This window comes from Luteimonas sp. MJ250 (assembly GCF_039548455.1).
GTDB lineage: Bacteria > Pseudomonadota > Gammaproteobacteria > Xanthomonadales > Xanthomonadaceae > Luteimonas.
This window is the reverse complement of the sequence record NZ_JBCLVB010000010.1, coordinates 1-57671: the sequence shown is the minus strand read 5'-3', so window position 1 is coordinate 57671 and position 57671 is coordinate 1. Positions and strand designations below refer to the sequence as shown.

Annotated in this window: 49 protein-coding genes and 2 pseudogenes (1 of these 51 running past the window's edge); 14 read left to right on the top strand and 37 right to left on the bottom strand. The window is 65.2% G+C overall.

The genetic code is table 11. The annotated features are described in order from the left end of the window. A protein-coding gene (locus tag WCE37_RS03935) for a long-chain fatty acid--CoA ligase (RefSeq protein WP_343278232.1) crosses the window boundary here: on the bottom strand, positions 1-224 show its 5' portion. Its footprint begins 1456 nt before the window's first position; 224 of the gene's 1680 nt are visible here — the first part of the coding sequence; it begins with the start codon at positions 222-224; the stop codon falls past the left edge of the window. Positions 225-360: 136 nt separating this feature from the next. Here WCE37_RS03935 and WCE37_RS03930 point away from each other — a divergent pair, with 136 nt between their 5' ends. Beyond that, entirely contained in the window at positions 361-825 is a 465-nt protein-coding gene (locus WCE37_RS03930) for a nuclear transport factor 2 family protein (protein WP_343278231.1), read from the top strand. 9 nt (positions 826-834) lie between these two features. Here WCE37_RS03930 and acnA read toward each other — a convergent pair whose 3' ends face one another. Then, entirely contained in the window at positions 835-3594 is a 2760-nt protein-coding gene (acnA, locus tag WCE37_RS03925; protein WP_343278230.1) for an aconitate hydratase AcnA, read from the bottom strand. Between the two features lie 169 nt (positions 3595-3763). On the opposite strand from acnA, the gene WCE37_RS03920 reads away from it, so the two are divergent. The 4 genes from WCE37_RS03920 (at position 3764) to WCE37_RS03905 (ending at position 7561) form a co-directional block, all read left to right on the top strand. Next, a complete protein-coding gene (locus tag WCE37_RS03920) occupies positions 3764-4009 on the top strand; it encodes an AbrB/MazE/SpoVT family DNA-binding domain-containing protein (protein WP_343253911.1) in 246 nt (81 codons plus the stop codon). Between the two features lie 9 nt (positions 4010-4018). Continuing rightward, positions 4019-4447: a type II toxin-antitoxin system VapC family toxin gene (locus WCE37_RS03915; protein WP_343278229.1), complete on the top strand. Its 429-nt coding sequence runs from the start codon at positions 4019-4021 to the stop codon at positions 4445-4447. Between the two features lie 46 nt (positions 4448-4493). After that, entirely contained in the window at positions 4494-7088 is a 2595-nt protein-coding gene (gene acnB / locus WCE37_RS03910) for a bifunctional aconitate hydratase 2/2-methylisocitrate dehydratase (protein WP_343278228.1), read from the top strand. A 125-nt stretch (positions 7089-7213) separates the two neighbouring features. Beyond that, a complete protein-coding gene (locus WCE37_RS03905; RefSeq protein WP_343278227.1) occupies positions 7214-7561 on the top strand; it encodes a DUF3817 domain-containing protein in 348 nt (115 codons plus the stop codon). Here WCE37_RS03905 and WCE37_RS03900 read toward each other — a convergent pair. From WCE37_RS03900 to WCE37_RS03880, 5 genes are all read right to left on the bottom strand, one after another. Continuing rightward, positions 7533-9020 (bottom strand): MFS transporter, encoded by a 1488-nt coding sequence (locus tag WCE37_RS03900; RefSeq protein ID WP_343278226.1) that lies wholly within the window; start codon positions 9018-9020, stop codon positions 7533-7535. The two genes, WCE37_RS03905 and WCE37_RS03900, sit on opposite strands and share 29 nt — an antisense overlap. After that, positions 9020-9904, bottom strand: a complete 885-nt coding sequence (locus WCE37_RS03895; RefSeq protein ID WP_343278225.1) for a M20/M25/M40 family metallo-hydrolase — start codon at positions 9902-9904, stop codon at positions 9020-9022. Before WCE37_RS03895 ends, WCE37_RS03900 begins: the two co-directional genes overlap by 1 nt. Before the next feature lie 328 nt (positions 9905-10232). Further along, positions 10233-10841 (bottom strand): DUF489 family protein, encoded by a 609-nt coding sequence (locus WCE37_RS03890; RefSeq protein ID WP_343278224.1) that lies wholly within the window; start codon positions 10839-10841, stop codon positions 10233-10235. Further along, positions 10838-11950 (bottom strand): tRNA 2-thiouridine(34) synthase MnmA, encoded by a 1113-nt coding sequence (gene mnmA, locus WCE37_RS03885; protein ID WP_343278223.1) that lies wholly within the window; start codon positions 11948-11950, stop codon positions 10838-10840. The genes WCE37_RS03890 and mnmA overlap by 4 nt, the downstream gene beginning before the upstream one ends. Continuing rightward, positions 11950-12429 carry an NUDIX hydrolase gene (locus WCE37_RS03880; protein WP_343253918.1) on the bottom strand — a complete coding sequence of 160 codons (480 nt, stop codon included), beginning with the start codon at positions 12427-12429 and terminating at the stop codon, positions 11950-11952. Before WCE37_RS03880 ends, mnmA begins: the two co-directional genes overlap by 1 nt. Before the next feature lie 157 nt (positions 12430-12586). On the opposite strand from WCE37_RS03880, the gene clpS reads away from it, so the two are divergent. Further along, a complete protein-coding gene (gene clpS, locus WCE37_RS03875) occupies positions 12587-12907 on the top strand; it encodes an ATP-dependent Clp protease adapter ClpS (RefSeq protein WP_343253919.1) in 321 nt (106 codons plus the stop codon). A 179-nt stretch (positions 12908-13086) separates the two neighbouring features. Further along, a complete protein-coding gene (clpA, locus tag WCE37_RS03870) occupies positions 13087-15366 on the top strand; it encodes an ATP-dependent Clp protease ATP-binding subunit ClpA (RefSeq protein WP_343278222.1) in 2280 nt (759 codons plus the stop codon). A 138-nt stretch (positions 15367-15504) separates the two neighbouring features. Here the strand turns inward: clpA and infA are convergent, their stop codons facing one another. The 4 genes from infA to trxB form a co-directional block, all read right to left on the bottom strand. Next, positions 15505-15723: a translation initiation factor IF-1 gene (gene infA, locus WCE37_RS03865; RefSeq protein ID WP_343253921.1), complete on the bottom strand. Its 219-nt coding sequence runs from the start codon at positions 15721-15723 to the stop codon at positions 15505-15507. A 154-nt stretch (positions 15724-15877) separates the two neighbouring features. Continuing rightward, positions 15878-16630, bottom strand: coding sequence for a leucyl/phenylalanyl-tRNA--protein transferase (aat, locus tag WCE37_RS03860; protein WP_343278221.1), 753 nt, complete (start codon positions 16628-16630; stop codon positions 15878-15880). Next, positions 16627-17763: a GNAT family N-acetyltransferase gene (locus WCE37_RS03855; protein WP_343278220.1), complete on the bottom strand. Its 1137-nt coding sequence runs from the start codon at positions 17761-17763 to the stop codon at positions 16627-16629. Before WCE37_RS03855 ends, aat begins: the two co-directional genes overlap by 4 nt. 39 nt (positions 17764-17802) lie before the next feature. Continuing rightward, positions 17803-18756: a thioredoxin-disulfide reductase gene (trxB, locus tag WCE37_RS03850; RefSeq protein ID WP_343278219.1), complete on the bottom strand. Its 954-nt coding sequence runs from the start codon at positions 18754-18756 to the stop codon at positions 17803-17805. Positions 18757-18929: 173 nt separating this feature from the next. On the opposite strand from trxB, the gene ald reads away from it, so the two are divergent. The 5 genes from ald (at position 18930) to tssA (ending at position 25208) form a co-directional block, all read left to right on the top strand. Continuing rightward, positions 18930-20000 carry an alanine dehydrogenase gene (gene ald, locus WCE37_RS03845; protein ID WP_343278218.1) on the top strand — a complete coding sequence of 357 codons (1071 nt, stop codon included), beginning with the start codon at positions 18930-18932 and terminating at the stop codon, positions 19998-20000. Between the two features lie 116 nt (positions 20001-20116). Then, positions 20117-22417, top strand: a complete 2301-nt coding sequence (locus WCE37_RS03840) for a DNA translocase FtsK 4TM domain-containing protein (protein ID WP_343278655.1) — start codon at positions 20117-20119, stop codon at positions 22415-22417. A gap of 204 nt (positions 22418-22621) precedes the next feature. After that, positions 22622-23251, top strand: a complete 630-nt coding sequence (gene lolA / locus WCE37_RS03835; RefSeq protein ID WP_343278217.1) for an outer membrane lipoprotein chaperone LolA — start codon at positions 22622-22624, stop codon at positions 23249-23251. 76 nt (positions 23252-23327) lie between these two features. Further along, complete coding sequence (locus tag WCE37_RS03830; RefSeq protein ID WP_343278216.1) at positions 23328-24086, top strand: hypothetical protein; 759 nt, start codon at positions 23328-23330, stop codon at positions 24084-24086. A gap of 57 nt (positions 24087-24143) precedes the next feature. Continuing rightward, positions 24144-25208 (top strand): type VI secretion system protein TssA, encoded by a 1065-nt coding sequence (gene tssA, locus WCE37_RS03825; protein WP_343278215.1) that lies wholly within the window; start codon positions 24144-24146, stop codon positions 25206-25208. A gap of 45 nt (positions 25209-25253) precedes the next feature. On the opposite strand, the gene WCE37_RS03820 is transcribed toward tssA, so the two are convergent. The 6 genes from WCE37_RS03820 to WCE37_RS03795 form a co-directional block, all read right to left on the bottom strand. Further along, positions 25254-26039 (bottom strand): OmpA family protein, encoded by a 786-nt coding sequence (locus tag WCE37_RS03820; protein WP_343278214.1) that lies wholly within the window; start codon positions 26037-26039, stop codon positions 25254-25256. A 2-nt stretch (positions 26040-26041) separates the two neighbouring features. Continuing rightward, positions 26042-27022: a type VI secretion system-associated protein TagF gene (gene tagF, locus WCE37_RS03815; protein WP_343278213.1), complete on the bottom strand. Its 981-nt coding sequence runs from the start codon at positions 27020-27022 to the stop codon at positions 26042-26044. Next, positions 27019-30798: a type VI secretion system membrane subunit TssM gene (gene tssM / locus WCE37_RS03810; protein ID WP_343278212.1), complete on the bottom strand. Its 3780-nt coding sequence runs from the start codon at positions 30796-30798 to the stop codon at positions 27019-27021. Before tssM ends, tagF begins: the two co-directional genes overlap by 4 nt. Continuing rightward, positions 30795-32270, bottom strand: coding sequence for a hypothetical protein (locus tag WCE37_RS03805; RefSeq protein WP_343278211.1), 1476 nt, complete (start codon positions 32268-32270; stop codon positions 30795-30797). The genes tssM and WCE37_RS03805 overlap by 4 nt, the downstream gene beginning before the upstream one ends. Before the next feature lie 28 nt (positions 32271-32298). Continuing rightward, positions 32299-32559 carry a PAAR domain-containing protein gene (locus WCE37_RS03800; protein ID WP_343278210.1) on the bottom strand — a complete coding sequence of 87 codons (261 nt, stop codon included), beginning with the start codon at positions 32557-32559 and terminating at the stop codon, positions 32299-32301. A 63-nt stretch (positions 32560-32622) separates the two neighbouring features. Next, on the bottom strand, positions 32623-33447 hold the full coding sequence (locus WCE37_RS03795; protein ID WP_343278209.1) for a M15 family metallopeptidase: 825 nt from the start codon (positions 33445-33447) through the stop codon (positions 32623-32625). A gap of 116 nt (positions 33448-33563) precedes the next feature. On the opposite strand from WCE37_RS03795, the gene WCE37_RS03790 reads away from it, so the two are divergent. Continuing rightward, positions 33564-34370 carry a hypothetical protein gene (locus tag WCE37_RS03790; protein WP_343278208.1) on the top strand — a complete coding sequence of 269 codons (807 nt, stop codon included), beginning with the start codon at positions 33564-33566 and terminating at the stop codon, positions 34368-34370. A 99-nt stretch (positions 34371-34469) separates the two neighbouring features. On the opposite strand, the gene WCE37_RS03785 is transcribed toward WCE37_RS03790, so the two are convergent. The 17 genes and pseudogenes from WCE37_RS03785 to WCE37_RS03705 all read right to left on the bottom strand — a co-directional run bounded on the left by WCE37_RS03785 (position 34470) and on the right by WCE37_RS03705 (position 52436). After that, on the bottom strand, positions 34470-35009 hold the full coding sequence (locus WCE37_RS03785; RefSeq protein WP_343278207.1) for an integrase core domain-containing protein: 540 nt from the start codon (positions 35007-35009) through the stop codon (positions 34470-34472). 31 nt (positions 35010-35040) lie between these two features. Beyond that, a complete protein-coding gene (locus WCE37_RS03780; RefSeq protein WP_343278206.1) occupies positions 35041-35286 on the bottom strand; it encodes a hypothetical protein in 246 nt (81 codons plus the stop codon). Further along, positions 35286-35456, bottom strand: a pseudogene (locus WCE37_RS03775) (DUF1153 domain-containing protein); the annotation flags it as partial. The gene WCE37_RS03780 and the pseudogene WCE37_RS03775, both read right to left, overlap by 1 nt. A 104-nt stretch (positions 35457-35560) precedes the next feature. Beyond that, the gene (locus WCE37_RS03770) at positions 35561-36109 is read right to left on the bottom strand and encodes a lysozyme inhibitor LprI family protein (RefSeq protein ID WP_343278205.1); all 549 of its coding nucleotides are present in this window, start codon (positions 36107-36109) and stop codon (positions 35561-35563) included. 8 nt (positions 36110-36117) lie between these two features. Next, entirely contained in the window at positions 36118-38898 is a 2781-nt protein-coding gene (locus WCE37_RS03765) for a calcium-binding protein (RefSeq protein WP_343278204.1), read from the bottom strand. Between the two features lie 20 nt (positions 38899-38918). After that, the gene (locus WCE37_RS03760; RefSeq protein WP_343278203.1) at positions 38919-40418 is read right to left on the bottom strand and encodes a DUF2345 domain-containing protein; all 1500 of its coding nucleotides are present in this window, start codon (positions 40416-40418) and stop codon (positions 38919-38921) included. After that, entirely contained in the window at positions 40366-40782 is a 417-nt protein-coding gene (locus WCE37_RS03755; RefSeq protein ID WP_343278654.1) for a contractile injection system protein, VgrG/Pvc8 family, read from the bottom strand. Before WCE37_RS03755 ends, WCE37_RS03760 begins: the two co-directional genes overlap by 53 nt. A 690-nt stretch (positions 40783-41472) precedes the next feature. After that, a complete protein-coding gene (locus WCE37_RS03750) occupies positions 41473-41919 on the bottom strand; it encodes a hypothetical protein (protein ID WP_343278202.1) in 447 nt (148 codons plus the stop codon). A gap of 12 nt (positions 41920-41931) precedes the next feature. After that, positions 41932-43026, bottom strand: a complete 1095-nt coding sequence (locus tag WCE37_RS03745) for an Imm71 family immunity protein (protein ID WP_343278201.1) — start codon at positions 43024-43026, stop codon at positions 41932-41934. Next, positions 43023-44594 carry a hypothetical protein gene (locus tag WCE37_RS03740; RefSeq protein WP_343278200.1) on the bottom strand — a complete coding sequence of 524 codons (1572 nt, stop codon included), beginning with the start codon at positions 44592-44594 and terminating at the stop codon, positions 43023-43025. The genes WCE37_RS03745 and WCE37_RS03740 overlap by 4 nt, the downstream gene beginning before the upstream one ends. A gap of 2 nt (positions 44595-44596) precedes the next feature. Then, a pseudogene (locus tag WCE37_RS03735) lies at positions 44597-46187 on the bottom strand (DUF2345 domain-containing protein); the annotation flags it as partial. 45 nt (positions 46188-46232) lie between these two features. After that, a complete protein-coding gene (locus WCE37_RS03730) occupies positions 46233-46979 on the bottom strand; it encodes a hypothetical protein (RefSeq protein WP_343278199.1) in 747 nt (248 codons plus the stop codon). Beyond that, positions 46979-47899, bottom strand: coding sequence for a glycoside hydrolase family 19 protein (locus tag WCE37_RS03725; protein WP_343278198.1), 921 nt, complete (start codon positions 47897-47899; stop codon positions 46979-46981). The genes WCE37_RS03730 and WCE37_RS03725 overlap by 1 nt, the downstream gene beginning before the upstream one ends. Then, positions 47896-49007 (bottom strand): IS3 family transposase gene (locus WCE37_RS03720; protein WP_343278197.1). Its coding sequence is split into 2 segments (ribosomal slippage): positions 47896-48755 and positions 48755-49007, totalling 1113 coding nucleotides; the frame shifts between segments, so codons are not numbered across the junction. Before WCE37_RS03720 ends, WCE37_RS03725 begins: the two co-directional genes overlap by 4 nt. A gap of 296 nt (positions 49008-49303) precedes the next feature. After that, positions 49304-50272: a hypothetical protein gene (locus WCE37_RS03715; protein ID WP_343278196.1), complete on the bottom strand. Its 969-nt coding sequence runs from the start codon at positions 50270-50272 to the stop codon at positions 49304-49306. 2 nt (positions 50273-50274) lie between these two features. Then, complete coding sequence (locus WCE37_RS03710) at positions 50275-51537, bottom strand: hypothetical protein (protein ID WP_343278195.1); 1263 nt, start codon at positions 51535-51537, stop codon at positions 50275-50277. A 338-nt stretch (positions 51538-51875) separates the two neighbouring features. Next, positions 51876-52436 carry a hypothetical protein gene (locus WCE37_RS03705; protein ID WP_343278194.1) on the bottom strand — a complete coding sequence of 187 codons (561 nt, stop codon included), beginning with the start codon at positions 52434-52436 and terminating at the stop codon, positions 51876-51878. A 209-nt stretch (positions 52437-52645) separates the two neighbouring features. Here WCE37_RS03705 and WCE37_RS03700 point away from each other — a divergent pair, with 209 nt between their 5' ends. Then, on the top strand, positions 52646-53281 hold the full coding sequence (locus tag WCE37_RS03700; RefSeq protein WP_343278193.1) for a hypothetical protein: 636 nt from the start codon (positions 52646-52648) through the stop codon (positions 53279-53281). Positions 53282-53444: 163 nt separating this feature from the next. Here WCE37_RS03700 and WCE37_RS03695 read toward each other — a convergent pair whose 3' ends face one another. The 3 genes from WCE37_RS03695 to WCE37_RS03685 form a co-directional block, all read right to left on the bottom strand. Next, complete coding sequence (locus tag WCE37_RS03695) at positions 53445-54401, bottom strand: hypothetical protein (protein WP_343278192.1); 957 nt, start codon at positions 54399-54401, stop codon at positions 53445-53447. Between the two features lie 4 nt (positions 54402-54405). After that, on the bottom strand, positions 54406-55869 hold the full coding sequence (locus WCE37_RS03690; protein ID WP_343278191.1) for a hypothetical protein: 1464 nt from the start codon (positions 55867-55869) through the stop codon (positions 54406-54408). A 6-nt stretch (positions 55870-55875) separates the two neighbouring features. Next, on the bottom strand, positions 55876-57671 hold a 1796-nt coding region (locus tag WCE37_RS03685; protein WP_343278190.1), incomplete at its 5' end, for a type VI secretion system Vgr family protein.

The window sequence follows — 57671 nt, the reverse complement described above, 5'->3', positions numbered from 1 at the left end:
TTGAGCCTGAGCACCTCGAGCAGGTAGGAAGCGAACTGGTTGCTGAGCGCGTCGAGTTCGCCGTAGGTGATCGAGACGCCCATGTTGGAGAACGCGGGCTGGTCGCGGTATTTGTCGATCGCTTCCTGGAGCAGGGCCGGGATCGAGTTGTACTCGTCGGCATCGATTTCCGAGGGGATCCCTTCCGGATAGTTCGCCAGCCACGGCCGTTCAGTACTGCTCATTTATTCCCCCTCGGGCTGTTGTGCCGGCATGCTCCATGCCTCGGCGTATCGTCTCGATTGGAGCACAGGCCTCCGCAGCGCGGCAAGGCGCGGTGCAGCTATGCTGGCACTCGCTCGATTGACCGGAGGATGAGCCATGCCCAGTCACGGACGCGGGGACACGCCCGCCTGGCGCGCCGCTGCCCTGCTGGTGCTGCTCTGCATGGCCGCGATCGGCTGCACGCGCCCGCCGCCGGAACAGGCCCTTCGGGAAGCCTTCGAGGGGCTGCAGGCGGCCATCGAGGCACGAGACGCGGGCGATGTCGCATCGTTCCTTGCCGAAGACTTTATCGGCCCGGGCGGCCTTGACCGTGACGGCGCGCGGCGCCTGGCCGCGCTTCATTTCCTGCGCCACGCCGACGTGGGCGTCTTGCCCGGCCCGCTGGATGTCGAGCTGCAGGACAAGCACGCCCGGGTCCGCTTTGGCGCCGTGCTCTCGGGTGGCGGCAGCGGGCGCCTGCTGCCGGACAGCGCTCGCGCCTGGCAGGTCGACACCGGCTGGCGCCTGGTCGACGGCGACTGGCGGATGGCCAGCGCCGACTGGTCGCCGGCGCTGCGCTGATCCGCGATGTCAGGCGGCGTATTGCCCCGCCAGCTGCCGCAGCACGTAATGCAGCAGTCCGCCGTTGCGGAAGTACTCCACCTCCTTGGGCGTCAGCAGCATGACCTCGGCCTGGAACTCCTTGCTGCTGCCGTCGCCTGCGGTGGCGGTCACGGTGGCGCGCCTCGCGGCACCGTCCTGCAGGCCGGTGATGGCGAAGGTCTCGGTACCGTCAAGGCCCAGTGACGCCGCCCCTTCGCCCTCGATGAACTGCAGAGGCAGCACGCCCATGCCGACCAGGTTGGAGCGGTGGATGCGCTCGAAGCTCTCGGCGATCACCGCCTTCACGCCCATCAGGCTGGTGCCCTTGGCCGCCCAGTCGCGCGACGAACCGGTGCCGTATTCCTTGCCCGCGATCACCACCAGCGCCGTGCCGTCGGCCTTGTACTTCATCGCCGCGTCGTAGATGGGCATCTTCTCCGGCGGGGTGCTGCCGAAGTACAGCGTGTTGCCGCCTTCCTCGCCGCCGAAGAACTGGTTCTTGATGCGGATGTTGGCGAAGGTGCCACGCACCATCACGTCGTCGTTGCCGCGGCGCGAACCGTAGCTGTTGAAGTCCGCCGGCTGCACGCCGCGCGACTGCAGGAACAGGCCCGCGGGCGAGTCCTTCTTGATCGCGCCCGCCGGCGAGATGTGGTCGGTGGTGATCGAATCGCCGAACAGGCCGAGCACGCGCGCGCCATGGATGTCGTCGATGCTGCCGACCTCCATGGTCATGCCCTCGAAGTAGGGTGGGTTCTTGATGTAGGTCGAGGCTTCGTCCCAGGGATAGAGCTCGCTTTCCGGCGAATCCATCGAGTTCCAGCGCGTATCGCCCTTGAACACGTCGGCATAGTTCTTCGCGAACAGTTCCGGGCCCACGGTCGCGGCGATCATGTCGCCGATTTCCCTGTTGCTCGGCCAGATGTCGCGCAGGTAGACGTCGTTGCCGTCCTGGTCCTGGCCCAGCGCCTCGGTGGTGAGGTCGATGTCGACGGTGCCGGCGATCGCGTACGCGACCACCAGCGGCGGCGAGGCGAGGTAGTTCATCTTCACCTCGGCGTGGATGCGTCCCTCGAAGTTGCGGTTGCCCGACAGCACGGCGGCCGCGGCGAGGTCGTTCTCGGCGATGCCCTTGGATACCGCTGCCGGCAGCGGCCCCGAGTTGCCGATGCAGGTGGTACAGCCGTAGCCGACCACGTAGAAGCCAAGCTTCTCCAGGTCGTCCATGAGGCCGGCCTTCTCCAAGTAGTCGGTGACCACCAGCGAGCCCGGGCCGAGCGACGTCTTCACCCACGGCGCGGCCTTCAGGCCCTTGGCCACGGCGTTGCGCGCCACCAGGCCGGCGCCCAGCATCACCGCCGGGTTGGACGTGTTGGTGCAGGACGTGATCGCCGCGATCACCACCGAGCCATCGGTCAGCTGGTGGTCGCAGTCATCGATGCTGATCGTGGAGACCGGCTTGGCCGCCAGGCGCTCGGCCTGCGGCTGGCCGCCGCCTTCCTTTTCAAAGCGGTTGACCTGCAAGTCGCGCGATTTTTCGCGCTGGGCGGTCATCGGGCCGACGTTGTCGTTGAAGTTCCGCTTCATGTCCTCCAACAGCACCCGGTCCTGGGGGCGCTTGGGGCCTGCAAGCGACGGCTTGACCGTCGCCATGTCGAGTTCCATCACCGACGAATAGCTCGCTTCGGCCTGGCCTGGCTCATGCCACAGGCCCTGCGCCCTGGCATAGGCCTCGACCAGCGCGATCTGCTCTTCGCTGCGCCCGGACAGGCGCAGGTAGCGCACGGCTTCGGCATCGACCGGGAAGATGCCGCAGGTGGCGCCATATTCCGGCGACATGTTGCCGATGGTGGCGCGGTCGGCCAGCGGCAGGTGCTGCAGGCCTTCGCCAAAGAACTCGACGAACTTGCCGACCACGCCGTGCTTGCGCAGCATCTGGGTGACGGTGAGCACCAGGTCGGTGGCGGTGGCGCCTTCGGGCATCCTGCCGACGAGCTTGAAGCCCACCACCTGCGGGATCAGCATCGACGAAGGCTGGCCCAGCATCGCCGCCTCGGCCTCGATGCCGCCCACGCCCCAGCCAAGCACGCCGATGCCGTTGATCATCGTGGTGTGGCTGTCGGTGCCGAACACGGTGTCCGGGAACGCCCAGGTCTCGCCCTCAAGCTCGCGCTCCATCACCACCCGGGCGAGGTTCTCCAGGTTGACCTGGTGCACGATGCCGGTGTTGGGCGGCACCACCTTGAAGTTGCCGAACGCGTTCTGGCCCCAGCGCAGGAAGCCGTAGCGCTCCTTGTTGCGCTCGAATTCGATCTTGCCGTTGAGGTCCAGCGCATCCGGGCGGCCGAACACGTCGACCTGCACCGAATGGTCGATCACCAGCTCGGAAGGAATCAGCGGGTTGATCTGCTCCGGGCTGCCGCCCAGGCGCGCCACGGCATCGCGCATCGCGGCGAGGTCGACCACGCAGGGCACGCCGGTGAAGTCCTGAAGCACCACCCGCGCCGGCATGAACGCGATCTCGGTATCCGGCTCGGCGGTCGCGTCCCAGCGCGCCACGGCCTCGATGTGCTCCTTGCCCACCGTGATCCCACCGTCCTCGTGGCGGAGCAGGTTCTCCAGCAGGATCTTCATGGAGTAGGGCAGGCGGGCGAGGTCGAACTGCGTACCGAGCTTGGCGAGGCTGGCGTAGGTGTAGGACTTGCCGTTGACCTCGAGGCGGTCGCGGGTGGAGAAGGAATCGGCCATGGCTGGGCTCCTTGTGTGGATGTCGTGGCGGGCAGGCAGCCACCTAGTGTACGGACGGTGGTGTAAGCGATGCGTTCGCGGCAACCCAGTATGCGGCCACCAGTACGTATTGGAAAGTATGTATAATGTGCGCATACCGCTCTGTGAGTGCAGGGCCGAGGAGCGCGCCATGGAAGCCACAGTCGCCGAACGCGGCCAGATCACACTGCCCAAGGCGGTGCGCGACGCCCTGGGGCTGACCAAGGGCACCCTGCTCAAGGTCGAGCTCGAAGGTGGCCGCATCATTCTGCGCAAGAACGTCGACGATGCGATCTCCCGCGCCCGCGGCCGCTTCAAGCTGCCCGACGGCGTGAGCACCGACGACGTCATGCGCGAGCTGCGCGGCCGCGCGCCGGGCGATCCCGTCGAGCCCTGACCGCCGCCGATGATCGCGATCGACACTTCCATCCTGATCGACCTGCTCGGCGACGACGCCGGCATGGCCGACGACGCCGAACGCTGCGTGCGCGACGCGCTTGCGCAGGGGCCGGTGGTGCTGTGCGACGTGGTGGTCAGCGAGATCACCGCAGGCCTTGGCCACGGCACCGACATCATGGACGTGGTGGAGGAGATGGGCATGCGCTACGTGCCCGTCGAACGCCGCTCCGCGATCCGCGCAGGCGAAATGCAGCGCCGCTTCAACCAGCGCCGCCGCGCCGCGGGGCAGGGCGGCCAGGCTTCACCGCGCACCGTGCCCGATTTCATCGTCGGCGCGCACGCGCTGCTCCAGTGCGCGGGCCTGATCACCCGCGACGCGGGTTTTTTCCGCGACTACTTCAAGGGACTCAAGGTCATCGTGCCCAAGGCTCCCTGATCCAATCCACGCTTCATTTCCACCGCCACATTTCCGGAGTACCCCCATGTTGGAAGCCTATCGCCATCACGTGGCCGAACGCGCTGCGCTCGGCATCCCGCCGCTGCCGCTCACGCCGCAGCAGACCGCCGAGGTCATTGAACTGCTGAAGAGCCCGCCGGCCGGCGAGGATGCCGCGCTGGTCGAGCTGCTCACCCACCGCGTGCCCGCCGGCGTGGACGACGCCGCCAAGGTCAAGGCCTCCTATCTCGCCGCGCTCGCCTTCGGCGGCGAGCAGAACGCGCTGATCAGCCGCGAGCGCGCGACCATGCTGCTCGGCACGATGCTGGGCGGTTACAACGTCGCGCCGCTGGTCGAACTGCTGGACGATGCCGCGCTCGGCGCAGTCGCGGCCGAGGGCCTGAAGCACACGCTGCTGGTGTTCGACGCCTTCCACGACGTGGAAGAGAAGGCCAGGGCCGGCAATGCCCATGCGCAGGCCGTGCTGCAGAGCTGGGCCGATGCCGAATGGTTCACCTCCAGGCCCGAAGTGGCCGCGAGCATGACCATCACCGTGTTCAAGGTGCCCGGCGAAACCAATACCGACGACCTGTCGCCGGCGCCGGATGCGACCACGCGCCCGGACATCCCGATGCATGCGCTGGCGATGCTGAAGAACAGGCGCCCCGACGCGCCCTTCGAGCCGGAAGAGGACGGCAAGCGCGGCCCGATCCAGGCCATCGCCGATCTCAAGGCCAAGGGCCACCTGGTCGCCTACGTCGGCGACGTGGTCGGCACCGGCTCCAGCCGCAAGTCGGCCACCAACAGCGTGCTGTGGTGGACGGGCGAGGACATCCCCTTCATCCCGAACAAGCGCTTCGGCGGCGTCTGCCTGGGCTCGAAGATCGCGCCGATCTTCTACAACACCATGGAGGACGCCGGCGCACTGCCGATCGAACTCGACGTGTCGAAGATGGAGCACGGCGACGTGGTCGAGCTGCGTCCCTACGAGGGCAAGGCGCTGAAGGACGGCGAGGTGATCGCCGGGTTCGAGGTCAAGAGCGAGGTCCTGTTCGACGAAGTGCGTGCCGGTGGCCGCATCCCGCTGATCATCGGCCGCGGCCTGACCGCGCGTGCGCGCGAGTCGCTGGGCCTGCCCGCGACCACGCTGTTCCGCCAGCCGGCGGCGCCCGCCGACACCGGCAAGGGCTTCACCCTCGCGCAGAAGATGGTCGGCCGCGCCTGTGGCCTGCCGGAAGGGCAGGGCGTGCGCCCGGGCACCTACTGCGAGCCGAAGATGACCACCGTCGGTTCGCAGGACACCACCGGCCCGATGACCCGCGACGAGCTGAAGGACCTGGCCTGCCTGGGCTTCTCGTCGGACCTTGTGATGCAGTCGTTCTGCCACACCGCGGCCTATCCGAAGCCGGTGGACGTGAAGACCCACCACACGCTGCCCGAGTTCATCTCCACCCGCGGCGGCGTCTCGCTGCGCCCGGGCGACGGCATCATCCACAGCTGGCTCAACCGCATGCTGCTGCCCGACACGGTCGGCACCGGCGGCGATTCGCACACCCGCTTTCCGATCGGCATCTCGTTCCCGGCCGGCTCCGGCCTGGTGGCCTTCGCGGCCGCGACCGGCGTGATGCCGCTGGACATGCCCGAGTCGGTGCTGGTGCGCTTCAAGGGCCGTATGCAGCCCGGTGTCACGCTGCGCGACCTGGTGCACGCGATCCCGCTGTACGCGATCAAGGCGGGCCTGCTGACCGTCGCCAAGCAGGGCAAGAAGAACATCTTCTCCGGCCGCATCCTCGAGATCGAGGGCCTGCCGGAGCTCAAGATCGAGCAGGCCTTCGAGCTGGCCGACGCTTCGGCCGAGCGCTCCGCCGCCGGCTGCACGGTGAAGCTGGACAAGGCGCCGATCATCGAATACCTGACCAGCAACATCACGCTCTTGAAGTGGATGATCGCCGAAGGCTACTCGGACGCCCGCACCATCCAGCGTCGCATCGACAGGATGGAGCAGTGGCTGGCCAACCCGCAGCTGCTGGAGCCCGATGCCGACGCCGAGTACGCGGCGGTGATCGAGATCGACCTCGCCGGGATCGTCGAACCGATCGTGTGCTGCCCTAACGACCCGGACGATGCCAGGACCCTGTCCGACGTCGCCGGCAGCACGATCGACGAAGTGTTCATCGGCTCGTGCATGACCAACATCGGCCACTTCCGCGCGGCGGCCAAGCTGCTGGAAGGCAAGCGCGACATACCCACGCGCCTGTGGGTCGCGCCGCCGACCAGGATGGACGCCAGCGAGCTCACCAAGGAAGGCCACTACGGCACCTTCGGCGCTGCAGGCGCGCGCATGGAGATGCCGGGCTGCTCGCTGTGCATGGGCAACCAGGCGCAGGTGCGCGAGGGCGCGACGGTCATGTCGACCTCGACCCGCAACTTCCCCAACCGCCTGGGCCGTGGCGCAAACGTCTACCTGGGTTCGGCGGAGCTGGCGGCGATCTGCTCACGCCTGGGCCGCATCCCGACCCGCGAGGAGTACCTCATCGACGTCGGCGTCATCAGCGACAAGGGCGCCGAGATCTACCGCTACATGAACTTCGACCAGATCGAGGAGTACCAGGAGGTCGCGGAGGCCGCACCGGTCGCCTGATCCACCCGACCGCTATCGTCGACACGGAACGCCCGGCAAACGCCGGGCGTTTCCTTGCACCCCGGTTGCCCGGTCCTTGTGGGAGCGGCTACAGCCGCGATATCCCCGCCAAACCCGGACCACCCATGCACCCACGCCCCCTGTCACCCGCCGGCCTGCTCTTCTCCATCGTCGCCCTGATCGAAGCCTTCACCTGGGCCGGCCTGCTTGTCGGCATGTACCTGAAGTACGTCAGCGGCAGCACGGACGCCGTGGTCTGGCTGTTCGGCCGCCTCCACGGCGGCGCCTTCCTGCTGTACCTGGTCGTGGCCATCGTGGCGGGCGCGCGCCTGCGCTGGCCGATGTGGGCCTTGCTGATGGCGGTACTGGCCGCGATCCCGCCGCTGGTGACCCTGCCGCTTGAGCTCTGGTACCGCCGCCGCGGCCTGCTGTCGGCGCCGGCGGTCACGCCCCGGCCGCTGGGTGATCCTTGATCTGCTCCGGAATGAAGATGGTGATGGAGACCAGCGCCGCGATCGCCATCAGCGCGGTGAACGCCAGCCCCACCATGCCGGCTTCGCGCACCGCCAGGTTGTCCTGGCGTCCGCTGAATTCGATCACCGCGCCCACCGCCGCAAGCCCGGCATCCGACAGCGCGGTGAAAATGGCGGCGGCGATGGCCACGCCGAACGCGGCGCCCAGCGAAGACGCCATCTTGTAGAAGCCCGAGCCCGCACCCGCCCGGTCGCCCGGCAGGTTGGCGAGCGCGGCGTCCGTGAACGGTGTGGCATAGAACGCAAGGCCCAGACCGAACAGCGAGTACGCGACCATGGCCAGCATCGTGTACTGCGATTGCAGCGTATGCGTCGCCATCAGCAAGAGGATCGAGAGCAACACGATCAGGCAGCCCCAAAGCATGGGCCGGCGCGGGCCGAACCGCTGCAGCAGCTTCTCGCCCACCCGGATGAAGGCGATGATGAAAACCGCGTAGCCGACGGTGAGATAGCCGGCGGTCGCCGCCGACATGCCCGCCGCGCCCTGCAGCACCCACAGCGACACCGTCAACGCGCCGGCGGTGCCGTTGATGAGAAAGTTCGAGATCGTCGCACCGGTGAATACGGTGTTCTTGAACAGCTTGAAGTCGACCAGGGGGTAGGGCGCCTTCAGTTCCGCGTTGATGAAGACCCCGAAGGCCACCAGGAACACCGCGAACAGCCCCCAGGCAAGCAGGTTGGCCGAGCCGATCGTCGAACCCTGCGTGACCACGATCAGCAGCGCCGCCAGCCCCACTGCCATCGAGATGATGCCGGCCCAGTCGGTCTTTCCGGGGCGCCCGGCGAGCGGTGCGGACTCCGGGATCTGGCGCATCAGCAGGATCGAGGCCACCGACACCAGCGCGCAGATGATGAAGATCGAGCGCCAGCCGAACATGGTGGATGCCATGAAGCCGCCGAAGATCGCGGTCAGGCCGGAGCCGCCCCAGGAACCGATCGACCACATCGACACCGCGCGCTGCCGCTGGGCACCATCCCAGTAGACCTTCAGCAGCGCCATCGTCGAGGGCATGATCGCGCCAGCGGCCATGCCCTGCAGGATGCGGCCCAGCAGGATCATCGGCGTCGCCAGCGCGCCGTCGATCGCGAACGCGATCAGCAGCGAGCCGGCGATGTTGAGGATGTTGCCAAGGAAGACCACCTTGACCCGGCCGAACCTGTCGCCCAGGCCGCCCAGCACCACGATGAACATCCCCGAGAACAGCGCCGACAGCGAGATGGCGATGTTCATCACCGGCATCGGCATGCCGACATCGTCGGCCATCAGCGGCCCGATGTTCATCGTGGTCTGCGCGAACAGCCAGAAGGTGACGACGGCGAGCACGATGCCCAGCAGCGCGGAGTCGTTGCCCTTGAAGCCAGTGCTGTCCGCGGATGATTCAGCGATGGTGGCGTTCATCACTTGCTCCCGATCAGCCAGGGCGACGCGGCGACCACGATCGCCTCGGTGCCGCGGTCAAGCGTGGGATGGATGTCGGGCGCGAAGAAGGGCGAGTGGTTGCCGGTCGCGTTCTTCCAGTCTTCGAAGCCGCCCAGCCCCCAATACGTGTACGGGCAGCCGAAGGCATCCGGGATGACCGAGAAGTCCTCCGAGGCCGGCACCGGTGACATGTCCACCGAGTCGTCGCCGAAGTACGCGTCGAAGGCGGCGCGCACCCGCACGGTGGGCTCTTCGTGGTTCGAGGTCAGCGGGTACTGGTCGTAATAGCGGAATTCCGGCGGCTTGGGCGAGCGCGCGGCCCCGCACTCGGCGTGGACGATGCGCTCGATCGCCTCGTGCAGGTGCTTCTCCACGTCCTTGTCGAAGGCGCGGGTGTTGAGCTGCAGCACCGCGGATTCGGGGATGATGTTGGACTTGGTGCCCGAGGCCGCGGCCGAGAACAGCGGGCCGCTGCGAATGCCGACCGCGCCACCGGGCAGCGAGCCGAGCATGTGCTGGCCCAGGTAGACGTCGGGCCTGGGCAGCTTGTCGACGATACCGGCGGCGACCATCGCCTTCGCGCCGGCGGCGTTTTCCTCGCCGGGCTGGAACACCGCCACGAACGTGCCGGACCAGTCGTCGCGGTGGTCGTGCAGCGCCTGAGTGGCACCCAGCAGGCACACGATATGGAAGTCGTGGCCGCAGGTGTGCGCGACCGGGATCGCCTGGCCGCTGGCCTCGCCGACCTGGGTCACGCCCTCGGCGGCGTAGTCCACGCCGGAGCGTTCGGCCATCGGCAAGCCGTCGGTGTCGCCGCGCATCGCGACCACCGGGCCGTCGCCGTTGCGGAGGATGGCGACCACGCCGGTCTTGCCGATGCGCAGGATCTCGTCGATGCCGTAGCCCGCGAGCTCCGCCTCGATCCTGTCCGCGGTCCGGTATTCCTGCAGCGACAGTTCGGGGTTGCGATGGAAGTGCTTTTAAAGCGCCTCGCGCGCGTCACGCGTGGAATCAAGATCGGCCAGGATGGACTGGATCGACATGGGGCATTCCGATAGGGGAGGGAGCGCGGGTCAGGCCGGCGGATCACCGCTGCCCGGCCACGCCAGGCCATCCTATCCCTATCCCGTGACACCCTGGCAAGCCCACTCCCGCAGTGCAGGTTTTGCGGGCCGGTCCCGGACTGCGGGCCTAGCCGAGCAGATCCTCCACCGCCTGCGCCATCGCTCCGCGGCGCAGCAGGAAGTCCCACGGACTGCCGCCGAACTGCCGCCACAGCACCGCCGAGCGCAGCGCCGCCAGCAGCATCGCGCGGATCTCGGCCACAATCGCGGCTTGGCCCAGGTAGTGCGGGTTGCCCTGCACCAGAACGCGCGGGCGCAGGTGGCTGACGGTATCCGCATACAGGCTGCCGAGCTTCGCCAGCACCTCGGGATGGGCCGTTCCCAGGCGTTCGGCGTCGATGCGCGCGGCGAGGATGCCTTCGTGCACGCGCCCGGCGATGTCGTCGTCCTGCACGAAGCGGCGCTCGAGCTGGGTCACCGCAAGCGCAAGCTTCGGCAGCAGCGGATCCTGGCCCTTGTTGGCCAGGTAGTCGCGCACCAGCATCAGGCCCGGGCGCACGTTGGGGACGCCGTCGTAAACGTCGGCGGGTGAGTCGGCGTCGATACGGAACACGCTGCCGAGCGCGGTTTCCAGCACCGTGCCCTCGGCCTGTCCGGTCTCTGCCACGCGGCGCACCTGGCGCAGCGCCTGGGCGAGGCCGGCGAGGGCCAGCATGCGCTCGTGCATGTCGCTCATGCCGATGCCTCCAACGTGCCGGCCGGCGCGTCGGTCGTCGCGATCACGGCGCCGCCCAGGCAGGCCTCGCCGTCGTACAGCACCACGGACTGGCCGGGCGTCACCGCGCGCTGCGGGCGCTGGAATGCGACCCGCAGGGCACCAGAATCATCGACTGTCACTTGGCATGGCTCCTCTTGCTGCCGGTAGCGCGTCTGCGCCGTGCAGCTGAAACGGGTGGATGGCGGCGCGCCGGCGATCCAGTGCGCGGCCTCGCTCTGCAGGATCTGTGACATGAGGTATGGGCTGTCATGCCCCTGGTCAACCGTGAGCACGTTGGACGCCACGTCCTTGCCCACCACGTACCACGGCTTGTCTTCAAAACCGCGACGGCCGCCGATGTGCAGGCCCTCGCGCTGGCCCAGCGTGTAGTAGAACACGCCCTGGTGTTCGCCCACGGCCTGGCCGCCGGGCGTGCGGATTTCACCCGCCCGCGCCGGCAGGTACTGGCCGAGGAACTCGCGGAAATCGCGCTCGCCGACGAAGCAGATGCCGGTCGAGTCCTTCTTTGCCGCCGTCGGCAGGCCGGCTGCGGCAGCCATCGCGCGCACGTCGCCCTTCCGCAGATCGCCGAGTGGAAACACCGTGGCTGCGAGCTGCGCCTGCCCGAGCTGGTGCAGGAAATAGCTCTGGTCCTTGCCGCGGTCGGCGGCGCGCAGCAGGCGCCAGTGTCCGCCGTCGTGGTCCACGCGCGCGTAGTGGCCGGTGGCGATGCGCGCGGCGCCGAGCTCGCGCGCGGCGTCCAGGAAATGCTTGAACTTGATCTCGCGGTTGCAGAGCACGTCGGGGTTGGGCGTGCGCCCCGCGGCGTACTCGGCCAGGAAGTGCTCGAACACGCCGGCCCAGTACTCGCCGGAAAAGTCGCGGAAGTGGATCGGGATCCCCAGCCGGCCGCAGACGGCTACGGCGTCGCGGCGGTCGTCATCGGCGCGGCAATGACCGCTGCCGTCATCGGCCCAGTTGTCCATGAACAGCCCGGCAATCGATTCACCGGCATTGCGCAGGAGCAGGGCGGCGACCGAAGAGTCCACGCCGCCGGACATGCCGACGATGATGCCCGGCGCGGCCATCAGCGCACCGAGCGCAGCAGCGACAGCGGCTGCCGGCTGCCGCCGAGGCAGTCGGCGACGACCTGCCAGACGAGGGGGCTGCGGTGTCGCTCCGCCTGCGCCTGGAGCTCCGTGGGGGTCAGCCACATCGCGCGCACGATGCCCTCGTCCAGCGACCGTGCCGGATCATGCGACAGCGGCCGCGCAGCGAAGGCGAAGCGCAGGTAGTGGCGGCCCGGCGTGCCGTCCGGGCGAGTGGGCGACGTCCACTGGTAGGCACCGATGAACGCGGTGGGCTCGACGGTCCAGCCGGACTCCTCGAGTGTTTCGCGCACCGCGGCATCCACGAGGTCCTCGTCGGGCTCGAGGTGGCCGGCCGGCTGGTTCAGCACCAGCCGGCCAGCGGAGTACTCCTCGACGCAGAGCACGCGTCCGTCGTCCACCACCACGGTGGCAACGGTGACGTCGGGCTGCCAGAACCGGCCCTGTCGATAGCTCACGGCCGGTGGCGCCCACGCGCGTCCGGACGCATCGGGGCGTCGGCGTGGATCGTCGGTACGAGCTGGGCAGGATGCATGCAGGAACCGTTGGGCCGGCGGGGCATTTTCCCCCGGCAGGCGGGGCCCGTCCACCGGGCGCGCCGGTATAATCATGGCCATGAGCAACAACTCCGGACACGAGCGCGACCACGGCGTCGCCGTCGAGGTCGGTCGCCCCGAACTGGCGCGACCGCCGCTGTATTCCGTCTTCCTGCTGAACGACGACTACACGCCCATGGATTTCGTGGTGGAAGTGCTGGTGCGCTTTTTCGGCCTGGACCTGGAGCGCGCCACCCAGGTCATGCTGCACGTACATACCCGCGGCCGCGGCGTGTGCGGGGTGTTTACCCGCGACGTGGCCGAATCCAAGGTGGCGCAGGTCAATGAGTACGCACGCCTGAACCAGCATCCGCTGCTGTCGACGATGGAAAAGGCCTGAACAGCCGGCCCGCGGGCGTCGCCTGCACCCTGCGCTGACATCGCCTGCCGGGATACTGTGGCCCGTGGCCGACGCTTGCCAATGGTGCAGGCCAAGGCCTACAAGGAATCCGACGCCGGATGGAAAAAGCCTCCGGGCATCCCCATCTGGTAGGCAGTGAATCAGGAGGCCTCCGCCCCATGTTCAGCAAGGATCTCGAATACAGCATCGGCCAGTGCTACAAGCGCGCCCGCGAGGCACGCGACGAGTACATGACGGTCGAGCACCTGCTGTTGGCGCTGCTCGACAACCCTTCGGCCGAGACGGTCCTGAAGGCCTGCGACGCCGACTTCCACCGCCTGCGCTCCGACCTCGAGCAGGCCATCGCCAGTTCCGTGTCCCGGCTGGCCGATGACGACGGCCGCGACACCCAGCCCACGCTGGGCTTCCAGCGCGTCCTGCAGCGCGCTGTCTATCACGTGCAGTCTTCCGGCAAGAAGGAGGTCAGCGGCGCCAACGTGCTGGTGGCGATCTTCGGCGAGAAGGATTCGCACGCCGTCTATTTCCTCAACCAGCAGGACGTGGGCCGGCTCGACGTGGTGAATTACCTGTCGCACGGCATCGCGCGCACGGGTGAAGAGCCGCAGCCCGATTCCGGAGAGTCCGAATCCCGCGCCGAGGGCGCCGAGGGGGATGGCAAGGGCGACGCGCTCGAGGAGTTCGCCACCGACCTCAACGCGCTCGCCCGCCAGGGCAAGATCGATCCGCTGGTCGGCCGCGCCGAGGAGATCGAGCGCACGATCCAGGTGCTCTGCCGCCGACGCAAGAACAATCCGCTTTACGTCGGCGAGGCCGGCGTCGGCAAGACCGCGATCGCCGAGGGCCTGGCCAAGCGCATCGTCGATGGCGAAGTGCCCGAGGTGCTGGCCGACGCCACCATCTACTCGCTCGACCTGGGCGCGCTGGTCGCCGGCACCAAGTACCGAGGCGACTTCGAGAAGCGGCTGAAGGCGGTGCTGGCCGCGGTCGGCAAGCACGAGAGCGCGATCCTGTTCATCGATGAGATCCACACCATCATCGGTGCCGGCTCGGCGTCGGGCGGCACCATGGACGCGTCGAACCTGATCAAGCCGGCACTGGCGTCGGGCGAGCTGCGCTGCATCGGCTCGACCACATTCCAGGAATACCGCGGCATCTTCGAGAAGGACCGGGCGCTGGCGCGGCGCTTCCAGAAGATCGACATCGTCGAGCCGACCGTCGGCGAAACCTATGAAATCCTGCAGGGCCTGAAGCCGCGTTACGAAGCCCACCACGATGTCACCTACGCCGACGAGGCCTTGCAGGCGGCGGTGGACCTGTCGGTCAAGCACATCGGCGACCGCCTGCTGCCTGACAAGGCGATCGATGTGATCGACGAGGCTGGCGCGCGCCAGCGGCTGCTGCCTGAAAACCTGCGCAAGTCGCTGATCGATGTCGAAGAGGTCGAGACCATCGTCGCCAAGATGGCGCGCATCCCGGCCAAGCAGGTCAGCGCCTCGGACAAGGACGTGCTGGAGCATCTCGAACGCAACCTGAAGATGGTGATCTTCGGCCAGGATCCGGCGATCGGTACGCTGACGTCCGCGATCAAGCTCGCGCGCTCCGGCCTGGGCGACCCCGACAAGCCGATCGGCAACTTCCTGTTCGCCGGCCCCACCGGCGTCGGCAAGACCGAGGTCACGCGACAGCTGGCGCTGCAGCTCGGCATCGAGCTGGTGCGCTTCGACATGTCGGAGTACATGGAATCGCACTCGGTCAGCCGCCTGATCGGCGCGCCGCCGGGCTACGTCGGCTTCGACCAGGGCGGGCTTCTGACCGAGAAAATCGTCAAGACGCCGCACTGCGTGCTGTTGCTGGACGAGGTCGAGAAGGCGCACCCGGACATCTTCAACATCCTGTTGCAGGTGATGGACCGCGGCATCCTGACCGACACCAACGGGCGCGAGGCCAACTTCCGCAACGTGATCCTGGTGATGACCACCAATGCCGGCGCGGCGCAGGCGGCACGGCGCACGATCGGCTTCATGCAGCAGGACCACAGCACGGATGCGATGGAGGTGATCCGCAAGGGCTTCACGCCGGAGTTCCGCAACCGCCTGGATGCGATCGTGCAGTTCCAGCCGCTTGGCTTCGAGCACATCCTGCGCGTGGTCGACAAGTTCATCATCGAGCTTGAGGAGCAGCTGCACGAGAAGAGCGTGAGCCTGGCGGCAACGCCGGCGGCGCGCGAGTGGCTGGCCCAGCATGGTTTCGACCCGCTGATGGGCGCGCGGCCGATGTCGCGGGTGATCCAGGACAAGGTGAAGCGGCCGCTGGCCGACGAGCTCCTCTTCGGGCGCCTGGCGGGCGGCGGCAAGGTCTCGCTCGACGCCGTTGAAGGCGAGCTGGTGCTCGACGTGCAGGCGGAGCCGGCGAAGCTGCTGCCGCTGACCGTGGACTGAGCCCGGGCCCCTGGGGGGCGGGGGATCCTTTGAGGGCGCCGCTATGGCGGCGATCGCGGCCATGGCCGCTCCCACACACTCGCAAACGGAAAAAGGCGGCCTCGGGCCGCCTTTTCTTTAAGGCGCGACGGGCGCGTCTTACTTCATGCGATACGTGATGCGACCCTTGGTCAGGTCATACGGGGTCATTTCGACCTTGACGCGGTCGCCGGTCAGGATGCGGATGTAGTTCTTGCGCATGCGCCCGGAGATGTGCGCGATGATCTCGTGCCCGTTCTCCAGCTTCACACGGAACACCGTGTTGGGAAGCGTCTCGGAGACCGCGCCTTCGAATTCAATGACATCGTCTTTCGCCATGCGGTATGTACTGACCAATCTGAGGGGCCGGGCGCGATGCCCGTAAGACGGAAATTGTCGCACGCCCGGCCGCGGAGCGCAAAAGTTCCCTGTGGGAGCGGCCATGGCCGCGATTCCGGTCCGGTCGAATCGAGCCCCGCCAGGGGCATCGCGGCTATAGCCGGCCCCACTGCGCCAGCGCGGGGGCCGAAAGCGTGCCGAAGTCACCCGCCCACGACCCCACCCGGCCGGGCAGGGCGGTGAGACGTCGCACTTCGGCGAGGAACCGGTCTCGCGGCCACGACTGCGCCCCCATCCGGACCAGGTGCGGGTTCTCCACCTGGGCGTCCAGCAATGGCCAGCCCCAGCCATCCAGCACGCGGGCCAGTGCGGCAAGGGCGACCTTCGAACCGCCGCTCTGGCCGCTGAACATGCTTTCGCCGAAGAACATCCGGCCCACCGCGACGCCGTAGAGGCCGCCCGCCAGCCGTCCGTCACCGCCGCGGACCTCGATGGAGTGCGCGTGGCCCAGGGCGTGCAGTGCCGAATACGCCTCGCGCATCGCGTCGGTGATCCAGGTGCCGTGGCCGTCGCCGCGCGCGGCCGTGGCGCAGGCGTGGACGACTTCGTCGAACGTGCGATCGGCGACCACGCTCCAGTCCGAGCCCCGGAGCTGCCTGCGGAAGCGCGATGACATGTACACGCCGTCGGTGTTGAAGACCGTGCGCGGATCCGGCGACCACCACAGCAGGGGTTGGCCTTCCGAATACCAGGGAAAGATGCCGTTGGCATAGGCAGTGAGCAGCCGCGCCGGCGCCAGGTCGCCGCCCACGGCAAGCAGGCCATCGGGTTCACGCAGCGCGGTTGCCGGGTCCGGGAACGGCGCGCCCGGGTCCGCCGCCAGCAGGACGGGCAGGGTGCGGCTCACGTGGCAGCCGACGCGTCGCGGAACGGCGAGCGCTGTGCCAGCGCCCGCATCATGCCGTCGACCGCGGCTTCCTCCTGCCGGCACCACTCCGCAAGTGCCTGGCGGAAGTCGGGTTCGGCGATCCAGTGGCGGCTGCGCACCGCCGTCGGCAGGAAGCCGCGCGCGATCTTGTGCTCGCCCTGGGCGCCGGGCTCGAAGCGCGAAAGCCCTTCGCGCAGGCAGTACTCGATGCCCTGGTAGTAGCAGGTCTCGAAGTGCAGCCCGGGCAGCTGGCGCACGGCGCCCCAGTAGCGTCCATACAGCGTGTCGCGTCCGCGCAGGCACAGCGCGCCGGCAATGGCTTCGCCGCCGAGGTCGGCAAGCACCAGCACCAGTGCGCGCGGCATGGTGGCGGCCAGATGGTGCAGGAACTCGAGAGTCAGCGCCGGCGAGTTGCCGTAGTCGGCGAAGGTCTCGAGGTAGAAGGCATGCATGTGGGCGAGATCGGTCGCGCTGGCCTCGTCGCCGTGCAGCACCCGGAACGTGACCCCGGCGCGCGCGACCTTCGCCCGCTCCTGGCGGATGTTCTTGCGATGGCGGTGGTCCATGTCGGCGAGGAAAGCCGTGAAATCCGGCCAGCCCGCCGCGTTGCGCCAGTGGTACTGGATGTCCCTGCGCCGCAGCCAGTCATCGCCGAAGGCAGCGTCTTCGGCGGCCGCATGGAAATTCACGTGTGCCGAAGACAGCCCCTGCGCCTGCGCGTCGTCGACGATGGCGGCAAGCAGCCCGACGCGTGCGGCATCGTCGCGTGCCAGCAGCCGGGGCCCGGTGACCGGGGAGTAGGGCACCGCACCCAGCCACTTGGGAAAGTAGTCACGTCCGTAGCGCGCATAGGCATGTGCCCATGCATGGTCGAAGACGAACTCGCCGTGGGAGTTTTCCTTCAGGTAGCCGGGCACTGCGGCAAGCAGCGTATCGCCGTCCCACAGCGTGACGTGCCGCGGCGTCCAGCCCCAGCGCGGACGCAGGCAGCCGGCGGACTCCATGCCTTCGAGGAAGGCATGCGCGACAAAAGGGTTGCTGCCGTCATGCAGCGCGTCCCAGGCCGCGGCCGGGATATCCGCAAGCGAAGCGTGGACGCGCACGACGGACATGCCGGGACTCAACCGGGGCTGCCCGCCGCGCGCCGCGACTCAGGCGTCCTTGTCGAGGAAGCGCTCGGCATCCAGCGCCGCCATGCAGCCGAAGCCGGCCGAGGTGATCGCCTGCCGGTACACCTGGTCGGCGACGTCGCCGGCCGCGAACACGCCCTGCACCGAGGTCTCGGTGGCACCGCCGGCCAGCCCCGAGCGGATCTCGAGGTAGCCGTTGTTCATCGCCAGCTGGCCTTCGAACAGCGAGGTGTTGGGCGTGTGGCCGATGGCCACGAAGAAACCGTGCACCGCGATCTCGCGCGTGCTGTCGTCCTGCACCGACTTCAGGCGCAGGCCGGTGACGCCGGCCTCGTTGCCGAGCACCTCGTCGACGACGTGGTGCCAGACCGGCACGATCTTGCCGGCGTCGATCTTGGCCTGCAGCTTGTCCTGCATGATCTTCTCGGCGCGAAGCGAGTCGCGGCGGTGTACCAGGTAGACGGTGCGCGCGATGTTGGACAGGTACAGCGCCTCTTCCACCGCGGTGTTGCCGCCGCCGACCACGGCCACGTCCTGGTCCTTGTAGAAGAAGCCGTCGCAGGTGGCGCAGGCGGAGACGCCGCGGCCCTTGAACTTCTCTTCCGACTCCAGCCCCAGGTACTTGGCGGTGGCGCCGGTGGCGATCACCAGCGCATCGGCGGTGTATTCGCCGCTGTCGCCCTTCAGCCGGAACGGACGCTGCGACAGGTCGGCGCTGTGCACCTGGTCGAAAATCACCTCGGTGTCGAAGCGTTCGGCATGCGCCTGCATGCGGTTCATCAGGTCCGGACCCATCAGTCCGTGCGCGTCGCCGGGCCAGTTGTCGACCTCGGTGGTGGTCATCAGCTGCCCGCCCATCTGCAGCCCGGTCACCATCACCGGCTTGAGGTTGGCGCGGGCGGCATAGACGGCGGCGGTCCAGCCGGCGGGGCCGGAACCGAGGATGAGCAGGCGGCAGTGCTTGGAAGTGGTCATGTATACTCGCGGGCCATGGAAACACGGCGTTGGGAAGCCCATAGCTTGGCGGCGCCGGGGCGGCAAGACAAGGCGCAGGCGGCTGTCGTGGCTGCAACGCAGGGTTTCCCGCAGCAGGACTGAGATGCGCCGCGAATGCGGCGTTTTTTGTGCATCACTCCAGAGGGCGGCAGATGCGTATCGGCGTTCCCAAGGAAACAAAGACCCTGGAGGGCCGCGTCGCGCTCGTCCCCGCGGCAGCGGGCGATCTGGTGGAGCGTGGCCATGAAGTCTGGCTGGAAAAAAATGCCGGGGTGAAGTCCGGTTTCGCCGATGCCGACTACGCGGCACTGGGCGTCAACATCGCCCCCGACGCCGCCGCGCTGTATGAAAAGGGCGAGATGATCGTCAAGGTCAAGGAGCCGATCGCCGGCGACCTCGAGCACCTGCGCCGCGACCACCTGCTGTTCTGCTACCTGCACCTGGCGGCCGAGCCGGCGCTGACCCGCAGCCTGCTCGACATCGGCCTGACCGCCGTCGCCTTCGAGACCGTGGAGCTTCCCAACGGCGACCTGCCGCTGCTGGCGCCGATGTCGATCGTCGCCGGCCGCATTGGCGTGCAGGTCGGCACGCACCTCCTGCACCAGCCGGAAGGCGGCAAGGGCAAGCTGCTCGGGGGACTGCCTTCGACCGATCGCGGCAAGGTCGTGGTGTTCGGGGCCGGCAAGGCGGGCGGTGCGTCAGCCGCCCTGGCCGCCGCCGGCGGCGCCAACGTCACCGTGTTCGAGATGCGCACCGACCGCATGGACGAAATGATGCGCCTGGGCGCCAACGTCACCGCGCTGTATCCCTACCAGGACGTGGTCGCGCGCGAGGTGGCTTCGGCCGATCTGGTAATCGGCGCCGTGCTGGTGGCCGGGGCCAGGGCGCCCAAGGTGCTGACCCGCCAGATGCTCAAGACAATGGAGCCGGGCAGCGTGCTGGTCGACATCGCGATCGACCAGGGCGGCTGCTTCGAGACTTCGCGGCCGACCACCTGGACGGAGCCGACCTACGTCGAAGAGGGCGTGACCCACTTCTGCGTGACCAACATGCCCGGCGCCGTGCCACGGACGTCCTCGCAGGCGATCTGCGCCACCATCCTGCCCTGGGTGAACCGGCTGGCCGCCGGTGGCGACTGGACGTCCGACCCGGCGCTCGCGCGCGGTATCAACGTCGCCGGGGGCCAATTGGTCCATCCCGCCCTGCTGGGCATGGCTGTTTGACCTGCAATGTGATTAAAATCATCTCATTGCGGGAACTTCTTAAGGCCTGATCACACGTGGCAGCACGCCCGGCATCCGAACGCGGCACCCGGCGCCAGCGCAAGACGGCGCCGCGGGTGGCCGCCTCGGCACCCAATCCGCGCCGGCAAAAGCTGCTGCGCGACATCGCGCTGATCGCGATCGCGCCGCTGCTGGTGTACCTGATGGTGTGCCTGGCGACGTATTCGCCGTCCGATCCGGGCTGGAGCAATGCGGGCAGCCTGACCGCGCCGCTGAACAACGCCGGCGGCCGGGTCGGCGCCTGGACCGCCGACGTGCTGCTGGGCCTGTTCGGCCACGTCGCGTTCGTGCTGCCGCTGATCCTCGGCGCCGTGGCCTGGATCGCGCTCTTCGGCATGGATACCGATGGCGATGGCGAGGCCGACCTCGGCCCGGCGCTGCGGCTTGTGGGCATCGTCGGCTTCATCGTGTCGTCGACCGGGCTGCTGTACCTGCGCATCGGCGCCGTGGAGGGCTACTCGGCCGGCAGCGGGGGCATCCTCGGGCGCCTGGTCGGCAACTCGCTGTACTCGGCGTTCGGGCCGGTGGGCGGCAACCTGTTCCTGCTGGCGCTGCTGCTGGTGTCGGTGACCCTGGCCACGGGCCTGTCCTGGTTCAGGGTGATGGACGTCATCGGTCACTGGGTCTTGCGGCTGCCGGAGCTGTTCCGCCGCGGCAGCAAGCAGGCCAGCGAGTGGCAGGAAGCGCGCGCCCACCGCGAGGAGCGCACCGAGGTCCGCAAGATCGACACCGAGCTCCGGGCCAAGCGCGGCAAGGTGCGGATTGAGCCGCCGCCGGCGCCGGTGGTCGAGAAAAGCGAGCGCGCCAAGCGCGAGCAGCAGATCCCGCTGTTCAACGTCGCCGACGGCAGCGGCATCCCGCCGCTGGCCCTGCTAGACGATCCCAGGCCGCAGCCCAAGGGCTACGACGACGACACCCTGGAAACCCTGTCGCGGCAGATCGAGTTCAAGCTCAAGGACTTCCGCATCGACGCCCAGGTGGTCGGCGCCTATCCCGGGCCGGTCATCACGCGCTTCGAGATCGAACCCGCGGCGGGCATCAAGGTCAGCCAGATCAGCTCGCTGGACAAGGACATCGCTCGCGGCCTTTCGGTGAAGTCGGTGCGCGTGGTCGACGTGATCCCGGGCAAGTCGGTGATCGGCCTGGAAACGCCCAACACGCACCGCGAGATGATCTACCTGTCCGAACTCCTGCGCTCGAAGGAATACGACAAGGCGGCCAGTCCGCTGACGCTGGCGCTGGGCAAGGACATCGCCGGCCGGCCCACCGTCGCCGACCTGGCGCGGATGCCGCACCTGCTGGTCGCCGGCACTACCGGTTCGGGCAAGTCGGTGGCGGTCAACGCCATGGTCCTGAGCCTGTTGTACAAGGCCTCCGCAAAGGAACTGCGGATGCTGATGATCGACCCGAAGATGCTGGAGCTCAGCGTCTACCAGGGCATCCCGCACCTGCTGGCGCCGGTGGTCACCGACATGAAGGAGGCAGCCAACGGCCTGCGCTGGTGCGTGGCCGAGATGGAGCGCCGCTACAAGCTGATGAGCGCGGTCGGCGTTCGCAACCTGGCCGGCTTCAACAAGAAGGTGCGCGACGCGCAAGAGGCAGGCCAGCCGCTGCTGGATCCGCTGTTCAAGGCCAACCCCGAACTCGACGAAGTCGCGCAGCCGCTGGAGACGCTGCCCTTCATCGTGATCTTCATCGACGAATTCGCCGACATGATGATGATCGTCGGCAAGAAGGTGGAAGAGCTGATCGCGCGCCTGGCGCAGAAGGCGCGTGCCGCCGGCATCCACCTGATCCTGGCCACGCAGCGGCCGTCCGTGGACGTCATTACCGGCCTGATCAAGGCCAACATCCCGACCCGCATCGCGTTCCAGGTGTCGTCGAAGATCGATTCGCGCACCATCCTCGACCAGAGCGGCGCCGAAGCGCTCTTGGGCAACGGCGACATGCTCTACCTGCCGCCGGGCACCGCGCTGCCCGAGCGGGTCCACGGCGCCTTTGTTTCCGACGAGGAAGTGCATCGCGTGGTCGAGAACCTGAAGCAGTCCGGCGGCGGCCCGGACTACATCGCCGGCGTGCTGGAAGAGGTGCAGACCATGGGCGACGGCGTCGTGGTCGGTGCCACCGGCCTGCCTGAATCCAGCAGCAGCGGCGACGAGAGCGACCCGCTCTACGACGAGGCCGTGCGCGTGGTCACCGAAACCCGGCGCGCGTCGATCTCGGGCGTGCAGCGCAGGCTCAAGATCGGCTACAACCGCGCCGCGCGGCTGGTCGAGGCGATGGAAGCCGCGGGCGTGGTCACGCCGCCGGAGCACAATGGCGACCGCAGCGTGCTGGCGCCGCCGCCGCCGCAGTAGCTCTTCGACTCGTGGGGGCCGCTATAGCGGCGATCGCGGCCATGGCCGCTCCCACAATGGGAACTCGCGACCCACAGCCAAGCCGGCTCCACCATGGAAACTCGCGAGCATGGCCATACTCCTTCCCACATTGGAACTCGCGTGATCCCGCATTCAGCCTGCGCGAGCGACACTTCGCAACGCATTTCCCGGATGGAGCCACCTATGACCCGCATGCGCTACTGGCTGGCCGCACTGGCCCTGCTGTCCACCATCGCCGGCACCGCCTACGCGGGCGCCCGCGACGATCTCGCTGCGTTCAGCACCGGCCTCAAGGGGCTCGACGGGCAGTTTGAACAGAAGCTCTACGACCTTGATGGTCGCCTGAAGGAAACCTCCAGCGGCCGCGTCGCGCTGTCGGCGCCGCGCCTGTTCCGCTGGGAGTACGCCACGCCCTACGAGCAGTTGATCGTGGCCGATGGCGAGAAGGTCTGGGTCTACGATCCCGATCTCGAGCAGGTGACCGTGCGCGCGCAGGGGCCGGAAGAGCAGAACAGCCCGTTGGCGGCGCTGGTCGATCCCGCGAAGCTGGAGCGCGACTTCAACGTCCGCGAAGGCGCCGAGTCCGAAGGCCTCTCCTGGCTGCAGCTGTCGCCGCGCGATGCCGACCAGGCCAGCTTCAGCAGCGCCCGCCTGGGCTTCAAGGGTGCGTCGCTTGTGCGCATGGAAGTGGTCGATACCCTGGGCCAGCGCACCGAGGTCACGTTCAGCGGCTGGAAGCGGAACCCTGCCTTCGATCGCGGGACCTTCCGGTTCGTCGCGCCGGCTGGCGTGGACGTGGTCGGCGAGGGCTGAGTTTTCGGGGCCGGTGCTTGCGCGCCGGCCCCGAATGCTGCCCGCGGAGACCTGAAAGGTGCCCATGGTGTCCCCGTTGGCGCCGTTCCTGCGTTCTCAGGAACATAAGCGCAACGGGACACCCTCCATGCCGGCAGTCCGCCGCGCCAAACTGCTGCTCCTGGCCATACTTTCCGTGGCCGCGCCGTGTGCATCCGCGCAGGCAGGGGAGGACGCGGCTGTGCGGGCTGCCGACACCATTCCCATGCCTTCGCCGGTGGACGAGCAGGTCTTGGCGGCCGTTGCCGCGGTGCTGGTCGCCACACTTGGCGATGAGTTCGGCGACAGCATGCTGGAGCTGACGCTCGGGGAAGCCCGGCTCGCGGTCGCGGGCCCGCGCGACCACGTCGTGCACGGCGTAGGCGAGCTTCGATTCAGCGGCGGCGACGACACCTGGCTCGCCTTCCGTTATCGGACCCGCTACGACCCCCTGTTCGTCAGCGCCGGCTATCCGGAAATCGACCTGGGAGCGGATGGCGAGGGTGCCGGTGAACGCTTCGTCCCCAACGACGCCGCTCTGCTGGGCGAATTGGAAGCGCGCATGGCCGGCGAGCTCGAGTCACTGCCCGGAGCCGCGCGCGTGTTCGTGCAGCTCGACGATATCAGCAGCATGCAGTCGGGCAGCCGCTTCCTCCACATCGAGGCCAGCGGCATTGCCGACTTCGGGCCCGATGGCAGCACCGTCGCAAACGTCGAGGCGCTCTACGACCTGCACGCCGGCGCCTGGCTGCGCATCAACCACACGTTGGAGAACGCCGCCGCTGCGCGGACAGACGAGCCGCTGGCGGGTTACTGAGTTGCCGGGCAGGTTGGGCACGCTAGAATCGCCCGACAACCAGTTCAGGAAGACACCATGACCATGCCGGAAGCAGGGGAACTGCTGGCACCGATTTCAGAAGACAACCCGTGCGGCGAGGACATGGCGTTCTCCATCGAGTACGACCGGATCCAGGAGGCCAGGCGCGGGGACGATCCGACCCTGGACCAGGGCGAATGGGTCACCGACCTCAAGGTCGCCGACTGGCCCGCCGTGTACCGTGACACGACCGGGCTGCTGGGCAAGCGCACAAAGGACCTGCAGCTTGCCGTGTGGTTCTCCGAGGCGTCGGTTCGCCTCCACGGCTTCCAGGGCCTGGCGCAGGGGTATCGCGTCATGGCCGGGCTGTGTGAACGCTATTGGGACGCGCTGTATCCGGAGGTCGAGGATGACGATTACGAGCAGCGCATCGGCAACTTCAGCTGGCTGCTGTCGCACTCGGTCCAGTGGATCAAGGACATTCCCCTGACGCAGGGGCAGCAGGGGAGCTTCAGCCAGATCCAGTTCGATACCGCGCGGATCAGGCAGAACAGTCCGGATGAACACGCTGCCGCGATCGATGGCCTGCCACCGCTGGAGGTGATGGAGGCGGCGCGGCGCGCGACTTCGCGCGAGTTCTACGCACAGCTGGTCGACGCGGTGCCCGATTGCGAAGCCGCGCTCAAGGAGCTGGAGCTTGTCGTCGATGCGCGGCTGGGCAGCGATGGCCCGAGCTTCGGCGCGGTGCGCGACCAGCTCGCGTATTCGCGAGGCCTGGTCATGCGCTATGCAAGGGACGCCGGAGTCCTGTTCGACGGCGATATCGAGCTGGAGCATGGCGACGAACCGCAGGCGCAGGAAACGGCTGCGCCGGCGGGGCAGGGCACCGGGCTGTCCTCGCAGATCGGTTCACGCCGGGAGGCCCTGGCCCAGCTGCGCCGCGTGGCGGAATTCTTCCGCCGCACGGAGCCGCACAGCCCGGTCGCCTATCTTGCCGAGAAGGCGGCGCGTTGGGGCGAAATGCCGCTCCACGTGTGGCTGAAGCGGGTGATCAAGGACGATTCAACCCTCGCCCAGGTTGAAGAACTCCTGGACGTCGACGAAGGCGCGCGCGACGAATAAGATCGTCGCCGGAACAAGCTCCCGCGCCCGGGCGCGGGAGGCGGTCTACTGGAGGACCGTGAATTGGATCCTGCGATTGCGGGCTCGGCCATCCGGCGTGGCGTTGTCGGCGACGGGCTCGTCCGGCCCACGGCCAAGGACGCTGAGGCCCGAGGTCGGCACGCCCTTCTCACTGAAGTACTCGAGCACGCGCTCCGCACGCGCGAGGCTCAGGCCCAGGTTGCTCTGGCGCTGCCCAACATTGTCGGTGTGGCCAATGATCTGTACCCGCGCATTGCCGACATTCTTCATCGGGCCGACAAGCTCGTCCAGAATCCGCTGGCCGGCGGGGGTGAGCCGGTCGCTTCCGCTTTCGAATTCGATGATCCGGTCGGCCAGCACCTCGTCGATCAGGTTCTGCGGCGAATCCCCGACCACCAGGCCGTCGGCATTCACGGCGTAGGATGAGTTCAAGGAAGTCAGCAGCTGGCTGGCCACCTGCTGTCGCTGCAGCTCGTTGACCACGGTGCCCTTGATGGTGACGCTGTTGCCGTTGACATCGAGCTCGCCCCTGGTGACCTGCTTGAGCTTGGGGTCCACCAGTTTCGCGACGTTCTCGCTCCAGTTGGGCGGCGCAACCACGGTGCCGATCAGGACCCTGTCCACCACGCGTTCGGCGCCATAGACCTCACGCACCTTGGCGAGCACGGCTGCCTTGCTCGCTTCGTCGGGTACCACGCCTTCGACCACGATGGGCGGAAGGTCCGTGCCCCCGGCCTGGGCCAGTACGGCGTGCGGGACCAGGAAGCCGATGGCCAGGATGCCCGTGGCGATGGCGATGGCGGTTCGCATGTTCATGCTCCAAGGAACGTTTCGCGGAAAACCTGCCGCGCGGACCGCAGCGACAGATCGCTGCGGTCGAGGTAGCTGGCCAGCTTGTTGAGGGCGTAATCGCCCTGCAGTTGGTCCTCGACCCAATCCGCGGCGTCGACGTTGATCAGGCGTTCGGCCCCCACCCGGGGATCGATCGCGCTGTGCAGGATCCGGCCATCGGCGCCGTTGAAACCGATGATCAAGCGTGGCTTGTCGCCCTCGTTGATGATCAGTGCAAGCTCGACGTCGGCACGCGCCAGGAAGCCGGAGACCAGGTCCAGCCAGAACGCGGCCGCAAGGGGGCGATACAGTGGATCTCGTGGCAGGGGCAGCGACAGGCCCTTGTCGATGGGCATGGCGGCGCCGCCCAGGGCCGGCTGCAGCAGCAGTCCCAGTGCCGGCAGCGCCCATTTCAGCGAGACCTGGCCGTGACCGGCATCGGCCAGCGCGCCTTCCAGCGAGTCCAGCACCTGCATGTCCAGGTAGTCCTGGAAGGTCGCGTCATATGCGGCAGGAGTCGGGTTGAGCGAGAAGCGGGTTTCCGCGATCTGGCGTAGCGGATCGGTCGGGTCCTCCGCGGCCACTGCCGCACGCACCATGCGGGCCAGCGACACCCACAGTCGGGAGAATGCCAGCGGGCTGCGCGCGACGAAGTCCAGCGAAGGCGGGACCTGCAGGTGCGTGGCTGCGATGAACGGAAACCGGCGCTCCGAGGTGTCGCGGCTCGGCTGCAGGTGGCCCGCGATCACCAGCTTGCTGCGCGGGCCCAGGAACGCGAAGTGCAGGGACTGTGCGGCTTCATAGGACTGCTTCCATGCAACGTCATGGCTCAGCAGCTCCAGGCCACTGCCGACCCAGCGGTCGAGCAGGTTCATCAGCTGGTGGTTGTCCGGCGTGCGCACGAAATCGCCACGCGATGGCAGCTTGCCGAAATAACTGACCGGGATCGCCACCTCGTTCATCGCTGCACCTCCGGCTGCGGGCTGCCAACGGATGGCTGGGCGGCCGGTGCTGCCTTGGCCGGCGTAACCGTTGCGGGCAGGCGCAGTCCGCGCATGCTGTTGGTGGTGAGCCCGGCCGAACTTCCTCCGCTGTTCGACTGGACGGGCGCCGCGATGATCTGGAGTTCGATGGTGATGGCAGGACTGCCCGCCGCTTGCCAGGTCAGCTGGTAGTGGCCGTCGCCGATGGTGCGTTGATCCGCGGCGTCGAAGAGCCTGCTCAGGCCCTCGTTGCCCGGCGCGTTCAGGAATTCCACCGACTGGCCGCTCGCGGTGATCGAGAAGACCCGTACGCCCGGCGTCCCCTGGCCCGGCCAGCGGAAGGTCTGCCACTGCGGCGGCGTGTTGCGGTAGCGAAGGACCTGGCCGTCGATCTCGATCGTGTATTCGTTGAGACCCGACACCGGCTGCGGCTTGATCTGGAAGGTCTGTTGCGCGCCGCTGCCGGAACCACCGGCGCTGGAGGCGACCTGGCCAAGCGGTGCCACCCAGGTGGGGTATCCAGCCAGGAACTCGGGCGACAGCGTGATCCCGATGTTTGCCCAGCGCGCCGGCTCCAGCGCGTTGCCGCGCCGGGTGACCAGGCTGCCGAGCGTGTCCTTGCTGAACTGGGCGACGTTGCCGTTGGGTCCGAACACCTGTTCGATGTCGGACTGCACGGCCTCTACCGAAGCGCCGGGAGTGAACGGGTAGCGCTGTCCGATGCCGCTCTCGAAGGGCTGGTAGACCTGCGCGGACCAGACATGGTTGAGCTCGGTCTCGGTGGGGCCGACCAGCGCGGCATAGGTCTGCGTCAACGGCCTCAGCAACAGGCTGCGCAATGATTGCCTCTGCGCGTCGTCGATGCCGTCGAGCATCTGCTCGTCAACCAGCTTCAGTGCTTCCGACAGCTCGGATCCCGACGCCAGCGTGTCCTGCATCAGCTTGCTCGCGCCGGCTTCCGTCGCGCCCCGTGTACGAATGCCGTTCAGTCGCGTCCGCACCCCGCCCAGTGCGTCGAAGTAGCTGCCGAGCATCGACGCACCGCCGTCACGCCCGGCCATCAAGCGCGCGAAACCTGCGAACTCGCTTCCCACGGGGCCTGCTGGCACGGGCTCCTGGCGACCGGTCTGCGGATCGAGTCGAACCGGGATCGAGGTCGGGTTGCGACGCATGATCACGCGCTCGAACCAGCCGGTGATGCCTTCGCGCGCCTTGCCCATGAGTTCGCTCTGGGCCTTCGGGTTGTCCCAGATGGTGTTCTCGTTGATCTGCGTCATCAGCTTGAGCAGCGGGGAATTCTTCGGATCCCCCAGGCTGTCCATCCGGGTCACCGCCGCGTCGAAGCTCGGGAACTCGGCGATTGCGACGTTGTCGACGAAGCGTCGCCATTCCCGCGCGTACTCGGTCTTGTACATACCGGTCAGCTCCTGGGCGATGTGCTCCGGGCTCCCGGCGATGGTCAGGTCGGTGGGCGCGCTGGTTTCCAGCACCCAGTCGGTGGTGCTGAGCTGGGTGTTGGCGGCCTCCTTGATCGCGTCCTCGACGTAGCCTTCCCATGCAGCGCGGGAGAAGGCGCCGGAGATCGCGTAATTGCCGGTGATCGCGCCCTTGTTGACGTCCTGGCCGACGAGATAGTCGACGGTGATCGTCGGGAAGCGGGTGGCTGCTCGGGTCTTGACGTCGTCGTACACGCGCTCGACGGCGGGCTTGCCCTTCATGATCTCGCGCAGCAGGTTGCGCGAGTCGTCGACAAGCGCGAACCTGGTTTCGATCTCCGGCCAGTCCGATGCGGACGACTGGGATACGTAGAACGTCATCAGTCGCTCCGCGTTGCGGACCATTTCCTCGCGCGTCATCTGGCCGCGGTTGGCTTCCAGCCAGCTGCGCCAGAACCGGGTCAGCTCCGAGGACAGGGCACTGGGTTCGACTCGCGCCCGGTCGCCAAGCATCAGATAGGCCTTCAGCGCGGCGTAGCCGTCATCGGGACGCGTGGCCGACGCCTCCTGGTAAAGCGTATCGGTGGCTTCCTGGGCGCCGTCTTCAGGGACATCCGCAGCCGGGCTCGAACTGCCGTTGGCGACGAAATCGCCGATGAAGCCTTCAAGCCGCCCGGTCACGGGCTGCAGCATGATCTGGCGCATGCCGTTGAAGTACTCGCGGCGGACCTTCTCCTCGATGCGCCCGCCCTGGTACAGGCCCAGGCCGAGCGACAGCGGCTTGTCCTTGCGGTATTGCTCGAGCTGTTCCAGGCGCTGTTGCAGGATCAGCAGTGCCTCGATCCGCGATTTCAGATCGACGCGGCCCTGCTGCACCTCCACCGCCTTCCCAAGGTCCGCGGTGACGTTGGAGGCGAACTGGCGGTTGGCCGTATACGACCAGGTCCAGCCGGCCAGGACCAGGGCCAGCACGGCGGCGGCGCCAAGGAACGCGACGTAACGCAGGCGCGTGCGACGCGGCGTGGAGTGCTGCTTGACCAGCTGCCGATCGGCGAAAACGACCTTGCGGAACAGTCCCTTCAGGAAGAAGCCGTCCTGCGAGCCATCCTCGGGCGGTGTTTCCTCTGCCGCGGGCGCCGGGCCGAGGTCGAACTGCCGGGAAATGCGCTCCGAGGCGCGATGGACCGATGCGCCTTCCTGGATCGCGCTGGTGAAGTAGAAGCCGCGGAATACCGGCTTGAACTGGTAGGGGTTCTCTTCGAACAGCGTCGCGATGAAGGTGCGCAGGGCGGGTTTGATCGCCGCGAACTCCAATGGCAGCGTCAGCAGCGCCGGCCCGGAGTCCTGGCCGCGGCGCATGCCAAGCTGGGACAGCGCGACTTCCTTCAGGCCGTCGGAGAGGATGTCGAAATGCGTGTCGAACGAGACGAGTGCGTCGGCCGTTCCACCGGTTTCATAGGGCAGCGTGGCACCCCAGCCGTTCTCACGCTCCGCGGGATCGAGCGTGCTGAAGAACTCGGAGAACCCGGCGATCAGGTCGGCCTTGGTGAACACCACGTACACCGGCGCGAATACCTCCAGGCGCTCTGTCAGCTCCTGCACGCGCTGACGCAGGTTCTTGGCCAGCTCGATCGCGAACTCTGGCTTGCTGCCGGTGAGTTCGGCGATGCTCGCGGCAATGATCACGCCGTTGATGGGGGCCATCGGCCGGTTGGCGCGCAGCAGGTCGAGGAAGGTCAGCCAGTCCAGCCGGTCCTCGACGCTGACGGTGTAGCGGCCGGCGGTATCGAGCACGATGCCTTCGGTGGTGAAGTACCAGTCGCAATTGCGGGTGCCGCCGATGCCGTGGATGACGTTGCTGCGGCTGTCCTCGAACGGAAACTGCAGCCCGGAATTGAGCACCGCCGTGCTCTTGCCGGCTGCGGGATTGCCGATGATCACGTACCAGGGCAGTTCGTAGAGCGCGGCGGTGCCGCGGGCCTGGCCCAGGCGCGAAGTCTTGATCGCCTTGACCGCCTCGAGCATCTTTTCGCGCAGCACCTCCGTGTCCGCGCGGCTGGCCGGCTTGGCATGCGCCAGGGCGGTGTCCGCCTGGTCGCGCATCATGTCGTCAAGCTTGTTCGCGGCCCGGCGCGTACGGATCCTGCGGATTCCCCAGACCAGCAGCCAGACCAGCGTGATCACGACACCGGCGACCAGCAGCCAGAAGCCCACCTGCTTCATGCCGTCGACGCCGAGGAAGAGGGTGGCTCCGGCGAGCAGCAGCCCGAGCGCCGTGATCGTTCGATAGTCGGTGAGGAAATAGCGGAGTCTGCTCATGTTGCCTGCGGGTTGCTGGAGGATTCGGCCGTCTCATCGGCAGCCGGGGATTCAGGGGGAGACACAAGGGCGATGGTGCGCTGGTCGGGTTCCGCAACCGCCACTGCAAGCACGGGCTGGTCATTTGCCGCCGCTCGTTCGGCGGCCAATGCAATCAGGGAAAGCGGGGACACGATGCCCGCATGGCCACAGCTGCTCCCCGTGGCCATGCAGTCGCTCTCGGGATCCAGGTGCTCAAGGGCCCGATCCATGAATCCGGCAACGGCGGTCGCGCGCGACTTGCGCAGGTCGGCATCGCTGACCATTGCCTTCACTTCATCGCTGGTCGCGCCCGGTGCGCGCGCGAGAACCTGCCCGAAAAGGTCTTCCATTTGCTGGACTGCCGTGCGCGGTTGCCAGGACACGCCCTGGCGCATGGTGGCGTGCGCGCGGAGCACGGCCTTCGGCGGCAGCGCGAACCCGCCGTCCGCGTCGGCTGCAAGCAGCAGGACGCCGGCCGCGCCTTCACCGGGCACGATGCCTTCGCTGCGCATGGCCGAAAGCAGCTGCCCCGCCTGGTCCAGCCGCTGGACGCTGCGTTCCCCGAGCTGGGAGTGGCATGCCAGTACGAGATGCAGGACCGGCGCGGGGGAGGGCGGGGAGGATGGCAATGCGATCTTCGAAAGGTGGCGCCAGACCTCGTCGCTACCAGAGGCCGGGATGACCTCAGCAACCAACTGTCCGGCGAGGATGCCGGCAGCGCGTGCTTCTTCCACGAACCAGGCCACCGCCAGTTCCCGGATCGCGGAAGGCCAATCCGAAGGAAGGAGGATGCTGGCCTGCAGCCTGGCGGGAGGCGGGGCCGTCGAGCGTCCTCCGCTGACCGAGGGGAGTGGCGCAGCAAGCCAGTCTTCTGCGACCACCTCGGCGAGCAGGTCCTGCGTGACGGGCAGCATCAGGCCGAAGGCGCGGAGTTGCTCTTCGGGGAGGCGGCGAATATCGGCGTCTTTGCCGCCGGCGGCTTCAAACGCCTGCATCACCGCATCGGTGTCGACGTCGTCGATCCAGCTGGCGAACACCGGATAACCGGACCCGTCCTTGAGTTTCTGATGCAGCTGCGGGGCCGCAGGCGTTCCAATCGCCCCGAGCACGCTCGCGACGTCGCTGCCCGCGGGCAGTTGCATTGCACTGGCCAGGATGCCGACAGGCGTGGCGGGCTCGCCTGCGGGGGCGTCCCCACCCGTCGCTGCGTCGTCGCCTGCAGCGTCCAAGGAGTCAGCCTGCGCGTTGGAGGCCTTGCTGCGGGCGTTCGCAAGGCCGTGCTTGAGCAGCGCCAGGACCGCGAACGTACCCAGCGGCAGGACGCCGAGGTACAGCACCAGGGCACGGACATCGGGACGTACGCCCACGATCTTCCAGTAGCCGATGACGACCACCCAGACCACCAGGGCGGTCAGCAACAGCCACATGAGAAAGCGCAGAAGTCTGCTCATCATCCGTTGATCAGGAACCCGTGGCCGTTCAACGGATGCCGGTGGTGGCCTGGCTGGGCATCAACGATGCGCCGCATGCGGTGGTGTCCCCGGAGCGCGCGACGGCCATGCCATCGATGACCAGCGTCGGATCGCCGCTGGCGATCGTGGTTGGGCCGTGCTTCGAACAGACGCAGGCGTCGCCGACGCGGGCGATTGAACGCCCGGCGACATCACTCTGCACGGAAGCGGACGTGACCGTGCCACCGTGGCTGAGCGCGTCTCCAAGCAAGATAAAAGGGCGTGACATGATGTTCTCCCGAATCCCTGGATCGACATCGTCGATGAACGACGGGTAACGATAGCAGAGCGGCTATCGCTTCATCACGCCTTCACGTCTCAGTTCCACATGCATCAGGTCCTTGATGCTGGACCAGTCGCCGCCCCAGACCAGCCCGGCCTCCCTGGCGACTTGCCCATACAACTGGTAACCCCGCATCGCCCAGGGGTCGCGCTCGGTGATCACCAGCTTGCCGTCGCGCATGAAGGCGCTGTCGGCGGCCAGGCCGTACTGGTGCCAGCTCCGCCCGCCCCGTGCCCGGGTCACGTGCTGGCCACGCGCCGCCAGCTGGTCCTGCCGGGCTGGGCTGCGGTAGCCCTCCACCAGCACCATTTCGTATCCGTGCTGCTCCCGCATGACCTGGTAGATCGCAAGCAGCCGCTGGGTGAACTCCGCATCCAGCTGATCCCACTTGCGGTCCGCGGTCGCCGTCATCGGCCGGACCTCCTCGACTTCTGCGGTCATGAACACTTCCGGAGGCGGCGGGGAAGGAGGCACCAGTCGCTCGCCACGAAGGAGTTCCTCGAGCTTTACGCTGGCCACCGGCCTGGCGACGCCTTCGAATCCGTCCAGGATCACCTCGCGCCGGAACAGCAGCACCAGCAGTGGCGGCAGCGCGATGACGAGCAGCCCTGCCAACAGCAGGTGACGATACGTCTGGAAGATTTCCGCAAGGTGCGAAGGTTGGTCACGTTGCGATTTGCGAGCCAGGCGGTGCTGCACCGAGCCGCTGATATGCCTGGCCCGGCCGCCGGCTGCGCGCAGTCGAGCAAGGAGCCACGCAAGCAGCCGCTCCCGCACGTCGGCGAAGTATGCAAGCCATGCCAGCAGGCATGCGAATGCGAAGAACAGGGCCATCCATAGCGCGATCACTGGGTCGTCTGGTCTCGTCCGTGGACCGGAGTGGTCTTGCGGGAGGGATGAAGTATGCTTGGCGAATATACAGCCCGGCCATGGAAAGAACAGGCACGCCCGTGGACAGCAAGGATCGCAAACCAGCCCGCCCCAGTCTTTTCGAATCCGGCCCCGCGCCTGGAGGACAGGAGGGCGCGCGCGCGGCCGGCGGCAGGCTCGACGTGGAGCTCGCGGGGCAGGGGAGTCAACAGCAACCTTGGCCGCGGTTCTTGCCGTGGGTATTGGCCGCCGGCCTGGCCGCCATCGGGATCGCGGGCTGGGCGGCACTGTCCGATCGCGGTTCGGCCGAGTCGATGCAGGTCGCCCATGCGCCCCTGTCACCGTCAGGCGTCGTGGACCGATCATCCACGGCCGTGCTCGTGGATGGAGGGACCGCGCACGGCGGGCAGCCCTCGACGGATGACCCGCTGTCCAACATCGGCGCGAATGCCGAAGCAGGCGAGGCGGGAACCGACCTCGCAAGCCGGCTCGGGCTCAACACCGAAGCTGCGCCGGCAACAACGGCAAGCCGGGGTGGCACATCGGCAAGCGCCAGGCGGACCGCGCGTCCGCGCGCGCAAACAGCGGACGAGAAGGCGGACCTGCTTGCCGTCCTGATGGCGAACATCCGCGAACAGCCTGACAAGGCCCACGCTGGCGGCACCGGCCCGCAAACCCTGGATGAGCTGGTCGCGCAATTGAGCAAGGCGCCATCGGCGGAGCCTGGATCCTCGGCCAGCAGCGAAGTCGCCGTGGCCAACCAGAGTTCGGCAAACCTGCAGAGGCAGTTGCGGTCCTGCCCCGCGGCCAATACCACGGCCGGCATTCGCTGTCGGCAGAAGCTGTGCGCGAAGCATCGTGGCGATCCTGCCTGCCCGATGCAGTGAGTGGCGCCTCCGTCAGGGAAGCCGCGGCGTTGGCGTGAAGTTGAGTTCGGTGCGGGCTCAGTCCGTGACTGTGTAATGACCCAGCGGTTTCTGCTCAGGTCAGGCCGCTAAATCATATGCCTCAGCGGGTGTCTTCATGCCCAGTGCCTGGTGCGGGCGCCGGTGGTTGTAGAACTGGCTCCAGTCGCCGATCACCCGACTGGCGTGCTGCTGGCTTTCGAAGCGGTGTCGATGTGCGCACTGTTCCTTCAACGTGCGGATGACCTGCTCCACCATTCCGTTCTGCTGCGGGCAGTGCGGGGTGATGAACTCCTGCTTCAAGCCGTAGCTGCGCACCAGTCGTGTGTAGTCGCGACTGGTGAACACCAGGCCGTTGTCGGAGCGCAGCAGGAACGGTGTTTGCACCCGTCCCAAGGTCCCGAACCGCGCGATCAACGCCTGATCCAGCGCGGCGGTTGCGGTGCTGGCCTTGCCGCTGCGCGACAGGTGCCAGCCAAGCAGTTGCCGGGTGTAGCAATCGATCACCAGGGCCAAGGTCAGCCAGTTGTCGCGGCCACCCCAGATCCGGCACAGGTGCGTCGCCCACCGCTCGCCAGGCGCTTGCGCGACCGACGGCAACGCCTGGATCCGTGGCGGCATCCGACCGCCCGCCTCCTTACCTGCCAGCCCTTCAGCTGGAAGATTCGCTGCACCGTGTCTTGTTCATCTCCAGCAGCGCCGCGACCGTCCGATAGCCGAACGATGGCTCTTCCTCAATCATCGCCTTGATCGGCTCGGCCAACTCGGGCCGGATCTTCGGCGGCGTCTTCGTCGGGTGGTAGTACATGCTCCGTCGTGCCACCCCAAACCACCGGCACAGCTTCACCATCGAGACCTCAAAGCCATCGTCCCGCAGTTCCTGCTGGATCGAGACCATCAGGTCTCGTCCTTACCCAACAGGGACACCAATTTTTTTCGAGCGCGCAACTCCAGCATGGCCTCGCCGTAGGCTTCCTGCAGGTCCTTGAGCTGGCGCTCGTATTGATCACGAACGTCCTCGGGCTTGGCCCGCAGCGCGTTCTCCATGCCGCGCTTCCCCTCATCGACGTTGCTCATCGCTTCTGCCACTTCTGCGGATTGACGTCATATTGGTCGGGGGCTAATCAGGACGTTTATTTCTCGATCGTTTGGACGGTGTCGCAGCGGACCTTCTAGTTGCTGCCTCTTTGTGCGGCAAGCCTGGCCATGCAGATCTCAAAATTCTCCGAACTGATCAGCTCAGTAAAACGACAATTTTGATCGGCATAATCTTGCCAGCCACCTTCTTCGTTGATATACCGATCTCTTAGTTTTGAAAGCATTTCAGAGCGTGAAAATCCTAATGTTTGCAGTGAGAGAACGAAATTATAGAACTCGTCATTTATAGTACTGCCACCAATTCTATTTATTTCTCGCACCCGATCATCTGTCGCCTTCCACAAGCAAATATATTTCTCTATTGGCGCTTCCTGCCCTGGAGAAATTGATTCATAGACGATATCGCAGTGTCTTTCTTTGAAAGATATCCAAGCCCGTTGAGTTTCGATGAACTGTTTTCTCTGCTTGGCTGAGATCGTCGAAAGTTTTTTCTGGTAGACCGCATTCAGCTGAGAATCTGAGATTTTGTAGCGTGACTCAATGCATTCAGATATTTCCTGATTGGTGACTCCATCGCAATTACGAAATACCTCTTCCGCGTTGGCCGTGGAAGGGGCTAACATGACAAGAATTATTCCCAGCAATCGCATTTCAGGCCCCTCTCAAAAAATTCGGCTTCTTTGTCTCTCCGTGTAAGCAATCCGCCTTGCCCGGTGTTTTCCCATAGACGTTTCATAGATCTGATGCGCTCCCGAATTTTTTCCGGAGTATTATTGTCAAAATCTTCCTTGATCTGTTTCATCTCTAATCTGGATGCCTCGCTCGGCTTGGTAAACGAGTTGCCGCGATTGATTACAAGCGAAAGCAAAGCTCCTTGGCAATGAGGGTGGAAATCGACAGCCTTTGGGTAAACTTCGACCACTTGCTCGGCATAGCGTCTCTTCATTCTGAGGGCGAGCGTCATTGCATCACCTTTTGAGATTGAGTAGTCTGAGACGGTCGAGAGAGAATCTCTTGCGGACTGCTGTGTTTTTCCAAGAACCGCTACAAGGCCGTCAATTTGCTCTGCAGTATAAAGTCCTTGGAGATCAATCCTAACAACGAATTCGGTTTGGTGGCCTAGGTCATAACCATAGCCGATGGTGATTCCGCTCGCAGACTTGCCACTTGGGACATACGGAAACTCTTCGTATTTTTCGACGCCAAGAATGTACTCAAATGATTCTTTTGAAACCCTGAATGGTCCGGGTGACGTCTGAAGCTCGAAGTAGTCAACCTTACAGCTTTCGGGGCACGAATCTGAGAAGTTCTCGACTAACCCTATAGGGTGTAGATGATGCGCTCTGAGCTCCGTCGGGAACCCGCTCTTGCCTTTGACGTCGTCCCAGAACTGCAGTTCCCGGATCCGGCCCTTTTCCTTCTCCCAGTCTTCCTTGCGCGGCTCCGGGATCAGTTCATCGATCGCGTCCCAACGATCCATCGGACCTGCCCATTCGCTGTGATGCATGATCGCCAACCGCGAGAGGGCCTGCGCCAGCCAAGGCTTGCCGAGCGCGCTGCGCAACTCCATCGGAGTGATCCCGTCCTTTCCGTCCGCATCGATCGCCTTGCACAGTGCGTCGAACAGCGGGCCTTTTTCCGCGCTTTGGCTCAGGGTTTCCATCTTGTCCCGTTCGCTCGCCTGCGCCTGGCGGGTCTGCGTGAGCATGCGGCCGTACAGGTCTTTGGGCTGCAATGAGCCAGTGTCCATCAGCACGAAGCCGGGCCATGCCCAAGGCGAACACAGAACGACGTTCGGATGATCCTTTTCCCGGACCCAGCCTTGCAGGGTTCCCGTTGTGCCGCCTCCGGCGTCCGCCAGGAGCCAGCGCGTACCGTCCGCGTCCTTGGCGGTCGCCTCGACTGATTTGATTGCAACGACGCGGGAGTGCTCGGTCGCTTCCCCGGCCGCGTTGGCGACCGTCAGGGGGAATTCCGACCAGACGCGAGCGGGGCCTTGGACCATGTCGGACGCGTTCGCTGCGTTCCTGTCCAGCCAAATGTCACCGGCCGCCGGAGTCAGTACCTTGCGCTGGCTGTAGGCGCCTTGATCGGCGTTGGGCAGGGCGTTGTATTGCTCCAGGGTCAATTCGTTGCCGTTGCTTGGGTTGACTGCCGTGATGAAGATGCTGCCGTTGGGATAGGTGCGGGTCGCCATTGTGATGACACCCAACGTTGTCCTTTCGACTGTCTGGAGGGTGCCACGCCGACCTTTCACCCAGCGGTCAGAAGTATCGCCGTCCGTGAAGGCAGCGGCCTCACCGGCAGGCAGGTCGACATCCGCTTCGGCGGGTTGAACGAACCGGGCCCCCGGCTTGATGTGCAGCAACGTCTTTTGCTTTGCGTCCAGTTGCACGTCGCGCGCCCGGCTCTTCTCGATGAAGTCCTCGAGGTCTTCCCCAGTGAAGATGTCAAGCTGCACCAGTGGCCGATCCGTGCAGGTCGTGGCGAGCGGGTTCATGTCGCTGTAGCGCTGATATTGGCCGGGATGGCCCATCAGATCGCCTGCCTTGATTTCGACAGGCTTTGCCAGCACGACAACCGTGCCCTTGGCGCTGGGCGTGGTGATCGGGTCCAGCTCTGGAAGATAGGCGCGCCCCGTATGCTGTCCGGAAGGAATGGTGTCGCCCGAGGTAATGCTTGCGATCTCGTGGAAGCCGGAACGCCCCGCGACGGCGGCCCCCAGCTTCAGGCGCGTGCCGCGCGGAAGGATTGCGATCGCCACATGGCTGCTGTCACGGACCCGCAGGCCGGTTTGGCCGGGAGCCAGCGCCTCCTCCTTGTCCTTGGCTTTCTCGCCAACCACATATTCCTTGTCGCCATCCCAGAAGCCCGGCCGCTTGAGCTTGACGTCGGCTTCGTACGCCTTCCAGTTTCGCAGATGCATGTACAGGCTGTAGAACACCAGGGAGGGTTCCGCCTGCGTCTGCGCGGTCGTGCCTGATGTGTTGTTGGCGCCGGCCCGGCCGTTCTGGTTGCTCTGGCCGGCTGGAGGTGCCAGGGGAAGTTGCAGCCGGTGTCGCACCAGCGAGAACCCCCGGGAATACGTTGCAGCGGCACAGGTTGTGTACTCGACGGTGGGGTACGCCTCATCGATGCGATAGGCAATGACCTCGCCATCCGCGATGCAGCGAATGCCGCCGTCCTGCGCCAGTGCGGTACCGGTTTCCGCCCCGAAATGGACACCGCCATGCCATTGGCCGTTGTAGCCGATGGGATAGAAGCCGTCCTGCGCTTGCGACAGGGCCTTGAAGTAGTCGTCGGCGTCCTTGACTTCGACTTGCTTGGGTTGCGCGGGATCGCTGGCGTCCGTTTTCGGGAACGGATAGACGATCTTGCGCAGCGGTTTTGGATCCTTGGGTGCGTCGGCCATGCGTCTTCCTTGATCGTTGGTCAGCCGGAGAAATCGAGCATGCGGTCGGGCTGGATTTTGACCACGCCATCGGGCAGCGACATCCGGACGTCTCCGCTGCTTCCGCCGCGGAACGGATGCTGGCTGGCCTTGACCGTGAAGGTCCCCGGGCACTCGAACGTGATGTTCGCGCCTTCAAGCGTCACCCGCGTCTGCCCGGCCTGCAGCACGATCTTGTCCTTGGCGAGTACGTCGATGCGCTCGTCGGTGGCGGTGACCGTCACCGACTGGTCTGCCAGCAGTTCCAGTTCCCCTGTGTGCGCCTGCAGGCTGACCGGACCGTTGGCGGCAATCACGCGCAGGTCACCAGCCTGGGCGAGCAGGGCGCCGTGCCTGCCTGACACAGCCGCGAACGTCTGTCCCGCGGCCACATGCGCATCGTCCTGGCTGGTCAGGTGCAGGTTGCCACCGGCATAGGCCAGCGCGCTGGCCGGAGTCGTCCACGCGATGCGGTCAGGGCCTTCGGCCACCAGCACCGGCTCGGCAAAGCGCTCCACCGGCGTTTCGCCTTCGCGGCTGTCGGAGCCGGGCTTCACTGCCGGCTGGCCGTTTACAGCGCCTTCGTGTCGACCTTGCTCCTGCGGATCGATCACCTCACGCAGTGCGGTCTGCATTTCGTTGGCCATCAGCCCTGGCACCTGCTGCTGGGTGGCCGTTTCATGCAGCGCCTGCGCCGTACGCTCGGCGCCCTTGAACTGGGCCACGGCCTCGGCGATGTCGAGCTGCGTCGATGCCGCGTCATTCCGCGCTGTCGTCGACAGCAGCAATCCCTGCGGTGCGTGCACATTGCCCCAGCCGCCGGTCGCCAGCTCGAAGCCCTGTCCGCGCAGCCCGCCGCGCTGGCCGTCGCCGTGCTGGATCAGGTAACCCAGCTCAAGGCGGCTGTCGGCCAGCGTGGTGTGCAGGCGCGAACGCAGCTGGCCGGTGGCGTCGTCCATCACCCACTGCTGGCCGTGGGCCTGCGAGTGCAGCCCGCTGAGCGTGCCCGGGTGGTTGCTGGCATCGGCCAGTGCGAAGGGTGGGGCGACTTCACCGTTGTACAACTGGCCGGTGATCCGCGGCTGGTCCAGGTCGCCGTGCAGGAACTCGACCAGCACCTCGGCGCCGATGCGCGGCAGGAAGTGCGAGCCCCAGTTGGGGCCGGCCAGCCACTCGGCTACCGGCACCCAGGTGCCGGGCGTGGCGTCGCCCGGAGCGTGGCCGGCGGGGAACGCGGTCGAGCCGGTGTCCGAGAGGCCACCCGCATTAGGCTGCGCGCCACGCTGCCACGCGAATTGGATCCGCACCTGGTGCTCGCGGGTGGGGGTGACTGCGGCATCGGGCAGGCCGACGACGCGCGCCGTCTGCGGACCGTGGCTGCGCACCGGCGGCCGTTCCAACGGCACGATTGTCGTGCCCATCGGCACCGCGACGAAACGATTTCGGTAGTCATGGCGTTCGGCCTCGTCGCCCAGGCCCAGGCGGCCCAGCAGCTCGGCCATGCCGCCCTCGAAGTTGTTGCAGGCACTGTGCTCGACCGCCAGCACCACGAAGGCTTGGCCGCCGTGGCCTTTCGTGTCGGGTCAGCGTGAACGCCGATCCGGGCGCCAGCACGCGGGCACTGCCGGCACCGGCCTGCAGCTGGCGCGCCACGCGCAATGCGTCGAGCTGCAGGTCGGCCTGCAGCTGCGCCTGGGCGGTGTTGGTGAAGCGCCCCGAACGCGGTTCGGTGAAGACCTCCAGCGGCGGCAGGCCCGTCGCATCGGCTTCGGCCTGCGCCGCCAGGGCGGCGACCTGTTCGGTCTGCCAACTGCTGATCGCACGTGCCGTGGGCGTGGTCTGCAGACGGTCGCGGAAGACGCTGATCGCGTCGCCGGACTCGGTGGCGTCGAGGCGGTGGAAGCGGACCGGGCCGAGCAGCAGGTAAAGGTGGTAGACCTCAGGGAATCAACGGGCGAGCGCGGACCGAATAGATGCATAGTCCTTGTAGGGAAAAGAAATCTTTACACCTTCTCGTGTGCCATCGAGGCCAGATCCGAGTTTGCTTTCGATATCTTTCGCTCTCTCGAGAATCGGCTCTTCCGTCTTGTTAGAAAGGCTGCGATATACATATATTTTATACAGCGTACCTTCTGTGCCAATCGCGGGATGACTGATAGGCCAAGACGCTATTATAAAAAGTTCGCGCTTGCGATCCTTGTCCGCATCAAGAGTAAAAGCAGACTCTATGTTGCCGGCTCTGCCCTCCGGTTCGATGGTCTCGAGGTGTATCGTCTTTACATCATCGTGAGATCGATAAGAAAGATATACCTCGACCGTAGGGTCTTCGTCGGATCGAGGGATGTAAAAAAACTGTATGAGGGATCGGCTGAAAGGAAAATCTATCTCAAGCGTAGGTGCAGCCAGAACTGGAGGATGGTTGGCGTGATTACCCGTTACCGCATGCGATGCCGACACCGCGAGAAGGGCAAGCATCAATGTAAGTTGAGAGATTGTATTATTCACTGTAGAGAGTCCTCATCTACTGGGGTGAATACACCTGAGATCCAGATGCTATTAAAGTGGGTCCGCCTTGCAGCGTAACTGTTTGTAAGGCCCCTCCAGGCGCAGGCCCAGCGGCTGGCCGAGCAGCGGCGCAAGGTCCAGCTCGGCCGACGACGACAGCACGGCGATCTCGAAGCGGAAACCCTCACACACCGCCTCGCGGCCCGAGAAGCGTTCGACGATCGCCTCGGAGGCGAGCTGGCCCAAGACCGCAGGCGGGTCACCGCCGGGTGCCTCGAGCAAACGGATGGTGCGCTGTCCTGGCGAAAGCCGGGCCAGCGATGCGAGTGCTTCCTGCCACTGCTGTGCAACGTCCATGTTCGAACCTCGAAATACGCCATTGGCGTCGGTCCAGCGCGCGTCACCGCCGGGACCTTCGATCCGTTGGGCCAGCCGACACTCGGACGACAGTTTTGCCAGCGATACCGAGGCTTCTTGCCACGGCTGAGCGACATCCATATTCCGGTCGGATCAACGCCGATCTGCGAGTGTCCAAAGGATGGAGCGCCCGTCACGGAAGGGCAGCGTCTGGCCGGTTTGAAGCTCGATGGCCCCAGCCAAATCGTCCTCGGGCAACCAGCGGCCTGAATGGGGTGCCGAGTGCCCGCTTCTGGCGGTTACAAGCGGATTGCTCTTGATCGAACTGAGCGCGACCTCAGCTGCCCGGGTCGGCGTGAAGGATACCGGCTGCAGGAAGCGATACTCGCACTCTTCGTTGGGGACGGCGCCGTCTTCATAGCGGTTGTCTCGCCACAGTAGGCGCCAGGTAACATCGGCGTGGTGGAGTTCTTCGCTATCGCCTGTTCTTTGTGTGGCGCGTGGTGCGGCGGAACCGCCATGCAGATAGTTCATGCAGCCGATGATGGGAAACGGGCCGCGCGGAGGCGGATGCTTGAACAGGCTGAAGCCCTTGGGCTTTGGGACTTCAACCGGCTCCCATATCCCCGAAAACGGGAGGGTCTTTCCGGTGCAAATTAGAACATCCTCGGCAGGGTCAGGAACATCGGGAAGTGACGTTGGAAAGGGTAGCTTTGGCATGCTTTCTTGCTGCCAGATGCCGTAAAAGTTTGGTGCAGGTGCATCGAGTCTTTCTTTTTCTAGAATAAATACTGCGCACTCGCCTGATATTGCATTGAACTCTTTCAGTGTTTGCTCAAAATCGTCCCAGTGGGGCGTGTTTTCGTAATCGGTCTGCATCTCGCCGCGGCCCCAGATCATGGTGCCCCAATAGCGCGGTGCACGGCCCGCCATGACGAATTCGCCGTGGGCGTTGTACTGGAAAACACGCTTGTCGCCTTGGCGTAGGCGCTCTACTCCCTCCTCGAAATGAGCGAGGCCGTTCAGGATGAAAACATAGTCGTTATGCCGAATACTGGACTTGACTAGTACTCCGGTGTTGTCGGCGATGCGGACGCTCTTCTCCGCCACGTCTGCCCATGCTTTGTAGGAGGTGAGGATACGATTCCATGCAGTCCATGACGAAACCTGCTTGAGCCAGTAGAAGATTTGCTTGCGCTCATGGTCGTCCGGCTGCAGTACATCTTCGCGGGCGAGTGGGGCATTCATGGGGTGATTACAACCTCGTGGTGTTCTTTGCTGGCCTGTTCGCGTGCACCGAGGCGCGCAGTCTGTACCGTACCGGCGCTGGGTGGATGTAAGTACCCCCACACGCCGTTGGCGTCGGTCCAGCCGGTAGGTCTGATCTCGAAGGCGATGCCGCTTACCGGATCGGTCCATGTGGCGGGGCGGCCACTTGCTATGACGTCGTTAGCCAGAGTCTGCAACTGCGCGGATGACGCACGATCAAAGCGGAAGTTTGCCTGCGTGCCGCCGCCCGGAAGGTACTGGCCCGGCAGTTGTGTCCCTCCTTGTTCCGCAATCGCGCCGACAGCTGTTTTAGGTCCATTCCCACGTACCGTGCCGATGAGGATGTAGCCATCCCGGTTCCATTCATCTAGCACGGCAGCCTGCTCACGCCACTTTTTGGCGGTGCGTGGCGGCTCGCCTAGTCCCCACCAGGCACCACCGGGATTGCTGCCTCCGACATCCACACCATGGGTAGCACCGCCGGGACCGAACAGGCGATAGATCTTCTCTCCGTCCTTCAGTTCGCGGTTGACGATGCGACCGGAGTAGGCGGCAATGTCAGGCAGTGTGCCATTGTCCGAATATGCGGCCAGGTCCGGATAGCCTGATTCCGGTCGGTATCCACCCCAAGTTTCGGGCATGCCCTCAACCGCCTCGAGGCCTTGGAACCCGCCCCGGCTCGACCGAACAGGCAATGCGCCATTTTCAATGAGTCTAGCCTCGTCGGCACGGGTCACGGCGCGTTCGCCAGTGGCCACGCGATGCAGGGACTGGCGGCTGGTGGTTTCGCCGCCCGACCGAACGAACGCCTGCAACTCGCGCAACTGTTGGTCGAGTTCCTTGACCGCTCGGGGGATCATGCGGCTACCCATCGCCTGAAGCTCGGCGATGCCCTGACGTAGGGCGTCGATCCTGCGACCGAGGCCGATGGGCATCATGCGGCCCATCCTGTCCTTGATCTGCCGCAGGGCCATGGACATCGTGTTCATGAGCGCATTGAAGTGCCCGATGATGTCCGCTTGGTGATCGGCGAATTTCAGCTGCAAGAGCCAACGCTCGGCGTTGCCTAGGCCGATGCGGTTGAGGAACGCGGTGATCTCGCGCGCACCTTCGGCGAGGTGCGCCGCGCGAGCCGCGCCGGAGAGACCGGAGGCCGCCTTGACCACCTTGATCAGGATGCGTCCGACGCCTTTGACAACGCCACCCACCACCGGAATCAGGGCCACGACCAGCACGACCAGCAACACCCACTCCCAGGTGTCTTCCCGAGCTTCCGGGTCGTCGACCAGTCGGACGCTGACCGCGATGATGTCGCGCACAGCGGTCACGTCCCCGACGATCGGGATCATGCCGATGACGGCATCCACGATGATCTGCGAGAAGGATGCCTTCTCGTTGAACGCGCCCTGCACGGTGCCCCAGAGCCAGCCGCCCGCTTCGGCCGAAAGCGCACGGAACCTGCTCCAGCTCAGCCCGCCAGGCGCCTCTCCCGTGATAACGATTTCCGGCAACGTTCCCCCGTCATAGATGCGGTCATCGGGTGACATGCTCATACATGTTCTACCAGTGCCGCATCGAACGGGTTGCTTGGCGCGCTTCCCAGGTACCGATCAGCGATCGCCTTGATGTCCTTGTCGCCAGGCTGCGCGTTGTGGTTCGGGGTAGGGGTCTGATCCTTACGATCGAAAGCACTATCCATCGGGGAGAACGTAACTTCCGCTTGGCCGAACGGAACGTCGGGAATCGTTACTTGACCGTTGCCATCCAGGACCCCGTGGATCTCGCGTCCGCCCGAAAGCTTGACGTGGTACTCAGCGCCGGACAGGCCTTCGTCGTCATGGTATCGATGATCCAGATGCAAGGCATCGGGTGGCAGCGTGACGTCGGGGAGCTTGGGAAGCCCCGCAGCGTTGTTGCTGCCTGCCATGAACGGATGCTGGCTCGCCTTGACCCTGAACTCCCCCGGACACTCGAACGTGATGTTCGCGCCTTCAAGCGTCACCCGCGTCTGCCCGGCCTGCAGCACGATCTTGTCCTTGGCCAGCACGTCGATGCGCTCATCCGTGGCGGTGACCGTCACCGACTGGTCGGCCAGCAGTTCCAGTTCCCCGGTGTGCGCCTGCAGGCTGACCGGACCGTTGGCGGCGATCACGCGCAGGTCGCCAGCCTGGGCGAGCAGGGCGCCGTGCCGGCCTGATACCGCCGCAAACGTCTGCCCGGCAGCAAAGTGCGCATCGTCCTGGCTGGTCAGGTGCAGGTTGCCACCGGCATAGGCCAGCGCGCTGGCTGGCGTCGTCCACGCGATGCGGTCAGGGCCTTCGGCCACCAGCACCGGCTCGGCAAAGCGCTCCACCGGCGTTTCGCCTTCGCGGCTGCCGGGGCCGGGTTTCATCGCCGGCTGATTGTTCACCGGCCCTTCGTGCTTGCCTTGCTCCTGCGGATCGATCACCTCGCGCAGCGCGGTGTGTTGCTCGTTGGCCGCGAGCCCGGGAACCTGCTGCTGCAGGGCCGTTTCGTGCAGCGCCTGCGCCGTGCGCTCGGCGCCCTTGAACTGGGCCACGGCCTCGGCGATGTCGAGCTGCGTCGATGCCGCGTCATTCCGCGCTGTCGTCGACAGCAGCAATCCCTGCGGTGCGTGCACATTGCCCCAGCCGCCGGTCGCCAGCTCGAAGCCCTGTCCGCGCAGCCCGCCGCGCTGGCCGTCGCCGTGCTGGATCAGGTAACCCAGTTCCAGCCGGCTGTCGGCCAGCGTGGTGTGCAGGCGCGAACGCAACTGGCCGGTGGCGTCATCCACGACCCACTGCTGGCTGCCATCGCCATCGTGGGCCTGCGAGTGCAGCCCGCTGAGCGTGCCCGGGTGGTTGCTGGCATCGGCCAGTGCGAAGGGTGGGGCGACTTCACCGTTGTACAACTGGCCGGTGATCCGCGGCTGGTCGAGGTCGCCGTGCAGGAACTCGACCAGCACCTCGGCGCCGATGCGCGGCAGGAAGTGCGAACCCCAGTTGGGGCCGGCCAGCCACTCGGCCACCGGCACCCAGGTGCCGGAGGTGGCGTCGCCCGGGCGCGTGGCCGTCGGGGAAGGCGGTCGAGCCGGTGTCCAAGAGGCCGCCGGCGTGCGGCTGCTGCACGCCGCGCTGCCAAGCTCTCTACTTTGGGGGTGCCCATTTGATGGGAAGCTTACGCCGTCAGCGCACAACCTCTTGGACGATTTCATGATGTGAGGATTCATTGAGGCGCCAAAATACAAGGGAATCCTCATTCCTTATGCTGCCTGCAAACTCGAATCCTCTCATCGATAGTTTAACGACCAGATCTGATGACAGCACATGCGTGGCAACGTTCGTCGTAGTTCCATTATCTTCTCCTTCCTGACACCTGAGAATTCGAAATCCCATAAAGTCGAGCCCTTTCGGTTGTGCGCATTCTACTTTGGCTGCAGCGTCATTCAGCCATGGCAAAGATGATGAGTAGGCGCGTGTCCACTGGTCGCTGACGGCGTCATCGATCGCATCGCTAGTGGCTATTGACCTGCCTCTGCAATAGTTACCGACGGCAATAATTTCGATATCCTCGCTAGAACGGATCAGTGTGCAGTCGATAAAGATACTGCTGGATTGGGTATCGATAACCGGCGTGAGGGTCTTGTACTGAGTGCGAGACGAAAATGTTTCATGAACGACCAAGAGATTTCCCTTTGCATCTTTGTCTATATAAGAGAAATTTGAGCCGTGGCTACCGATAAGCCCCTGTTCGGTAGCTAGTAAACTAACATCTTCAAAAGTGCTTGATGTCGATGCGCCTGCCACGAGATCTGCCCCATCCTGTTGTGCTGGTGCTGGCCCCGAAGCCTCTTGGATTGCGCTTAGATCCTGACAAGCCGGAAGCGATAACAGCAGCATGGTTTTGACTATGAACATGGCGTACTCGCGCATTAGCATCTTGATGCCTCAAGTATTTCCTCGAACATCTCCGCATAGGCCTGTATGGTCGCCGCCTTGTCGGTTCCGTTAATCACGCGCCTTGCGTTGAAATAGTCCGTGGAGGACTCGTTGACGTAACGACTTATTCGAGCGCCCGTGAATATGCCTGAAAACATGCCATAAATCATGCAGCCAGCGGCGTGTTTAGGCTCCAGTGCTAGGTCGGGTTGATTGATCAAATCAATACCGAGGTGCTTTCCGCACAATCGATAATTCACCTTCCAGGTAAGTTGGACGTACCCTCTACCTCGATACTTGTATCCATCACCTTCGTTGGTGTTTTCCATGCTTGTCGCCCGGTCTCGATGCGCTTGAGTGCTTGCAAGTACGGGGTCGTACTCGTTGAAATATGAGCGCGATCCGCCTTCTGTTCTGGGTTCGAAGAAGACGCCTTTCCACAATGTTTCATGTCGCGCAGTCGCCAGCATGTACGCCACATGAGGGATGAAGCACTCTTGCTCCTCCGTGGTGTAGTAGTCAACGATCCCTTCGACCAAGACTCGAAGGTGTCCTTCAGATACAGCGTCAAGTTGTTGCCCTGGGGAGTTCGCGAACTCACCGTGCCTTGCCTTGTAGTTCTCGAGGAATTTATCAATGTTCAAGCAACGGCAGTTGCACGCGAAATTTGCTATCAAACCAACCGGATGGAAGTTATACGCGACTAGAGGCTCATCGTTGCTCGATCCATGCTTTCCCTTAACGTCGTCCCACCAGAGCAACGATCTGATCCGCGTCTTCTCTTTTCCCCAATCCTTCTTCCGCGGCTCCGGGATCAGATCATCGATGGCATCCCATTTGTCCATTGGCCCGGACCATTCACTTTCGTGCTCGATGATGAGATGCGAAAGCGCTTGCGTAAGCTTCCCCGTCAAGCAGACATTTCAAAAGTAGAACCTTCGGCGGCTAGACGGTACTCGACCGGCGTCATGTCGCCGAGCGAGTCATGGGGACGCTCCTCGTTGTACTCGAGCATCCACCAGTACGCCGCCTCGCGCACGTCATCGAGGCGGGCGAACAGGTGCTGATCCAGGACCTCCTCGCGGAAGGTCCGGTTGAAGCGTTCGATGTAGGCGTTCTGGTTGGGCTTGCCGGGCTGGATGTACCGGATCGCCATGCCGTTGAGCTTGGCCCACTGCACGAAGGCCTCGCCCAGGAACTCCGGGCCGTTGTCGGTGCGCAGGACCTGCGGCAGACCGTGGTCACGCTTGAGCTGCTCGAAGATGCGGATCAGACGTGTGGACGAGATCGAGGTGTCGACCTCGATGTGCAGCGCCTCGCGGTTGAAGTCGTCGACCACGTTGAAGGTCCGGGAGCGGCGGCCACACGCCAGCGCGTCGGCCATGAAATCCGCTGACCAGACGGCATCGGGAAGCAGGGGAACGTAGAGCGGTACGCGTTCGCGCTTGGGCAGCCGCTGCTTGGCCTTGCGGCGCAGATTGAGCTTCATCGCCTTGTACACCCGGTAGATTCGCTTGTGGTTCCAGTCCGGCCGCGCACGGCGCAGGACCTTGCAACACTTCCAGAAGCCGCGGCTCGGGCGATTCTCGACCACCTCGGCCAGGGCCGCGATGATCTCGGCATCCCGTACCGTCCAGTGCACCGGCGGCTGGTACCACGCTGCCCGCGACAACCCAACGCACTCACAGGACCGGCTCAGGGGCCGTGCGTGCACCTCGACCAGGTACCGCACGGCCTCGCGCTTCTGCTCCGGCCCTACAGTTTTTTTGCGATCAGGTCCTTCATCGCCGCGTTGTCGAGCGCCAGCTCGGCGTACATCCGCTTGAGCCTGGCGTTCTCGGCTTCCAGGTCCTTGACCCGTCGCAACTCCGAGGCCTCGAGCCCGCCGTACTTTGACTTCCATTTGTAATAGGTCGGCACGCTGATGCCGGCCTGCCGGCAGATGTCCTTGACCGGCACGCCGGCGTCGGCCTGCTTGAGGATCGAGACGATCTGGGTCTCAGTGAAACGGGACTTCTTCATGGAACCTCCTGGCTGGGGAAAACATGCCGGAAAGTTCTACTTATGGGGTGTCTGTGGTTCGGGGAAGCGTACGCCAGGACCTGCTTCACTGCCTCGGCCCGGAACTCATCCGTGTACTGCTTGCTGCTCATAAACACCTCTGCTGTTGCCATGAATTATGGCCTGCGGGTGTCTACAAAAAGCTGGTCGGTCCAAGCCGGGACAGCGTTGCGAGTGCCTCCTGCCAGTGGTGCGCAACGTCCATGTTCAGCTTCGTCCGGTTCCGCATCCGCTACGCAAGCTTGATCAGGCTTTCCTTACAACTTTGGACTTTCCTGATTTTGTGCCCATTGCCAGAGCGTATCGCCATAATCTTCTTCGAAGGACGGAAATACGTCGCCTTTGTTGAAATAGTGGCGCGATTCTGATCGCGCGGGCGTGTGCCACCATCCGGACCGCGGACATTCCTGGCCTGCCTTCTGGCGTCTGATCCTGATCTCGTTGTCTCCGAGAAGGTCGGATAGCCCGTCTTCGACGTTATTTTCCGTCGTGCGCTCGACTAGTATCCAAGTGCATGCCATTTCGGAGACGTTTTGCATCGTTTCAGGGTCGTAGCCGATACTGGCTGGCGGCGCGAGCGCACCCTCGATCATGAAGGCGGCGCAGCTGGCGTCCAGCAGCGGCAGGTAGATGCCTGTTTCGGTGACCACCTCGTCTGTTGTCGCTGTCCGCGTTTTTGAGAGCGAGTAGCGGGTCCACTGCGTAGGGCCTTCAAGCGCACCGCGTGCAATCGGATCGTAACGAACGCCCAGGTCGCCCTTCTTCCAGTATGCGCCTACGGTAAACTCAATATTCGCGGCGTGCTGGAGCGCAAGCGCAAGCCATTTCCAGAACACTGCACTTCCGCCGCCGACTCTCTCGACCACTTGGGGTTCATCCATCCAGGTGGCACTGTAATCCCGGGAGAACCCCGAGAAGTCGCTTTGGATCAGGCCGGAGGTTCCAAGTGCCTGTATCTCTCCGTGAGTCAGCTGGATATAAGCATTGTTGAGGGCTTCCGCCGTGTTCCGAAGATTGGGCAGAACCCTTTCGCCCCAGACAATGTCGGGCTGCTCGGGAAGTGGCCGGCTGCGGTAATCAAGGGGGAGTCTGCCAACAAACGCCTCAAGACTCGCCTCCGCATGTTGCAACATCTGCTCCCAAGCTGTGCGCATGGCGTCAAAGTATGTCTTCGAGCTGTATCGCTCCAAGAGGTGGATTTCCTGAGGCAGCAGTGGAGTCGGCATGATCACTTCCCGTACCAGTTGTTCTTCAATGTGGGCACGCCAATCATGCTGACGGAACTGGGGCTGGAGTATCCCCAACCGGTCAGTTGGCGCTGCCCCAGTTGTGTGACGTCAAGATGCGCGGGATCCAGTACGATCTGGGAGTATCCACCCTCGAGAACGTAGCGAGCGGCACCCGTAGCGTCCTTGTATGCTTGGGAGGCAGCAGGACCCTCCCAGACCTGAAGGCCGCCACGCGGCACGGTGTACGTCACAAACTCGCCGTTTGCGTTCCAGTTGGCTTTCACTGCAAAGTGGCGCCTCCAATCGTCTTTGTTCTTGAGTTTTTCGAACTCAGACTTGCGCATCCAGCAGATGCTGTTGTCGACGCTGGCCGGATCGACAACCCGGTAGAGGACTTCTCCCTCAGGGATTGTTACTGCACGAGCACTATGAAACGTGTTGAATCCATTGTTCAAGGGGCGAGGTGCGCTGCTACTGATGTCCGGCCATCCGGGCTTCGATGGCGCAGTTGAGAGTGGTCGGTAGCGCAGTCGGGCACCTGCATCCACCCACGACGGGGCGTTGGATCCCAACATTCGCATCTCTTCCGCGTCATTCGAAACTTGGCGGTAGTGGTGCGGGTTCACAGAGTTCGTATTGGCGCGATATGCCATGTCGGACTCTACTTCAAGCCGTCGCGCGAGCTTGTTCAGCCAGTCGGTCACCGGGCCAAGTGTTCTTCGCAAGGGCGCGTCGGCTGCACGCCGCACGTTGGTCACCATCTGCACCAGCGCATCGGCCTGCTGGCCCATGTTGTCAGTACCCCATTTCTTGACCAGCCCGGTCAGTTCGCGCAGTGCACGGATGATCTTGTCGAATTCCGCGGTGATCTTGGCGACGTTCAGTCCACCAGCGGTCTCGCGCACTAGTTTGGCAAGTTCACGATAAGGGTTGGCCCATCGAACGGCCCACAACGCACGCCTCACAGCGGGGTGCCGCAGATGCTGGTTCAGCTTGTGAATGCCGGCCTCGACGAATGGGCGGCTCGCGTTCCAGAATCCGCTGTCCATTGTAGCCTTGGCCGTGCGGAAAACGGTCTTGCGGCCATATGCAAACAGAATCTTCAAGCAGCCATTGGCCAGCGATCCGAATGTCGGGAACAGGCCGATCAGTGTCAGAACCAACCCTACCCATGCCCATGAATTGCTGGTGTCTTCGTTGATCTTCTTGCAGTTGGCGACCACGTCGCGAACGTCGCAGATTTGATCCACGAACGGAATCATCGAGATCACCGTACCTGTTGCGATCTGCGCTGTGGTCTGATCTTCGTTGAAATCGCCCTGGATGACTTCCCAGATCCATTGCGCCGCAGCGGCGAGGTTCCTCTTGCCGCTTGCAAGCCAGTCCGATGGCGCTGACTTGAACTACGCCAGCGCATTTTCAAGCTCATCCCAATCCATGGTGAGTTATCCCAGTCTGCTTCTGGCGGTGGATACCAGTTGCTCGATCGGATTCCAGGGAGCGTCCTTCAGTGGCTCGGGCCATTCGTATTCGACTCGTTCGGCCTTCTCAGGCACGTCCTCATGTCGTGCGTGGCCATCCGAATCCAGCTTTCCGGAAATCACCTGTCCCCCGGCAAAGAAGATCTTGTAGGCCTGGCCGGCGAAAGGTTCGTTGTCAGGATCGCGGTGATTGATCTCGATCCAGTTGTCCAGTACCGCGGTTGAATCGGGAAGTACAGCAGCTCCTCGATCCGGACGCTCGCCACCGGTCTCTGGATGCCCTCGAACCCGTCCAGGATCACTTCGCGGCGCAGCACCAGCACCAGCACCAGCACCGGCGGCAGCGCGATGACCAGCAACAGGGCGAGCAACAGGCGGCGATGGCGCCTGATGTCGTCGGCGATGGCGGACGCCGGGCTGCCACGCGCCGTGCGCGTCACTCCGCGCAGTCCCGAACTGCCGGCGCGAAGGAGCCGGCCGCCTACTGCCCGCAGACCAGCCATGATCGATACCCACAGCCGCTCGCGCGCCTCGGCGAAGTACGCAAGCCATGCCAGCAGGCACGCCAGCACGAAGAACAGGGCCAACCAAAGGACAATCACGGGGTCGTCAGGCGTGGCCGGTCGGCCGAAGCGGTGTGGAGGAGGGATGAAGTATGCTTGACGATATCGCCCGACCATGGAAAGAGCAGGGGAAGCCCTTGGACAGCAAGGACCGCAAGCCAGCGCGCCCGAGTCTCTTCGAAACAGGACCTGCGCCCGCTGCCGCGCAGGGCACCCGGGTTCCCCTCGAGACCGGACTTGCCGGGCCTGCGAAGCTGCGCGGCTGGCGCCGGACCTGGCCCTGAGTACTCGTCGTCGGTCTGGCCGTCGCCGGACTGGTGGGCTGGATGACACTGCCCGGTGGGTCCGCCTCCGCGCCGCGGCAGGTGGCCCATGTGCCCACTGCGACGCCGGGCGACCTGCAGGCGGGGCAGGCTTCCACGGCCGTACTGGTCGATGGCGGCAGCCCCCGTCCCACCGAAGCGCCGTCCGTCGACGATCCGATGTCCATCATCCGGGCGAACGCCGAAACCGGCACCGGATCGGGAGATGCCGGTGCAGGTCCACAAACAGACCTGGCGAGCCGGTTCGGACTCGGCAGCTCGACGCCAGCGACCGAGCGGCGTACGTCGGTCGCCTCACGCAGGACGTCCACCGCGCGCCCGCGCGCGTCCACCAGCAGCGAGAAGGCCGATCTGCTTGCGGTGCTGATGGCGAATATCCGGGAGCAGCCGCAGGACAAGGCGAACAGTGCCCCACCTCCGACAATGGACGCGCTGATCGCACAGTTGTCCCAGGCGCCCCCTGCAGAGTCGGCATCGAACCCGGCGGGTGGCGCAGCAGCCGCCAGCAGCGACCAAAGCTCAGCCAACCTGCAAAGGCAGCTGCGTTCCTGTCCTGCCGCCAACACCACTGCCGGCATCCGCTGCCGCCAGCGGTTGTGCGCGAAGCATGCCGGGGATCCCGCCTGCCCTAAGCAGTGATGGTGGGCAAGACGGTCAGGTGCGCCAGGCTTGCCGTGCGGATCGGACGATCAGCGATCTCTGGTGCATACCGGTAGAGGTGGCATGTTTTCGACGGTAGGATCGGAACCAGCCCAGCCAGGCCCCTGCCTTCCACGGCAAGTGGATGATGGGCAGGATGGGATCACAGCCTCGGATCGGATTGATCCTGGGCCCACTGCCAGAAGGTATCGCCGTAGTCACTGTTCTCGATCTTCGGGAAGATGTCGCCCTGCTTGAAGTAGCGACGGGCGCCTGCGTTGGCGGGTGTCTGCCACCAGCCCGCGCGCGGGCATACCAGACCGGCCGGTACGCGCGCAACGCGGACATCTACACTTCCCCCGAGCAGGTCGGCCAGCGGGTCATCGACGAACTCACCTGGCACGCGCTCGACCAGTATCCAACGCGTGGGAGCCCGGCCTGCGTTCTGCATGCGCTTGGGGTCATATCCGATATTGGCCTGGTCCGCCGGATCGCCTTCGATCAGGAACTGGGCGCAGCTGTCGTCGATGCTGGGCAGATAGATGCCGGTATGGGGGACAGGCTCGTCCGTGCCGACATTGACGTCAGGGTTGAGTCGGTATTTCGGCCATTGCGCAAGATCGGGAAGAGGGCCGCGGGAGTCCGGATTGAATCGGCTAGTCAGGGTCCCCTGAATCCAGTAGGCGCCAGAAGTACGCCATATGGAATCAGCAAGCCGGCCTGCGTGGTAAAGCAGGTCGTAGTATCTGTCACGGGCGCCGGCTTCAACCTCGTCGAACCATTCGGTGGAAAACTCGCGCTGTCCACGAACATCGTTGGCAACCCGGTGGGCATCATCCAGCGCGTGAGCGTTGCCATGTGACAACTGAATGTATGAGTCGTACAAGGAAAGCAGCGTATCCCTGAAGTTCCTTATGACCAGTTCGCCCCAGACGACATCTGGCTGCAAAGGTTGCGGACGACCGCGGTAGTCAGGTGGCAGGTTCCGCATAAAGCGGTCGAGGCAGTTGTCGCAATGCGTTACCAGCGCCTCCCATGTATCACGCATCTGCCCGAACTGCTCCTTCGAGCTGTACCGCTCCAGAAGAAGCACTTCCTGAGGAATCAGAGGTGTCGGCATCTCGTTACATCGCCTTTGTGGTTGGCAGGTTGCGCTGGTCCATGTTGTTGGTCAGCTTCGGAAGGCCAAGGAACTGGTCGCTCTCGCCCGGGAAGTCCGAGTAGCCCCAACCGGTCGCCTGGCGCCTTCCAAAATGTTCGGGCTGCAGTTGTCCGGGATCGAGCACGATCTGCTTGGCTCCACCTTCAAGAACATAGCCGCTGGTGGCGTCCAGTTTCTGGCTGGCGGTCGCCCCTTCCCATACCCGTAGACCTTCGCCGGGCGGCACCGTGTAGGTGACATATTCCCCGTTGCGGTTCCAGTGCCGCCAGACCGCGAAACGGCGCCGCCAGTCGTCCTTGCTGCTGAGTTTCTCGAATTCGGCTTTGCGCATCCAACAGATGCTGTTGTCCGAAGAGGATGGGTCGACAATGCGATACAAAGTCTCGCCGGGTGGGATGACTACGTCACTGGCGTCATGGAACGTCTGATAGGCGCCGGCGGTGGCCTTGTTTGGCGATGTATCCGCTATATCCGGCCAGGATGCCTTGGAGGGCGACTCCGGCATTGGCGAAAATTCCAGCTTCCGAGTCTTGTCCACCCAAGCCGGCTTCGCGATATCGAATTCGATCTTGTCCTGCATCAATGTCGGACGCACATAGCTGTGCGGATTGGCCGCATTGACTTGGGCGCGGTAGGCCATGTCTGCTTCGATGTCCAGGCGGCGAGCGAGGCGGTTCAGCCAGTCGGTCACCGGGCCTAGGGCCCTTCGCAAGGGGGCGTCGGCCGCACGTCGGACAGTGGTCACCATCTGGACCAGGGCATCGGCCTGCTGCCCCATGTGTTGAGTACCCCATTTTTTGATCAGGCCGGTCAGTTCGCGAAGCGCCTTGATGACCTTGTCGAACTCGGCTAGAACTTTGGCGACGCTCAGGCTGCCGGCGATCTGGCGCACCAGCTTTGCCAACTCGCGGTAAGGGTTGGCCCAGCGGGCTGCGCGTAGCGCGCGCCTGACGGCGGGATGCTGCAGGTGCTGGTTCAGCTTCTGGATACCTGCTTCGACGAATGGCCGGCTGGCTACCCAGAATCCGGCATCCATCGATGCCTTTGCTGAGCGGAAAACGGTTTTTCGACCGTACGCGAACAGAATCTTCAAGCAGCCCTTTGCGAGCGAGCCCAAAGTTGGGAACAGGCCAATAAGGGTCAGCACCAGGGCAACCCAGGCCCACGAGTTGTTGGTGTCCTCGTTGATCTTCCTGCAGTTCGCCACCACGTCGCGGACATCGCAAATCTGGTCCACGAATGGAATCATCGAGATCACCGTGCCAGTGGCGATCTGCGCAGTGGTCTGCTCTTCGTTGAAATCGCCCTGGATGACTTCCCAGATCCACTGGGCAGCGCTGGCGAGGTTCTTCCTACCGCTAGCCAACCAGCCCGACGGTGCCGACCTGAACCAGGCCAGCGAGTTCTCGAGTTCGTCCCAATCCATGGCGTGTTATCCCAGTTTGCTTCTGGCCGTCGATACCAGTCGTTCTATCGGATCCCAGGGTTCGTCCTTCAACGGCTCGGGCCATTCGTATTCGACCCGTTCGGCCTTTTCAGGCACGTTCTCGTGCCGGGCATGGCCATCAGCGTCCAGCTTTCCGGAGATGATCTGACCACCAGCGAAGAAGATTTTGTATGCCTGTCCTGCGAATGGCTGATTGTCCGGATCGCGATGGTTGATTTCGATCCAGTTGTCCAGAGCGATCTTCGAATCAGGCAGTGCGGCCAGTTGGGTGATGCCACTCTCGCCACTCAGGAACGGATGCTGGCTCGCCTTGACCTTGAACTCCCCGGGGCACCAGAACGTGATGTTTCCGTCTTCCAGCGTGATCCGGGTCTGTCCGGCCTGCAGCACGATCTTTTCCTTCGCCAGCACGTCGATCCGCTCGTCGGTGGCGGTGACGGTGACCGACTTGTCCGCCAGCAGCTCCAGTTCCCCCGTGTGGGCCTGGGCGGTCACGGGGCCGTTGGCTGCGATCACGCGCAGGTCGCCGGACTGGGCGAGCAGGGCGCCGTGCTTGCCCGAGACGGCCGCGAACGTCTGGCCGGCGGCCAGGTGGACATCGTCCTGCGAGGTGAGGTGCAGGTTGGCGCCGGCGTAGGCCAGGGCGCTGGCCGGGGTGGTCCAGGCGATGCGGTCGGGGCTTTCGGCCACCAGCACGGGCTGGGCGAAGCGTTCGACGGGGATGTCGCCTTCGCGGCTGCCGGAGCCGGGCTTGACCGCCGGCTGGCCGTTGACCGGACCGCCGTACTTGCCGTCCACCTCTGGGTCGAGCATCTCGCGCAGCGCGGTATGTGGCTCGTTGGCCGCAAGGCCGGGCACCTGCTGCTGCAGGGCGGTCTCGTGCAGGGCCTGCGCGGTGCGCTCGGCGCCCTTGAACTGGGCCACGGCTTCGGCCACGTCCATCTGCGTGGACACGGCGTCGCCGCGTGCCGTCGTCGACAGCAGCAGTCCCTGCGGGGCGTGCACATTGCCCCAGCCGCGCGTCGCCAGTTCGAAGCCCTGGCCGCGCAGTCCGCCGCGGCTGCCATCGCCGTGCTGGATCAGGTAGCCAAGTTCGAGTCGGCTGTCGGCCAGGCTGGTGTGCAGGCGGTTGCGCAGCTGTCCGGTGGCGTCGTCGACCACCCATTGCTGGCTGCCAACGCCATCGTGCGACTGCGAGTGCAGGCCGCTCAGGGTGCCCGGATGGTTGCTGGCATCGGCCAGTGCGAAGGGTGGGGCGACCTCGCCGTTGTAGAGCTGGCCCGTGATCCGCGGCTGGTCGAGGTCGCCATGCAGGAACTCGACCAGCACCTCGGCGCCGATGCGCGGCAGGAAGTGCGAGCCCCAGTTGGGGCCGGCCAGCCACTCGGCTACCGGCACCCAGGTGCCGGACGTGGCGTCGCCCGGAGCGTGGCCGGCGGGGAACGCGGTCGAGCCGGTGTCCGAGAGGCCACCCGCATTAGGCTGCGCGCCGCGCTGCCACGCGAATTGGATCCGCACCTGGTGCTCGCGGGTGGGGGTGACTGCGGCATCGGGCAGGCCGACGACGCGGGCCGTCTGCGGACCGTGGCTGCGCACCGGCGGCCGTTCCAACGGCACGATCGGCGTGCCCAAGGGCACCGCGACGAAGCGGTTGCGGTAGTCATGGCGTTCGGCCTCGTCGCCCAGGCCCAGGCGGCCCAGCAGCTCGGCCATGCCGCCCTCGAAGTTGTTGCAGGCACTGTGCTCGACCGCCAGCACCACGAAGGCTTGGCCGCCGTGGC

Excerpts from the sequence above, each read along its gene's own strand:
- WCE37_RS03930 (WP_343278231.1), top strand. The coding sequence starts at position 361 with ATGCCCAGTCACGGACGCGGGGACACGCCCGCCTGGCGCGCCGCTGCC.
- acnA (WP_343278230.1), bottom strand. The coding sequence starts at position 3,594 with ATGGCCGATTCCTTCTCCACCCGCGACCGCCTCGAGGTCAACGGCAAG.
- WCE37_RS03920 (WP_343253911.1), top strand. The coding sequence starts at position 3,764 with ATGGAAGCCACAGTCGCCGAACGCGGCCAGATCACACTGCCCAAGGCG.
- WCE37_RS03915 (WP_343278229.1), top strand. The coding sequence starts at position 4,019 with ATGATCGCGATCGACACTTCCATCCTGATCGACCTGCTCGGCGACGAC.
- acnB (WP_343278228.1), top strand. The coding sequence starts at position 4,494 with ATGTTGGAAGCCTATCGCCATCACGTGGCCGAACGCGCTGCGCTCGGC.
- WCE37_RS03905 (WP_343278227.1), top strand. The coding sequence starts at position 7,214 with ATGCACCCACGCCCCCTGTCACCCGCCGGCCTGCTCTTCTCCATCGTC.
- WCE37_RS03900 (WP_343278226.1), bottom strand. The coding sequence starts at position 9,020 with ATGAACGCCACCATCGCTGAATCATCCGCGGACAGCACTGGCTTCAAG.
- WCE37_RS03890 (WP_343278224.1), bottom strand. The coding sequence starts at position 10,841 with ATGAGCGACATGCACGAGCGCATGCTGGCCCTCGCCGGCCTCGCCCAG.
- mnmA (WP_343278223.1), bottom strand. The coding sequence starts at position 11,950 with ATGGCCGCGCCGGGCATCATCGTCGGCATGTCCGGCGGCGTGGACTCT.
- clpS (WP_343253919.1), top strand. The coding sequence starts at position 12,587 with ATGAGCAACAACTCCGGACACGAGCGCGACCACGGCGTCGCCGTCGAG.
- clpA (WP_343278222.1), top strand. The coding sequence starts at position 13,087 with ATGTTCAGCAAGGATCTCGAATACAGCATCGGCCAGTGCTACAAGCGC.
- infA (WP_343253921.1), bottom strand. The coding sequence starts at position 15,723 with ATGGCGAAAGACGATGTCATTGAATTCGAAGGCGCGGTCTCCGAGACG.
- WCE37_RS03855 (WP_343278220.1), bottom strand. The coding sequence starts at position 17,763 with ATGTCCGTCGTGCGCGTCCACGCTTCGCTTGCGGATATCCCGGCCGCG.
- trxB (WP_343278219.1), bottom strand. The coding sequence starts at position 18,756 with ATGACCACTTCCAAGCACTGCCGCCTGCTCATCCTCGGTTCCGGCCCC.
- ald (WP_343278218.1), top strand. The coding sequence starts at position 18,930 with ATGCGTATCGGCGTTCCCAAGGAAACAAAGACCCTGGAGGGCCGCGTC.
- lolA (WP_343278217.1), top strand. The coding sequence starts at position 22,622 with ATGACCCGCATGCGCTACTGGCTGGCCGCACTGGCCCTGCTGTCCACC.
- tssA (WP_343278215.1), top strand. The coding sequence starts at position 24,144 with ATGACCATGCCGGAAGCAGGGGAACTGCTGGCACCGATTTCAGAAGAC.
- WCE37_RS03820 (WP_343278214.1), bottom strand. The coding sequence starts at position 26,039 with ATGCGAACCGCCATCGCCATCGCCACGGGCATCCTGGCCATCGGCTTC.
- tagF (WP_343278213.1), bottom strand. The coding sequence starts at position 27,022 with ATGAACGAGGTGGCGATCCCGGTCAGTTATTTCGGCAAGCTGCCATCG.
- tssM (WP_343278212.1), bottom strand. The coding sequence starts at position 30,798 with ATGAGCAGACTCCGCTATTTCCTCACCGACTATCGAACGATCACGGCG.
- WCE37_RS03805 (WP_343278211.1), bottom strand. The coding sequence starts at position 32,270 with ATGAGCAGACTTCTGCGCTTTCTCATGTGGCTGTTGCTGACCGCCCTG.
- WCE37_RS03800 (WP_343278210.1), bottom strand. The coding sequence starts at position 32,559 with ATGTCACGCCCTTTTATCTTGCTTGGAGACGCGCTCAGCCACGGTGGC.
- WCE37_RS03795 (WP_343278209.1), bottom strand. The coding sequence starts at position 33,447 with ATGGCCCTGTTCTTCGCATTCGCATGCCTGCTGGCATGGCTTGCATAC.
- WCE37_RS03785 (WP_343278207.1), bottom strand. The coding sequence starts at position 35,009 with ATGCCGCCACGGATCCAGGCGTTGCCGTCGGTCGCGCAAGCGCCTGGC.
- WCE37_RS03780 (WP_343278206.1), bottom strand. The coding sequence starts at position 35,286 with ATGGTCTCGATCCAGCAGGAACTGCGGGACGATGGCTTTGAGGTCTCG.
- WCE37_RS03770 (WP_343278205.1), bottom strand. The coding sequence starts at position 36,109 with ATGTTAGCCCCTTCCACGGCCAACGCGGAAGAGGTATTTCGTAATTGC.
- WCE37_RS03765 (WP_343278204.1), bottom strand. The coding sequence starts at position 38,898 with ATGGCCGACGCACCCAAGGATCCAAAACCGCTGCGCAAGATCGTCTAT.
- WCE37_RS03760 (WP_343278203.1), bottom strand. The coding sequence starts at position 40,418 with ATGGCCGAGCTGCTGGGCCGCCTGGGCCTGGGCGACGAGGCCGAACGC.
- WCE37_RS03750 (WP_343278202.1), bottom strand. The coding sequence starts at position 41,919 with ATGGATGTCGCTCAGCCGTGGCAAGAAGCCTCGGTATCGCTGGCAAAA.
- WCE37_RS03745 (WP_343278201.1), bottom strand. The coding sequence starts at position 43,026 with ATGAATGCCCCACTCGCCCGCGAAGATGTACTGCAGCCGGACGACCAT.
- WCE37_RS03740 (WP_343278200.1), bottom strand. The coding sequence starts at position 44,594 with ATGTCACCCGATGACCGCATCTATGACGGGGGAACGTTGCCGGAAATC.
- WCE37_RS03730 (WP_343278199.1), bottom strand. The coding sequence starts at position 46,979 with ATGCGCGAGTACGCCATGTTCATAGTCAAAACCATGCTGCTGTTATCG.
- WCE37_RS03715 (WP_343278196.1), bottom strand. The coding sequence starts at position 50,272 with ATGCCGACTCCACTGCTGCCTCAGGAAATCCACCTCTTGGAGCGATAC.
- WCE37_RS03710 (WP_343278195.1), bottom strand. The coding sequence starts at position 51,537 with ATGATTCCGTTCGTGGATCAAATCTGCGACGTTCGCGACGTGGTCGCC.
- WCE37_RS03705 (WP_343278194.1), bottom strand. The coding sequence starts at position 52,436 with ATGGTCGGGCGATATCGTCAAGCATACTTCATCCCTCCTCCACACCGC.
- WCE37_RS03700 (WP_343278193.1), top strand. The coding sequence starts at position 52,646 with ATGACACTGCCCGGTGGGTCCGCCTCCGCGCCGCGGCAGGTGGCCCAT.
- WCE37_RS03695 (WP_343278192.1), bottom strand. The coding sequence starts at position 54,401 with ATGCCGACACCTCTGATTCCTCAGGAAGTGCTTCTTCTGGAGCGGTAC.
- WCE37_RS03690 (WP_343278191.1), bottom strand. The coding sequence starts at position 55,869 with ATGGATTGGGACGAACTCGAGAACTCGCTGGCCTGGTTCAGGTCGGCA.